Annotated in this window: 45 protein-coding genes and 1 tRNA gene; 17 read left to right on the plus strand and 29 right to left on the minus strand. The window is 49.6% G+C overall.

Annotated elements, in window-relative coordinates:
- Window positions 1-922: 922 nt before the first annotated feature.
- Genes TH63_RS11215 through TH63_RS11225 form a run of 3 tightly spaced genes read right to left on the minus strand, consistent with a single transcriptional unit; the run spans window position 923 to window position 3,005 of the window.
- Window positions 923-2,191 carry an adenylosuccinate synthase gene (locus TH63_RS11215; RefSeq protein ID WP_048921017.1) on the minus strand — a complete coding sequence of 423 codons (1,269 nt, stop codon included), beginning with the start codon at window positions 2,189-2,191 and terminating at the stop codon, window positions 923-925.
- Window positions 2,192-2,539 carry an STAS domain-containing protein gene (locus TH63_RS11220; protein WP_048921018.1) on the minus strand — a complete coding sequence of 116 codons (348 nt, stop codon included), beginning with the start codon at window positions 2,537-2,539 and terminating at the stop codon, window positions 2,192-2,194.
- Window positions 2,529-3,005 carry a Fur family transcriptional regulator gene (locus tag TH63_RS11225; protein WP_048921019.1) on the minus strand — a complete coding sequence of 159 codons (477 nt, stop codon included), beginning with the start codon at window positions 3,003-3,005 and terminating at the stop codon, window positions 2,529-2,531. The genes TH63_RS11220 and TH63_RS11225 overlap by 11 nt, the downstream gene beginning before the upstream one ends.
- A gap of 499 nt (window positions 3,006-3,504) precedes the next feature.
- Between TH63_RS11225 and TH63_RS11230 the strand changes: the two genes are divergently transcribed.
- Entirely contained in the window at window positions 3,505-4,410 is a 906-nt protein-coding gene (locus tag TH63_RS11230) for a hypothetical protein (RefSeq protein ID WP_048921020.1), read from the plus strand.
- Between the two features lie 104 nt (window positions 4,411-4,514).
- Here TH63_RS11230 and TH63_RS11235 read toward each other — a convergent pair whose 3' ends face one another.
- On the minus strand, window positions 4,515-6,719 hold the full coding sequence (locus TH63_RS11235) for a RelA/SpoT family protein (protein WP_048921021.1): 2,205 nt from the start codon (window positions 6,717-6,719) through the stop codon (window positions 4,515-4,517).
- A 148-nt stretch (window positions 6,720-6,867) separates the two neighbouring features.
- Here TH63_RS11235 and TH63_RS11240 point away from each other — a divergent pair.
- From TH63_RS11240 to clpX, 4 genes are all read left to right on the plus strand, one after another.
- A tRNA-Leu gene (locus TH63_RS11240) sits at window positions 6,868-6,949 on the plus strand.
- 78 nt (window positions 6,950-7,027) lie between these two features.
- Window positions 7,028-8,353: a trigger factor gene (tig, locus tag TH63_RS11245; RefSeq protein ID WP_048921022.1), complete on the plus strand. Its 1,326-nt coding sequence runs from the start codon at window positions 7,028-7,030 to the stop codon at window positions 8,351-8,353.
- Window positions 8,354-8,780: 427 nt separating this feature from the next.
- The gene (locus tag TH63_RS11250; protein ID WP_048921023.1) at window positions 8,781-9,479 is read left to right on the plus strand and encodes a ClpP family protease; all 699 of its coding nucleotides are present in this window, start codon (window positions 8,781-8,783) and stop codon (window positions 9,477-9,479) included.
- A gap of 405 nt (window positions 9,480-9,884) precedes the next feature.
- A complete protein-coding gene (gene clpX, locus TH63_RS11255; RefSeq protein WP_048921024.1) occupies window positions 9,885-11,114 on the plus strand; it encodes an ATP-dependent Clp protease ATP-binding subunit ClpX in 1,230 nt (409 codons plus the stop codon).
- Between the two features lie 105 nt (window positions 11,115-11,219).
- On the opposite strand, the gene lpxB is transcribed toward clpX, so the two are convergent.
- The 4 genes from lpxB to TH63_RS11275 all read right to left on the minus strand — a co-directional run bounded on the left by lpxB (window position 11,220) and on the right by TH63_RS11275 (window position 14,785).
- Window positions 11,220-12,374, minus strand: coding sequence for a lipid-A-disaccharide synthase (gene lpxB / locus TH63_RS11260; RefSeq protein ID WP_048921025.1), 1,155 nt, complete (start codon window positions 12,372-12,374; stop codon window positions 11,220-11,222).
- Window positions 12,375-12,528: 154 nt separating this feature from the next.
- Window positions 12,529-12,945 carry a 6-pyruvoyl trahydropterin synthase family protein gene (locus TH63_RS11265; RefSeq protein WP_048921026.1) on the minus strand — a complete coding sequence of 139 codons (417 nt, stop codon included), beginning with the start codon at window positions 12,943-12,945 and terminating at the stop codon, window positions 12,529-12,531.
- Entirely contained in the window at window positions 12,945-13,952 is a 1,008-nt protein-coding gene (locus TH63_RS11270; protein ID WP_048921027.1) for a FecCD family ABC transporter permease, read from the minus strand. Before TH63_RS11270 ends, TH63_RS11265 begins: the two co-directional genes overlap by 1 nt.
- Window positions 13,949-14,785 (minus strand): ABC transporter substrate-binding protein, encoded by an 837-nt coding sequence (locus TH63_RS11275; protein ID WP_231583468.1) that lies wholly within the window; start codon window positions 14,783-14,785, stop codon window positions 13,949-13,951. The genes TH63_RS11270 and TH63_RS11275 overlap by 4 nt, the downstream gene beginning before the upstream one ends.
- 324 nt (window positions 14,786-15,109) lie before the next feature.
- On the opposite strand from TH63_RS11275, the gene rfaD reads away from it, so the two are divergent.
- Together rfaD and TH63_RS11285 are read left to right on the plus strand one after the other, a co-directional pair.
- On the plus strand, window positions 15,110-16,075 hold the full coding sequence (rfaD, locus tag TH63_RS11280) for an ADP-glyceromanno-heptose 6-epimerase (protein WP_048921028.1): 966 nt from the start codon (window positions 15,110-15,112) through the stop codon (window positions 16,073-16,075).
- A 198-nt stretch (window positions 16,076-16,273) separates the two neighbouring features.
- Window positions 16,274-17,128, plus strand: a complete 855-nt coding sequence (locus TH63_RS11285) for an FRG domain-containing protein (protein WP_231583469.1) — start codon at window positions 16,274-16,276, stop codon at window positions 17,126-17,128.
- A gap of 154 nt (window positions 17,129-17,282) precedes the next feature.
- Here the strand turns inward: TH63_RS11285 and TH63_RS11290 are convergent, their stop codons facing one another.
- From TH63_RS11290 to TH63_RS11380, 19 genes are all read right to left on the minus strand, one after another.
- Entirely contained in the window at window positions 17,283-20,810 is a 3,528-nt protein-coding gene (locus TH63_RS11290) for a hypothetical protein (protein ID WP_156180555.1), read from the minus strand.
- Window positions 20,811-20,833: 23 nt separating this feature from the next.
- The gene (locus TH63_RS11295; RefSeq protein WP_197088548.1) at window positions 20,834-24,493 is read right to left on the minus strand and encodes a sensor histidine kinase; all 3,660 of its coding nucleotides are present in this window, start codon (window positions 24,491-24,493) and stop codon (window positions 20,834-20,836) included.
- A 219-nt stretch (window positions 24,494-24,712) separates the two neighbouring features.
- Window positions 24,713-25,045: a DUF983 domain-containing protein gene (locus TH63_RS11300; protein WP_231583470.1), complete on the minus strand. Its 333-nt coding sequence runs from the start codon at window positions 25,043-25,045 to the stop codon at window positions 24,713-24,715.
- A gap of 65 nt (window positions 25,046-25,110) precedes the next feature.
- Window positions 25,111-25,353 carry a hypothetical protein gene (locus TH63_RS11305; protein ID WP_053093789.1) on the minus strand — a complete coding sequence of 81 codons (243 nt, stop codon included), beginning with the start codon at window positions 25,351-25,353 and terminating at the stop codon, window positions 25,111-25,113.
- A 52-nt stretch (window positions 25,354-25,405) separates the two neighbouring features.
- On the minus strand, window positions 25,406-25,951 hold the full coding sequence (locus TH63_RS11310) for a DUF420 domain-containing protein (protein WP_048921031.1): 546 nt from the start codon (window positions 25,949-25,951) through the stop codon (window positions 25,406-25,408).
- Entirely contained in the window at window positions 25,929-26,618 is a 690-nt protein-coding gene (locus TH63_RS11315; RefSeq protein ID WP_048921032.1) for an SCO family protein, read from the minus strand. The genes TH63_RS11310 and TH63_RS11315 overlap by 23 nt, the downstream gene beginning before the upstream one ends.
- Window positions 26,619-26,966, minus strand: coding sequence for a cytochrome C oxidase subunit IV family protein (locus TH63_RS11320; protein ID WP_048921033.1), 348 nt, complete (start codon window positions 26,964-26,966; stop codon window positions 26,619-26,621).
- Between the two features lie 29 nt (window positions 26,967-26,995).
- Window positions 26,996-27,742 carry a cytochrome c oxidase subunit 3 gene (locus TH63_RS11325; protein ID WP_048921034.1) on the minus strand — a complete coding sequence of 249 codons (747 nt, stop codon included), beginning with the start codon at window positions 27,740-27,742 and terminating at the stop codon, window positions 26,996-26,998.
- A gap of 16 nt (window positions 27,743-27,758) precedes the next feature.
- On the minus strand, window positions 27,759-28,355 hold the full coding sequence (locus tag TH63_RS11330) for a cytochrome c oxidase subunit 3 (RefSeq protein WP_048921035.1): 597 nt from the start codon (window positions 28,353-28,355) through the stop codon (window positions 27,759-27,761).
- Between the two features lie 9 nt (window positions 28,356-28,364).
- The gene (gene cyoE / locus TH63_RS11335; protein WP_048922775.1) at window positions 28,365-29,216 is read right to left on the minus strand and encodes a heme o synthase; all 852 of its coding nucleotides are present in this window, start codon (window positions 29,214-29,216) and stop codon (window positions 28,365-28,367) included.
- A gap of 53 nt (window positions 29,217-29,269) precedes the next feature.
- Window positions 29,270-30,346 carry a COX15/CtaA family protein gene (locus TH63_RS11340; RefSeq protein ID WP_048921036.1) on the minus strand — a complete coding sequence of 359 codons (1,077 nt, stop codon included), beginning with the start codon at window positions 30,344-30,346 and terminating at the stop codon, window positions 29,270-29,272.
- Window positions 30,347-30,349: 3 nt separating this feature from the next.
- Window positions 30,350-32,179 carry a cytochrome c oxidase subunit I gene (locus TH63_RS11345; protein WP_048921037.1) on the minus strand — a complete coding sequence of 610 codons (1,830 nt, stop codon included), beginning with the start codon at window positions 32,177-32,179 and terminating at the stop codon, window positions 30,350-30,352.
- Between the two features lie 23 nt (window positions 32,180-32,202).
- Window positions 32,203-33,264 carry a cytochrome c oxidase subunit II gene (locus TH63_RS11350; RefSeq protein ID WP_053093791.1) on the minus strand — a complete coding sequence of 354 codons (1,062 nt, stop codon included), beginning with the start codon at window positions 33,262-33,264 and terminating at the stop codon, window positions 32,203-32,205.
- 23 nt (window positions 33,265-33,287) lie between these two features.
- A complete protein-coding gene (locus TH63_RS11355; RefSeq protein WP_048921038.1) occupies window positions 33,288-34,568 on the minus strand; it encodes a hypothetical protein in 1,281 nt (426 codons plus the stop codon).
- Window positions 34,569-34,588: 20 nt separating this feature from the next.
- A complete protein-coding gene (locus TH63_RS11360) occupies window positions 34,589-35,299 on the minus strand; it encodes a c-type cytochrome (protein ID WP_048921039.1) in 711 nt (236 codons plus the stop codon).
- Window positions 35,299-35,823: a DUF3341 domain-containing protein gene (locus TH63_RS11365; RefSeq protein WP_048921040.1), complete on the minus strand. Its 525-nt coding sequence runs from the start codon at window positions 35,821-35,823 to the stop codon at window positions 35,299-35,301. The genes TH63_RS11360 and TH63_RS11365 overlap by 1 nt, the downstream gene beginning before the upstream one ends.
- The gene (gene nrfD / locus TH63_RS11370) at window positions 35,816-37,237 is read right to left on the minus strand and encodes an NrfD/PsrC family molybdoenzyme membrane anchor subunit (RefSeq protein WP_048921041.1); all 1,422 of its coding nucleotides are present in this window, start codon (window positions 37,235-37,237) and stop codon (window positions 35,816-35,818) included. The genes TH63_RS11365 and nrfD overlap by 8 nt, the downstream gene beginning before the upstream one ends.
- An 18-nt stretch (window positions 37,238-37,255) precedes the next feature.
- Window positions 37,256-40,267 (minus strand): TAT-variant-translocated molybdopterin oxidoreductase, encoded by a 3,012-nt coding sequence (locus TH63_RS11375; RefSeq protein ID WP_048921042.1) that lies wholly within the window; start codon window positions 40,265-40,267, stop codon window positions 37,256-37,258.
- Between the two features lie 36 nt (window positions 40,268-40,303).
- A complete protein-coding gene (locus TH63_RS11380; RefSeq protein WP_082161650.1) occupies window positions 40,304-41,617 on the minus strand; it encodes a c-type cytochrome in 1,314 nt (437 codons plus the stop codon).
- A gap of 788 nt (window positions 41,618-42,405) precedes the next feature.
- Here TH63_RS11380 and rpsF point away from each other — a divergent pair.
- From rpsF to TH63_RS11430, 10 genes are all read left to right on the plus strand, one after another.
- Window positions 42,406-42,777 carry a 30S ribosomal protein S6 gene (rpsF, locus tag TH63_RS11385; protein ID WP_048921043.1) on the plus strand — a complete coding sequence of 124 codons (372 nt, stop codon included), beginning with the start codon at window positions 42,406-42,408 and terminating at the stop codon, window positions 42,775-42,777.
- Window positions 42,774-43,025 carry a 30S ribosomal protein S18 gene (gene rpsR, locus TH63_RS11390; RefSeq protein ID WP_048921044.1) on the plus strand — a complete coding sequence of 84 codons (252 nt, stop codon included), beginning with the start codon at window positions 42,774-42,776 and terminating at the stop codon, window positions 43,023-43,025. Before rpsF ends, rpsR begins: the two co-directional genes overlap by 4 nt.
- A gap of 14 nt (window positions 43,026-43,039) precedes the next feature.
- Window positions 43,040-43,483 (plus strand): 50S ribosomal protein L9, encoded by a 444-nt coding sequence (gene rplI / locus TH63_RS11395; protein WP_048921045.1) that lies wholly within the window; start codon window positions 43,040-43,042, stop codon window positions 43,481-43,483.
- A gap of 86 nt (window positions 43,484-43,569) precedes the next feature.
- Window positions 43,570-44,244 carry an HAD family hydrolase gene (locus TH63_RS11400; protein ID WP_048921046.1) on the plus strand — a complete coding sequence of 225 codons (675 nt, stop codon included), beginning with the start codon at window positions 43,570-43,572 and terminating at the stop codon, window positions 44,242-44,244.
- A gap of 58 nt (window positions 44,245-44,302) precedes the next feature.
- Window positions 44,303-45,286, plus strand: a complete 984-nt coding sequence (locus tag TH63_RS11405) for a GSCFA domain-containing protein (protein WP_048921047.1) — start codon at window positions 44,303-44,305, stop codon at window positions 45,284-45,286.
- A gap of 63 nt (window positions 45,287-45,349) precedes the next feature.
- Complete coding sequence (locus TH63_RS11410) at window positions 45,350-47,386, plus strand: thioredoxin domain-containing protein (protein WP_048921048.1); 2,037 nt, start codon at window positions 45,350-45,352, stop codon at window positions 47,384-47,386.
- 187 nt (window positions 47,387-47,573) lie between these two features.
- The gene (locus TH63_RS11415; RefSeq protein WP_156180557.1) at window positions 47,574-48,050 is read left to right on the plus strand and encodes a hypothetical protein; all 477 of its coding nucleotides are present in this window, start codon (window positions 47,574-47,576) and stop codon (window positions 48,048-48,050) included.
- 55 nt (window positions 48,051-48,105) lie between these two features.
- Window positions 48,106-50,640 (plus strand): replication restart helicase PriA, encoded by a 2,535-nt coding sequence (priA, locus tag TH63_RS11420; protein WP_048921050.1) that lies wholly within the window; start codon window positions 48,106-48,108, stop codon window positions 50,638-50,640.
- Between the two features lie 744 nt (window positions 50,641-51,384).
- Window positions 51,385-51,786, plus strand: a complete 402-nt coding sequence (locus tag TH63_RS11425) for a cupin domain-containing protein (RefSeq protein WP_048921051.1) — start codon at window positions 51,385-51,387, stop codon at window positions 51,784-51,786.
- A 980-nt stretch (window positions 51,787-52,766) separates the two neighbouring features.
- Window positions 52,767-53,093, plus strand: a complete 327-nt coding sequence (locus TH63_RS11430) for a Rieske (2Fe-2S) protein (RefSeq protein ID WP_048921052.1) — start codon at window positions 52,767-52,769, stop codon at window positions 53,091-53,093.
- Between the two features lie 141 nt (window positions 53,094-53,234).
- On the opposite strand, the gene TH63_RS11435 is transcribed toward TH63_RS11430, so the two are convergent.
- Together TH63_RS11435 and TH63_RS11440 are read right to left on the minus strand one after the other, a co-directional pair.
- The gene (locus TH63_RS11435) at window positions 53,235-54,683 is read right to left on the minus strand and encodes a PQQ-dependent sugar dehydrogenase (protein ID WP_048922778.1); all 1,449 of its coding nucleotides are present in this window, start codon (window positions 54,681-54,683) and stop codon (window positions 53,235-53,237) included.
- 147 nt (window positions 54,684-54,830) lie between these two features.
- Window positions 54,831-57,374 carry a M14 family metallopeptidase gene (locus TH63_RS11440; protein ID WP_048921053.1) on the minus strand — a complete coding sequence of 848 codons (2,544 nt, stop codon included), beginning with the start codon at window positions 57,372-57,374 and terminating at the stop codon, window positions 54,831-54,833.
- Window positions 57,375-57,671 lie beyond the last annotated feature (297 nt).

Below are 57,671 nucleotides of genomic sequence, written 5' to 3' on the forward strand. Positions count from 1 at the left end.
GACTGGTCTCAATTAATAATAATAAAGACAGTCGATGTTGTAAAGACGTCGACCGCCGATACGCTTGCTTCTCTTCCTAGACAGACACCAGGGTGTCTGCCTTGTTTTCCTATCTTTCCCATTCACTCAAAGAACCTCCCACTAACCTGTCGTTAGTGACTAGCGGTAAACAACGCTTACCGTTTCCCTCCCTTCCGGTAGGGGCTGCAAAGGTAAGGAGAATTTCTTCGTCTCCAAGCCCCCAGGCAACTTTTTTTCTCTTTTTTTATCCCCTCGCCCTGCCGGCTTAGGTTCCTTCCCTCCAGAAGCGGGTGCAAAGGTAAGAAACATCTTTCGCTTTGCAAGCAATTATCTTAAACTTTTTTTTCTCCCTCTCCCGCCCTGCCGGCGTAAGAGGCTTCCTTCCGGAAGGGGCTGCAAAGGTAAGAACAAGTTCCCTTTCCGCAAGCGATCGATGAAGTTTTTTTTCTCTTTCCCGTCCGCCCTTTCGGCTTCCGGGACCCTCGCTGGAAGGGAGTGCAAAGGTAAGGAAGATCCTTTTCTGTGCAACACTTTCTAAAGATTTTTTTCCTCTTTCATCTTCGCCCTGCTGGCTCGGAAAACCCCTCCGTGGAAGGGAGTGCAAAGGTACGCAAAGGTTTCCCTTTTGCAATACTCTCAGTAAACTTTTCTTTTTGGTTACCTTAAAAGGCAGTGCCCTCTTCGGTTAGCTTCCCTGTCAGAAGCTAATGCAAAGGTACGTTAAGGTTTTTCATCTGCAATGCCTTGCCGGTGCTTTCCTGTTAGAATTGGCTTTGAACCCTGGGTGCTTTGAGTTAACTCTAATGAATACAGCTAGTTCCGTTAGTCAACTTTTTTATAAAAAAAGGGGAGCGAAGACTCCTTTGTCTCCGGTCCCCTTTTAAAATGGCTTTTTGAGTTCTTATTTAACTAAAGTGCTTTTTCTATCTGGCCCTACACTAATAATATTAACACTAACTCCTAATTGCTCCTCCAGGTAAGCTACATATTCTAAAACTGCTGTAGGCAACTCCTGGTAGCTTTCAAACTCTCTTAATACCTGGCTCCAACCTTTCATGGTTATATAGACAGGGGTTATTCCGGCCTTATCTAGTTCATGTGGGATCTGGTCTGTCACGGTACCATCAGGTAACTTATAGTGGGTGCAGATGCTGATCTCATCAAAATCATCCAGGACATCTGCCTTCATCATATTCAACTGGGTTACGCCATTGAGCATGATAGCATATTTAAGAGTAGGTAAGTCTATCCATCCGCAGCGACGTGGGCGCCCAGTGGTTGATCCAAACTCTTTTCCTGCTTGCCTGATCTTCTCTCCTACCTCATTATGAAGTTCAGTCGGGAAGGGACCACTACCTACGCGGGTACAATATGCTTTGAAGATTCCATATACTTCTCCAATATGACGAGGAGCAATCCCTAAACCAGTGCAAGCCCCGGCCACTAAGGTATTAGAAGAAGTCACATATGGGTACGTACCGAAGTCTATATCTAATAGAGACCCTTGCGCACCTTCCGCCAATATCTTCTTGCCATCCTGGATTGCCTGATTGATCATGTACTCTGAATCTACCAGCTTAAACGTGCGCAGGAAATCAATGGCACTGAAGAATTCTTTTTCCTGCTCCTCTATATCTAAGGACTTTTGGTAAAAAGAGGCTATTTTCTGATGCTTGGCTACAGTGGTTTGGTAACGCTCTTTAAAATCTGGGGTAAGCAGGTCTCCCACTCTCAGGCCGCTGCGGCCAATCTTGTCTTGGTAAGCCGGACCAATCCCTTTTTGAGTAGAGCCGATCTTCATAAGGCCTAAGGCCTCCTCAGAAATTCTGTCAAGGCTTTTGTGCGAGGGCAGAATCAACTGGGCTTTCTTAGAGATGAACAGGTTCTTGGCTACGTCTACTCCTCTGGCCAGAAGCTTTTCTACCTCGGTGCGGAACACGATAGGGTCCAGCACTACGCCATTTCCAATTATGTTGGTGATGTGTTCATGGAAAATGCCGGAAGGGATTTGGTGAAGCACATGCTTGGTTCCTTCAAACTCAAGGGTGTGTCCTGCATTAGGCCCACCCTGGAAACGGGCTACCACATCATATTGAGGAGCAAGTACATCAACGATTTTACCTTTTCCTTCATCGCCCCACTGGAGGCCTACTAGAATGTCAACTGGCATTTAGAGTGATTCTTTAAGAAGCTGAATGGCATTGGTTGAATCTTCGGCAATGGTGAAGATGGCATTCAGTTTGGTGATAATTAATAATTTACGAATGTGTTCAGACGGATTGATAAGGATAAGCTCCCCTCCCCTGTTTCTGAACTTGGTAAGGAGTGAAACCAACACTCCTATTCCGGTACTATTGATAAAACGAACGCTTGACAAGTCCACGGCCGCTAACAGCAGGGAATCATCAATGGTGTTATTGGCCAGGTCCATGAGCTTCTGGGTTTCAGGCCCGCCAATCATATCACCCTCTAGTCTTATAAGTAAGATGTTATTCTCTAGCGTATGTTCAATTTTCATGGATTGGGGCGTTTAATTTAGCCTGGCAGTCACCGCAGATACCGTACAAATTTAAAGAGTGGTGCAGAATATTAAAATTCAGCAGCTCCCCTACCATGGTTTGTATGTTATGTACCCGGGGGTCACAGAACTCCACTACCTTGTGGCATTCGGTACAAATAACGTGGTCATGCTGCCGGCGGCCAAATGATTTCTCATACTGTGCCAGGTTACGGCCAAACTGATGCTTGCTTACCAGATTATTCTCTACTAATAAGTCAAGGGTATTATAAACAGTAGCCCGGCTTACCTGGTAATTCTTGTTTTTCATGCTGATGTAAAGGGACTCCACATCAAAATGCCCTGAGCGGCTATAGATCTCTTCTAAAATTGCATAACGTTCCGGGGTCTTCCGGAGACCTTTACTTTCTAAGTAGGCGGTGAAAATCTTCTTCACCTCCAGAAACTTTACTTCATCTAGTGCCATATGCCTTCTTCTACTGCAAACTTAATGGATTTATGTTGGAATGCTAAAATCAATCTTCTCAACAATTCCTTTAAGACACCTTTCTACAAGAGGTTGACTGGTAATAAAATGGGCGCTACTAAAGGATGCGGCCCTGCGATAAAGTTAAAAAGCCTTCCCTTTGCCTGAAAACAAAATCACTGCCTGCCTTTAGTACCCCTTAAAAGAAAGGCGGCTAATTATGGAGCTGGCTGCGGCTCTCTGCCCTATTCTATAAACTTCAAGGTGCCGCATTAGTTTTACTCCCTTCTCTCACCCAGGCTAAATGCTCTTGAAAGGCCTTTGCCTGTAACTGATTAACCAACATTCGGTTTTTTATATATTAAATACCACAATTATTATTTATCTTCCCTAAAGATACTCCCAGCCCCCATTTCTGGAAAACGCTTTCTAAGGCCTAGGAATTGCTTTCCGTTTTTTGATAAGTGTTCCTGCTTCACTCAAGACTAACTACCATCCCATGAGACCGTCTGCTATTATCTTCTTTCTTGTACTAGTGCTTCAGGTGAGTGTCCTTTGCCAGGAAGGAATGGCCCAGGCCGTGCAAGACACTACGCAAATAAGGCAGGATTCTACTCTTATTATATATAGAGTAGAAATGAGGGACGGAAATGAATTCATGGGCACCATTATAAGCCAGACAAATGAGGTGTTGCAACTGAAGACCCAGAACATGGGCGTGCTCACCATTAAAATAGCAGAGATTAAAGCCATAACCTCTTATGACGCCAGAAAGGTGAAGGGCGGAAAGCTTTGGTTTGACAATCCGCAGTCATCCCGCTATTTCTTTGCGCCCAATGCCTTCGGTCTTAAAAAAGGGGAAGGGTATTATCAAAACACTATGCTTTTGGTAAACCAAGCTAGTGTAGGTATCACAGATAATTTTTCGTTGGGGGCAGGTTTGGTACCCTTGTTTTTATTTGGCGGGGCCTCTAGCCCGGTCTGGTTGCTGCCTAAAATATCAGTGCCCGTGGTCAAAGACAAATTTAATGTAGGAGGCGGGGCTCTGATTGGAACCGTGATTGGGGAGCAAAGCTCCTTCGGGATTGCATATGGCCTAACCACGTTTGGCTCAAGAGACAGAAACGCCACCATAGGGTTGGGCTATGGCTACGCCGATGGGGATTGGGCCACTACACCGGCCATTACCTTTAGTGGCCTGTTCAGGACGGGACCCCGCGGGTATATTATCACAGAGAACTATTACATTGGCTTGGACAATGACGCTGTTGGCCTATTATCTATAGGAGGGCGCCGGATTGTGAAGCGCGTAGGAATTGACTTCGGGCTTTTTAGCCCCATAGGCGCCGATGGCTTTTTCGCCTTGCCTTTCTTAGGATTAACCGTTCCCTTTGGTGAAAAATAGCAAACTGCTTTTCGGGCTCTACAATCTACAAGAAAGATCCGGGGCTATTTTGGGGCCGTTTTTCTGAAAACAACCCCAAAACAGCCCCGCTCTTTGCCAGCAAACTAAGAATCAAATCTATCTACGCTTAGCAGGCCACTCACTTTAGATAACCGCTGGATCAGTTTCTCTAGCTGGGCCGTGTCATTCACAAAGACCATTAACCTTCCTTCAAATACCCCGTCATGCGAGTCAATGGTAATAGAACGCATGTTCACTTTTAAGGAGTTGGAGATAATCTTGGTCACGTCATTTACCAGCCCTACCCTATCGGTGCCCTTAATGCTGATCCCGGCCAGGAAAGAAAGCTCCTGCTGCCCGGTCCACTTGGCTTTTACAATTCGGTGGCCGTAGTTAGACATCAATTCTACCGCCTTGGGGCAGGTGGTACGGTGAATGGTAATACCCTGGTCCTCGGTCTGGAAGCCAAACACATCATCTCCTGGAATGGGGTTGCAGCAACTGGCTAAGGTATAGTCAATTTTGTCTGTGCCGCCCCCAATCACTAACAACTGAGAACTGATGCCCCTGATCTTCTCCACCTCTTTGTCAAAGGAGGAACCCTCCAAAATAGAGGCCGGCTTGTACTTTTCGCTATGCGGATTAAAGATATATTCTTTGATCTCTTTCAGGTCCAGCAGGCCCACTGCTACTCTATAATAGAAATCCTGCACTGAGGGCACGTTAAAGTAGGCAGCCAATCGGTTAAGGTTGGCGGCAGAAGGCTCTACCGCCAAATGGGACAGGCGCTCATCCACTAACAACTTTCCTTCCTCGGCTTTGCCCTTCCGCTCTTCGCGCAGGAACTCCTTGATCTTGGAACGGGCCTTAGACGTGGTGACAAACTTCAGCCACTCGCCAGTAGGTTTCTGCTTCTGGGAGGTTAGAATCTCTACCTGGTCCCCGTTGTGTAACCTGAAACTAAGAGGCACCAGCTTCTGGTTCACCTTGGCACCCAGGCATTGGTAGCCTATCTGAGTATGGATCTCAAAGGCGAAGTCAAGGGCGGTGGCACGGTCTGGCAGAATGATCAATTCGCCTTTGGGCGTAAAGACAAACACCTCTTCCACAAACAGATTGGTCCTGAACTCATCAAGGAACTCAATGGCGTTGGTGTTGTTCACGTCCAGCATATCACGCACCTTGTTGATCCAGTTGTCCAGGCCAGATTCTGCGGCGCTGGGAACCCCGGTCTTGTATTTCCAGTGGGCGGCGTAGCCACGCTCGGCAATATCATCCATGCGCTTGGTCCTGATCTGCACCTCTACCCATTGCCCCGTCTTACTCATCACCGTGGTGTGCAGGGCCTCGTAGCCATTGGCTTTGGGGGTGCTGATCCAGTCACGCAGGCGGTCTGGATTAGGCTGGTAGAAATCGGTCACGATGGAATACACGCGCCAGCAGGCCGGTTTCTCCTGCTCATAGGGCACGTTCAGGATAATCCTGATGGCAAACAGGTCGTAAATCTCCTCAAAGGTCACGTTCTGCTTCTTCATCTTTTTCAAGATGGAGTAGATAGACTTAGGCCGTCCCTTCACCTCAAAATCTGTGAGACCCTGCCGGCGCAACTCTTCCTCTATTGGGTGTATGAAGTCTGAGATAAACTTGTTGCGGGCGCTTTTGGTCTGCCGTATTTTGTTGGAGATGAATTTATAGGTCTCGGTGTCTGTGTATTTCAGGTGCAGGTCTTCCAGCTCAGACTTAATGGCATACAAACCAAGACGGTGCGCCAACGGGGCGTACAGGTACATGGTCTCAGAAGCGATCTTGAGTTGCTTGTCCCGGGCCATGCTGCCCAGGGTCCGCATGTTGTGCAGGCGGTCAGCCAGTTTAATGAGGATCACGCGCACGTCATCTGAAAGCGTGAGCAGCATTTTCCTGAAATTCTCGGCCTGCTGCGAGGTACCGTACTCAAACACCCCGGATATTTTAGTCAAGCCTTCAATGATCTTGGCCACCTTAGGGCCGAAGTCACGCTCAATATCGGCAATCTCCAGATCGGTGTCTTCTACTACGTCATGCAGCAAGGCCGCCACAATAGAGGTAGTGCCCAGGCCAATCTCTTCAACGGCAATCTGTGCTACGGCCAGGGGGTGCAAAATGTACGGCTCCCCGGATTTCCGGCGCATGTCTTTATGGGCCTCTAAGGATGTGTTAAAGGCTTTTTTAATGATCTTGGCGTCATTGTCTTTTAAGAAGGGCTTGGCATGGCGCAGCAACTTTCTGTAATGACGCAGGATCTCTTTCCGTTCAGCTTCGTGGTCAATCATACGGGTAGGTAATCAAAATCCGTGGTAAGGCAAGGGCCCTTACGTTTTTGACCTCTTTTTATAAATTTCAACAAAAAAAACGAAAGGAAGTTGCATTAACAAAAAAGAGTTTGCTACATTTGCAGCACCATTACGGAACACAACAAACGCGGATGTGGCGAAATTGGTAGACGCACTAGACTTAGGATCTAGCGCTGCGAGGCATGGGGGTTCGAGTCCCTCCATCCGCACAAGTGAAACCCTCAATCCCAACCGGGGTTGGGGGTTTTTTCAATTTTACAAGGTCGCATAACTAAAAACTGATAGCTTTGAATATCACCCTGAATCAAACCGATGGCCAGAATGCCAGCCTAAAAGTTAGCCTGCAAGAGGCTGATTACGCTGCCCGCGTAGACGAGCAGATCAAAGATTATAGCAAGAAAGCCAATATCAAAGGTTTCCGCCCCGGTAAAGTTCCGGCTGGTTTGATCCGTAAAATGTATGGCAAAGGCATCTTGGTTGACTCTATCAACCAACTCTTGCATGAGTCTGTGAACAACTACATCAAGGAAAACAACCTTCGCATCTTAGGCGAGCCGCTTCCTGACCGTCAGGAAGAGAACGGTATTGACTGGGATACCCAAAAGGAGTTTGAGTTCAGCTACTCTGTAGGTTTGCTGCCAGACTTTGAACTGGCCCTTGGCCAGGTGTCTGTAGACAAATACAACATTGAAGTAGACCAAACCACCGTTGATGAAGCCTATGAGCAGATGCAACGCCAGTTTGGCAAAACCACCAACCCAGAAGTTTCTGAAGCCAATGATTACCTGTACGGTGACCTGAAGCAGGTAGACGGTGAGTTTGAAACCAAAACCCTTCTGCCTTTAAACAAGGTGTTAGCCGGCGCTGACAAATTTGTAGGCGTGAAGCCAGGTGACACCATCACCTTTGACATTAGAGAAGCGTTTGGTGATGACGCTGCTTTAGCCCACGTAACCGGCCTGAGCAAAGACGTGACCAAAGACCTGAACGGCGAGTTTACCTTTGTGGTAGAGAAAATCAACCGCACTGAGAACGCTGAGATGGACCAGGAGTTCTTTGACAAGATCTTCGGGAAAGACGCCGTAACTACTAAGGAGGAGTTTGACGCCAAGGTGCGTGAGGTGATCAAGGAGAACTATGAGCGGGAAGCTGAGAACGCGTTAGACCGCGCCATCATTGACCAGATTGTAGAGAACACTACCATTGACATCCCTAACGAGTTCTTCAAGCGCTGGTTAGCCGTTACCAATGAAGGCAAGATCACGCCAGAGCAGATTGATGAGTTCTATGACCAGTATGTGAAAGAGCTGAAATGGTCTATGATCCGCAACAAGGTGGTGGAAGAAAATGACATTAAAGTAAGCAACGAAGACGTAGTGAACAGTGCCCGTCAGAAGATGATGGCTCAGTTCAACATGCCTGAGGTGCCGGAGGAGATGCAGGATACTTTCAACAACTTCTTAGACAACCACTTAAAGCAAAACAACGGCCGTAACTTCGTGAACGAGTACGAGGCGTTGGTAGCTGAGCGTGTGTTGGCGTTCGTGAAAGACAAAATCACCGTGACTGAGAAAGACGTAACCGCTGAGGAATTCCGCAGCCTGGTTGGGTAATTTCAATCAGTACTTCTAATAACAGAAAAGTCCTTGCCAGTTGGCAAGGACTTTTCTGTTTTATGGAGAATCACAAGAGTACATTCTATTCAGAATCCTACAAGGTGCTCCCACAGGCAAGCGGGTGAACCCTCTGGCTTAGGTTTATTGCCCCGTATAGAATCACCAACAAAGGCGGTAAAAGGAGATTTTAGTTTTGTTGCCTTCCAGATAACCTATATCTTGAAACCCAATACCAGGTCTTGGTACCGGGCACTCAAAATCTGCTCCTGATTTCAGCCATAATGGCAGAGAATCTTCTCTTTGCGTTTTTGGCCTGATTTTAGAAAAACAACCCGGAAACAGGTAAACCTTGTTTGCCGCCTCTGGTTAATTTCTTGTAACCAACGCGTTTCTTTTTAAGTTAAGGCATCTAAACAGAACCCTTATGTACAACAAAGACGAATTCAGAAAATTTGCCGTGAAAGGCCTTGGCATGAGTGGCCTTGGCGTTGACCAATACCTTACTCATCTGGAAAGCACTACTTTAATGCAGCCTACCAGCATGACCCGTTCCGTGATTGAGGAACGCCCTACTAACTTCCGTGAAATTGACGTGTTCTCCCGCCTGATGGTAGACCGTATCATTTTCCTGGGCACGCAGGTAGATGACTATATCGCCAACATTATCACTGCGCAGCTACTGTTCCTGGAAAGCGTAGATTCCAAGAAAGACATTCTGCTGTACATCAACAGCCCGGGCGGCTCTGTGTACGCCGGTTTAGGTATCTATGACACCATGCAGTACGTGCAGCCAGATGTGGCCACCATCTGTACCGGTCTGGCCGCTTCTATGGGAGCGGTGTTGTTGTGCGGCGGCGCCAAAGACAAGCGCTCTGCCCTGCCCCACGCTCGTGTCATGATTCACCAGCCTATGGGCGGAACCCAGGGCCAGGCCTCAGACATTGAGATCACGGCCCGTGAGATCCTGAAACTGAAGAAAGAACTCTATGAGATCATCGCCAGCCACAGCGGCAAGCCGTACGAGGAAGTTTACAAAGACAGCGACCGTGACTACTGGATGATTGCCCAGGAAGCCAAGGAATACGGTTTAATAGATGAGGTATTGACCCGTCATAAAGCGTAAATGCCCTTTTAGACAAAATTACTTTCATAAAAAAGGCCCGCTATCCCGCGGGCCTTTTTTATGAATATACCCGCTTTATCGCGCTAAAGGAACCGCTTCTGTTTTGAGGCTGTTTTCAGGAAAAGACCCCTAAAACAGAGACGCATGGTCCTGCCAATAAAAATAATTTCTATGCTCTTCGCCCAGGTGAAAGATGGCTTTATAGCCTCCCCCTTCTTGCACTCTGTTCTTCCTCAATCAGATACAACATATACTATATTTTATAAAACTCTATCGCACAAAGACTTCCTAACATCTGTTTCCAGATTGTAGAAAAATATTTTGGTGTAGTGCTTAACCTATTTTGTAACTTTGTCGTAGTCCCCGTTTTTCCAGGCGGTAACTCTACACCCCACTATTTGGTTTATGGCAGAAATTACGTGCTCCTTTTGCGGCAAGAATAAGAAAGAAGTGTCTGTGATGATTTCAGGCATTAACGCGCACATTTGTGAGCGCTGCATTGGACAGGCCCAGCAGATTTTAAATGAGGAGAACCGACTGCGGGCCAACAACCGCACGCCTAAGTTCAACCTCATGAAGCCGCGGGAGATGAAAACCTACCTGGATCAGTTTGTAGTGGGCCAGGACGAAGCCAAGAAAGTGATGTCTGTGGCGGTGTACAATCACTACAAGCGCTTAATGCAGAAGCCTAAGACCGATGACGTGGTGATTGAGAAATCCAACATCATCATGGTGGGGGAAACCGGAACCGGTAAAACCTTCCTGGCCCGTATGCTGGCCGGCACCCTGCAGGTTCCTTTCTGTATTGCTGATGCCACCGTTCTTACTGAGGCCGGTTACGTGGGCGAGGACGTGGAAAGCATCTTAACCCGCCTGCTGCAAGCCGCCGACTATAACGTGGAAGCCGCTGAGCGTGGAATCGTGTATATTGATGAGATTGACAAAATAGCCCGCAAGAGCGATAACCCCTCCATTACCCGTGACGTGAGCGGCGAAGGCGTGCAGCAGGCTTTATTGAAATTACTGGAAGGAACCTCAGTAAACGTTCCCCCGCAAGGCGGACGTAAGCACCCAGAGCAGAAAATGATCTCCGTGAATACTGAGAACATCCTGTTTATCTGCGGCGGCGCCTTTGTAGGCATTGACCGCCTGATCAAAAGCCGCCTGAACACCAAACCTATCGGGTTCTCCAAAACGTCTCTGGAAGACAAGGTAGATACGGAGAACTTCCTGCGCTACATCACTTCCCAGGATCTGAAATCCTTCGGGCTGATCCCGGAGCTGATTGGCCGTCTGCCGGTGGTTACCCACTTGAACCCATTGGACAAGGAGACGCTTCGCCTGATCCTCACCGAGCCTAAAAACTCCCTGGTGAAACAATACAAGCGCCTGTTTGAGATGGAGAACATCAACCTGGAGTTCGCCGAAGACACCCTGGAATACATTGTGGAGAAAGCCTCTGAATACAAGTTAGGTGCCCGTGGCCTCCGCTCCATCTGTGAAGGCATTATGACCGACGCCATGTTTGACCTGCCCTCTGAAGAGCAGGAAGGCATCATTGACCTGGTGATCACCCTTGACTACGCCCGCGATAAATTTGAGAAATCTTCCATCAAGCAATTGAAGGTGGCCTAACCGCCAGATAAAAACACCTATAAAACAGAAGGCCTCCCCTACGTTGAGTAAGGGAGGCCTTCTGTTTTCTATTTCCGTTTTGAAGCCGTTTTGGCCAAAACAGGCCTAAAACGCTCCTTCCAAAGATTTGCTGCTGCCTTTAGGGGCTTTGTCTTCGCGCAGGTATTGCACCATTAATTTGGCGGCCGTCTCAGAGGTATTGAAGTTCCCAATGAGGTCTTGCACGTGCTTGTAGCCGTCTAACTGGGCAGCACGCCCGTCTGGGTTCTCCAGGATGTTCTTCAGCTCCTTTATCAGGTTCTGGGCATTCATGCTACCCTGGATCAGTTCAGGGACAATTTTACGTCCGGCAATCAGGTTCACCAGGGAAATGTAAGGCACTTTGATCACAGCCCGGCCAATCCAGTAAGACACGGCGCTGGTCCGATAGCATACTACCTGGGGCACGTTGAACATGGCCGTCTCCAAAGTGGCGGTACCAGAGGTTACCAGGGCTGCCTGTGCGTTGGCCAGAATATCATAGGTCTGGTCATACACAATTTTGATGAATGGCTTCCGGTTGAAGTGCTCATAGTATTCACGGGAGAAATTGCTCACTGCCGCCACCACAAACTGGTAATCCTGGAAAGGGGGCAAGATACTGAGCATGATATAGAGGATGCTCTCAATCTCCTGCTGACGGCTGCCGGGCAACACGGCAATGATGGGCCGGTCATCCAGTTCGTTGTCTGCCCGGAAATTGGGGTTGAGTTGGTGGGCGTTCACCGCGTCTGAGACGGGGTTGCCTACGTAATCGGTTTTATAGTCAAACTTCTGGTAGAAGTCTTTCTCAAAAGGCATGATGACAAACATTCTGTCCACCAGCTTTTTGATGTTGTGTACCCGCCCCTGGTTCCAGGCCCAGATTTTTGGTGAGATGTAATAGAATACCTTTAACCCGTGCTCCTTCGCGAACTTGGCAATGCGCATGTTAAAGCCGGCATAGTCCACCAGTATCACCACATCGGGTTGGTATCGCAGAATATCCTCCTGGCACTCCTTTAAGAATTTCTTGATCTTGAAGAGATTGCTTGCCGCCTCCAGAAAGCCCATAAAAGCCATTTCCTGGTAATGCTTCACCAATTCTGCCCCGGCGGCCTCCATCATGTCTCCGCCCCAGCAGCGCACGTGCGCCTCCTGATCCTGCAGGTGGAGCTGTTTGATCAGGTTAGAGGCGTGCAGATCTCCGGAGCGTTCCCCGGCAATAATGTAGTATTTCATTTAAAGGCGAATCAATAGAACAGGGCTGCCAAATGGGAGAGCCAATTACCAACCCTAAACAGCATTGTTGCTCAGATAGTTTATAACTGGTTATGATTCCAAGGATTATCTCCCAAAAAAAGCCTTGAACGTGCTAGTTAGTAGTAGTCAAAAGCTATTCTCCAAAGTACTCCACAAAATTACGGGGGGTCTCATACAGTTTCAGGCTGTGCAACTGCGCGCTGGATATACGAGGAATCAAGGGGCTCAGGATGTTCCAGAACTCCATGACCAGGTTCTCGGTGCTGGCCAGTTTGCCTTCCATGAACGAGACATCCATGTTCAGGTTTTTATGGTCTACCTTCTCAATGATGTTCTCCCTGATGAGGGTGCTCAGTTTCTTGAGGTCAATCACAAACCCCGTGTCCGGGTCTGGTTTCCCCTTTACCGTGACAATCAGTTCATAGTTATGCCCGTGCCAGTTGGCGTTGGCGCAGGGCCCAAAGATTTCTTTGTTCTTCGCCAGGGACCAATTGGGGTTATGCAGCTTATGCGCCGCATTAAAATGCTCTAATCTGCTTACGTATACCATTAACTGAATCGGTAATTCTTTCTTCGCAACAAATATACGAAGAAAGGAACACCAAAGAATGAAGTTATAATACCAACGGGCAAACCTACCGGCGGGTATAGCAGCCGGGAAATTAAATCGCAGCCTACCAGGAACACCCCGCCTGCCAGTGCGCAGGCTAAAAGGTTAAACCTGTTGGTGGTCCCCAGCAGCGCGCGCGTGATGTGGGGGACCATTAACCCTACAAAGCCTACCGGCCCAGAAAACGCCACCGCAAAGCCCGTCACCACCGAAACCGTCACCAGCATCACCCACCGGATGGCCCGCACGTCCACCCCCAGGGTCTCGGCGCGGTCAGCGCCCAGCAACAGCACGTTCAGATGCCGCTGCAGAAAGAAAAACAAGACCAGCGCCAAAACAAGGGCCGTGGCCGGATAGCCCAGGTTAGACCAATCTGCTTTCTCAAAGCCTCCCATGCTCCAGAACACCACAGACTTTAGCTGGCTCTCTGAATCTGAGAGGAACATGATCAAACTCACCAGTGCCGTGAGCAGGGAACTGAGCGCAATCCCCACCAAAAGCATCTGGCTGGGAATCAGCTGGCCTCTTCTTGAACCCAGCACCACTACCACCAGCGTGACCAAAAATGAACCGGCCAGCGCAAAGAACGGCGGCAGGTACAGGCCCAGAAAGGTAAGGTCAGCGAAAAAGAAGAAACTGAGGGAGGCTCCCAAGGACGCCCCGGAAGCCGTACCCAGCAGATAGGGGTCTGCCAGCGCATTGTTCACCAGCGCCTGCATGAGGTAACCGGCAAAAGCCAGCGAAGCCCCGGTCAAAAATGCCAGCAATAACCGGGGCAAGCGCAAATGGACAATGCTGTAATGTGCTGTGTCCTGGGCGTCATAGTTTAGGAAAGCATTAACAATAGTTTGAAATGAGGTGTCAATACTACCCACCCGCAGGCCCAGAAAGAACCCCACCGCCAGCAATAAGAGCAACAGGCCTACCACCACAACCGCCCTTCTCACCGCAACGTCCGCTTTAGTTCCTGAATACTCTCCACTACCCGGGGGCTAGGCCTGGACATTAAATCATCGTCTACTGGGAAAATCCGCTTCTGGCGGTAGGCAGTTATGCGGCGAAGCTCTGGGTACAAGGAGAAAAAAGTCTTCTCCAGTTGGTCAAAGGAGCCGCCCAGCACCACCTCTGGATTTATCTGCAGAATATATTCCCGGGTAAGCGCCGGATACGCCTGGGCAAAAACATCTTTCACGGCGTTCTGCCCTCCTGCGTACCGCAGTTTATCGGTGAAGAGTGTATTTCGGCCATATACATAAATAGGGTCACGCCAGGTAATGGCCAACACGGTAGGCTTATGAGAAGAAGTAGCAGCCCCAGCGACCAGTTGGTTTAATTGATTTTGAAGAGAATCGGCTAAGGCATTGGCTTTGGGCTCTTGTTGCAGCAGCTTGCCCAGATCCCGTAACCCGCGCAGAACGTCTGAGACGCTGTCATAGGCCTGGTAATACACCGGAATCCCGAGCTTCTCTATCTGGGCCGCCGTCTCCAGGGAGATAATGCCTTCGGTAGCGAAGACTACTTCTGGCTTAAGCGCCAGAAGCCGTTCGTAGTCCATGGGGTAATTGATGACCACTGGCTTAGTGAGCACGGCCGCCGGGTAATCACAGTTTTGGGTCCGGGCAATGATGGTAGCGGTGTCTGCCACGGCAAAAAGCATCTCGGTCATAGACGGGGCCAGGGCCAGAATGCGACGGGGCTTTACAGGCAAGGAGACTTTTCTGCCCAGATCATCTGTCACGGTGTGTTTACCCGAGGCAGCGGGGGCAGCAGGTTTACGCATATCACAGGCCTGCCCCAGGAACAGGGCCAGACAGAACAGAAGTTTTTTACACCAGGAAAACGCACTTGAACCTGACACCGGCAGCAGCATAAGTAGAAATATGCACCAAAGATACAGGTTTTGCCCGAAGCTGAAATTAACCTCTACCCCAGCCACTTCCCCCGGCCGGAGCAAAGAATTACATTAGGCGTTTTGGGCCTGTTTTGGCTAAAATAGGCCCAAAACGGCTTCGCCTACTAAAGCGTTCCATGGAACAGAAGACCCTTCTATCGTAATCTTCCGTACGTTTGGTTAGCTTTGCGCATCACTTAACCAACCAAGTACATGATTGTAGTTACCGGAGCCGCCGGCTTTATTGCCAGTTGCCTTGTTACCCGTCTCAACGCCGCCAACTTCAATGATGTGGTGGTAGTGGATAATTTTTCTGTGAGCAAGAAACTGGCCAACCTGGAAGGGAAAAAGATAAAGGAGTTTGTAGACCGCAATACCTTCTTTGAATGGCTGGACACTAATTATGAAGAAGTGGAATTTATCTTCCACCTGGGTGCCCGCACCGATACCACCGAAACCAACCGCGAGGTCCTGGACCTGCTCAACCTGGACTACTCCAAAAAAGTATGGAACGCCTGCTGCGAGTACCAGATCCCCTTGGTGTACGCTTCCTCGGCGGCCACCTATGGCTCCGGCACCCTGGGGTATGATGATGACGAGGCCCTGATTCCCCTGCTGCGCCCGCTCAACGCCTACGGCGATTCCAAGAACGAGTTTGACCAGTGGGCACTGGAGCAAACGGCCAAGCCCTTCTTTTGGGTAGGCCTGAAATTCTTCAACGTATACGGCCCCAACGAGTACCACAAAGGTAGAATGGCCTCAGTAGTGATGCATGCCTTCAACTCCATCCAGGAAACCGGACGACTTACCTTGTTCCGGTCGCATAACCCAGACTATGAAGACGGCAAGCAGATGCGCGATTTTGTGTATGTGAAAGACGTGGTGGAAGTGCTGTACTGGCTCATGCATCACCGCAAAGACTCGGGTATCTACAACTTGGGTAGCGGCCAGGCCCGCACTTTCTTGGACCTGGCGTTCAACACCTTCACGGCCATGGGCAAAGACATCAACATTGATTTCAAAGACACCCCCGAGGATATCAGGGACAAATACCAATACTTCACGCAGGCGAACATGGACAAGCTAAGGTCCATTGGCTATGACCGGCCCTTCCATACCCTGGAAGAGGGCATTCAGGATTACGTGCAGAATTACCTCATGAGCAAAAGCTACTATTAAACACCATTAGCCTCTAAAACATAACGCCGGCCCTCACAGCCGGCGTTATGTTTTAGGCCTGTTTTCCGGAAAACGGGCCTAAAACAGATGACGTTGAGTTTGGCTAATTGATTTTCATTGGCGGGAATATAGAATGTTCCGTATTTATACCTTAACTGAAGAATTAACGCGTAATCACCTTTAACGGCCCAAACTCCTATGCCCTACTCCCTCGTAGACGACGCTATGAGTGCAGAAGAACCTATTCCAACTGACTCTTTGGCAATGCCCAATGATTTACGGGTGGAAACCTGGGAAGAACTCCAGCGCGAACTTTTCCGGGACTCCTGGGATGAAACCCTTAACCGCTACCGATCCCCGTACGTGTTCAGGGGGCTCTGGAACAAAGACTATGAGCTTAAAACCAGCCTCATGCGCATAGGCGGCGACTATGCCAAGCTGGAACAACACCTGCTCCGCAATTTCAGGAAATACTCGCGTGGCATGACCACTGAGGCCGGCGAGTCTCTCTGGAATTGGCTGGCCGTGGCCCAGCACCACGGCTTGCCCACCCGCCTGCTGGACTGGACCTATTCGCCCTACGTGGCTCTGCATTTCGCCACCTCAGACCTCAACAATTTCCATCAGGACGGGGTAATCTGGTGCGTGAACTATGTCAAGTCCACAGATTACCTGCCCGAGAAATTACAGAATGCCATTAGAGAAGAAGGCTCCAACGTGTTTACCGCCGAAGTCCTTGACCCGGTAGCCGCCTCTCTACGCAGCCTGGGCGAGTTTCAGGAACAGCCCTTTGTCATGTTTCTGGAGCCGCCCTCCCTTGATGAGCGCATCGTGCACCAGTACGCCCTCTTCTCCATGATGTCCACGGCAGACGCCACGCTCCTAGACTGGCTTACGGACCACCCAGACCTTTACTACCGACTCATCATTCCCTCCAAACTCAAATGGGAGATCAGGGATAAGCTTGACCAGGCCAACATCACCGAACGCGTCCTCTTCCCGGGTCTCACCGGCATCAGCGCCTGGCTCAAACGGCATTACACTACTACTTAATGAGTGATTGAGTGAATGAGTGAATGAAATGGAGTGTTTAAGTGACTGTGGAATAGGTAGGCTTGGCACTTTTTCCAAGAACCCAAGCTAAGAATGGAAAACTCATCCTTCAACAAAAACCATTCACTAAATCATTCATTCACTCAATCAATCATTAAAAAAGCACCGACACCTGCATGCGGCCCGTGTGGATGGTGCGGATGCCCTGGGGTTTGCGGCCATCATAGTCCAGGGTGATATTGAGGCCGCTGCTAAGTTTTTGCTGTAGCGCCAGATTCCAGGTGAGGTTATTACCGGGCCTGAAGCCGTTGAGCATTTCAAACGCCACCGGTGACGAATCTAAACCGGTATAGTCAATCTTAATAAATTTCAGGATTCCGGTAACGGTGCGTTTGCCCACCTGGCTTACCCGGGCCTCACTGCCCAACTCATGGAAACGAGCCTTTTCCCGGTCGCCCAACTCATTGGCCTTGTTCATCCATTGGTACGTGCCGGTAAACCGGATGGTGGAGTTTGGCTGGTACGAAAGCTCTGGCGTGGCTTCCCAACTTCTAAGCAGAAAATTCTTGGTACTTAAATAATTAGAGGCGCTTTCGCGTTTAGAGCGGGTGACGTTCAGGCGGCTGGAAAAGACATCCGTTAAGTTCACCCGAACCAGCACCTGCTGGCTGGCATTGTTCCGCACGTCCGTCCCGTTGGTAAGCAGCACCTTTTGAAGCCCCTGCTGGAAGGTCCATTCCACCCCGTATTTGGGGTTGCTTCGGTTAAAATAGAGCGTATTGCGGTAAGACCTGGACAACGAAAGCAAAGTACTGTCCTCAAAATTCAGGCTGAAGGGATTTAATCGGCTGCGCAGGTCCTCATCTGTGATGCGCTTGTCAACGGTCACAAAGGAGAGCGCCGAGAATTTAGAGGCAATGCGTTTCCACCAGACCTCCGCTGTTTGCCAGTCACGGGGCAGGCTGCTATTGAGGCGGTAAGTAAACTGGTTGGTAAACGCCAGCACATATTCATCCGTGGGAATAAAAAGCCGAACATAATTGCGTCGGTACGGCGGGTCTGTGGGCTGCGACTCAAAGAACTCATTCAAATCCTGGCGCCCGTCACGGTTCAGGTCCTCAAAGTAGTGCGTGCCTTGGCCGGGGACCGTCTCCACAAACAGGTACTGGCGTTTTAGCTCACGGCCGGTACCAATGGCGTAAGACATTTCTGAACGTAGGTGCCGGTCCAGGAAATCGCCTGACCAATCAATTTTGGAAAGCACAGTGGTTTCAGAGAGACTGTCGCGGGCCTGTAATTTGCGCAGAGTGATGAGCGCTGTTACCTGTTGGTTCTTTTTGATGACCGTGCTGGTACTAAAATTAAAGGTGTTGGCCACCTGCTTGTTGCCAAGTTCACCGTTCTCGGGCCGGTAATCTACCCGGCGGCTGTACTCAGCGCGGTACTTGAACGCGGCGGTATCACGGCTCTCCACAAAGAAGAGGTGATCATCAAAGTAATTGGCCGAGCCCAGCAGGCTTTCATTGAGCTTGGAGGTGACCCGGTTCTTGTCAAAGCGGTACACGTATCCGGGCGTGATGAAACGGGTGGGGTACCGAACCCCAATCTCGCCGCGCACCCAGTCAGATTTGCTTTCGGGTTGGTCATTATTGAGCAGAAACAGGTTGGTTCTCAGCTCCAGCCCTACCACTTTTTGCGCCATCTCCAAGACATGCTGCGTGCCGTCTACCTCACCGGGGCGGTAGCGCTTGCTGATACGGTAGTTCAGGAACCGTTGCGCATCTTTCACCCCGCCCACCGAGAACGAGAAAATATGGTCTTCCAGCCGGGACTGCCGGGCAAGGGTGGTATTAGTGGGGCTACTCCAGTCACGGTCAAACTCTATATCGCGGTAGCGGTCTATGGGCACAAAGTTGGGGTCTGTGTATTCATAGCTGAGCGAGCTACGCAGTTTATAGGCCCCCAGAAATTTTACGTCGCGGTCGTTTACCTGGTAGCCTACTCGCAGTGCCTTGCCCTGGTCATCTCCGGCATCCAGGTCTGAAAAGCGGTTCAGGTCGTTTTTAGAGCCAGCCACCTCCAGAAACACATTGGTTTTCTCGTCCAGGCCCCAGCTTCCGCCCAGAGTCATCATCTGCTTCTGGATAGGCGTGGGCAAAATGCGCACCGGCTCGTAGCGTCCCTGCGGCACTCCGTTCACGGGCTCTACCCATAGGAAAACCCTTCCGTTCACGGTGGTATTCTGCAGCACGTAATTCCCGCCGGTGGGCAGCTCAGTAAAGCTTACCGCATAATGCGCCTGGGTAGAGTCTGTAGAGTAATGGAAAATGGAATAGATACCGCTGGCGGTCACAGTGTCTTTTTTAAGGTAGAGCACCTGGTTCCTGTCAAAGCGCACGGAATCTCCGCTGGGAGCCACCGCCTGGTCCAGCCTATCCCCTATCTGGGACAGCAGGCGCTTTTCAGTGAGATCTAAATTAAGCGTGAGTGGGTTGTTGGGGTTATCTGCCTCCTGGTAGAAGTTACCGTATACGTTGAACTTGCCCATTTTCTGGTAATGGCTGGCATGTACCACGCTGCGGGTGTAGTTAAGGTCTGAGTATTCAAAATCTACCCTTATGCGCGAGTTTCTGGTAATCACCCATTTAGGGGTGAAGGTGATCTCTGCCTGGTTGTAATCAATGACATAGTCAAAGTCAAAGCCGCGGGTGAGCAGTTTCCCGTCCAGGTACACGCGCTCTGAGTTGGCCAGCACAATAATGAAACGTTCGCCGTTAGGGCCGCGCAGGCGGTAAGGTCCCTGCACACTTTCAATGGGCGTAATGTTCTCAGACGCGAATTTCCCTTTGGCCACCGAGGCCGCCACCGAGGTAGCGCTTTCCCAGCCGGGCTTGCCGCGGTTCACCTCCAGGGCCCCGCCCTGCACGTTTTTGTAGAACTTGAGAAAATGGGAAGCCGGACGGTTTCGCAGCACCACATCACCACCGGTCAACGTCCAGAGTCTATGCTGCAGCGTGATGAAGACCCGGTCAAATTCCTGCAACTGCTGGGTGTTGCCCTCGGGCTGAAAGGGAATGTTCTGGTCTGTGATGGAGGCGGTGATGTTGATCTCATCCGTTAGCTTTCCTTCCAGCTGCAGGTTTAGCGCCGAGTTCACGAACACGTTTTGGGTGTTGCCCACCGAGACGCCGCGCGAAATGCTACCGGTTTTGTTCAGGCCGGGCGTTTTGAAGATTTCCTCCCTAGGAGCAGACTGGTCAAAAACGTACTGCCGCTCAAAAGAAACTGAGTCCCAGGTACGGATGTCACGCTTAAACGCCGGCCCGCTCAAAGCAAAGGGCAAGACCCGGTAACACACCAGCACCGAATCTGTTTTGGGCACGTTTTGCGGAAAACGGCCCCGAAACGCGCCGGTACTGTCCTGCAAAATACTATCGGGTAAGAAAGCGGGTTCCGATGAGGTTACGGGTACATTAATGAACTGGAACTGGCCCGTGGCCGCGTCATAGAAAAACCGGAGGGGGCTCTGGAGTTGGCGGCTGTCCAGTACTTCAATGGTGTTCTCGGCTACAGTAAGGGAATCAAGTTTAAAAGGCAAGGGCTGCACCTTTACCCACCGGCATTTGCGGTTAGATAGTTCCTGCCCCTGCGTCTCTCCTGCCCATAGGATTAAGGCGAGCAAAAAAAGGATGCCGCCCCAGCATCTCATGGTTGTATTACAGGCAGTTTAAGGAAGAAAGTGGTCCCCACGTTTTCCTCGGTTTCAAACCAGATAGACCCACCAATTGCCTCTACCCCTTTCTTTACGACCGCCAGCCCAATGCCCGACCCGGAATACTTGGTACTGAAGTTCGGTACGAAGATCTTGGACTGAACGTCTGCCGGAATACCGGTACCATTGTCCTGCACCGCTACCAATACCCATTGCGGAGATTCTAAGGTCACTTTCACCTTTATTTGGGGCGTACTAGAGGAAGGAACTGCCTGCAGCGCGTTCAACAGCAGGTTATTGAAGATCCGGACCAGTTGGTTTTCATCGGCGCGCACATAGATAGGCATTTGGGGCACCTCCAGTTCCACCTGGTGTTGCTGGGAGTTCAGGTGCAGGTCGGTGGCCTTGCGGACCAAGCCGTTCAGTTCCAGCGTCTCCAGCTTGAGGTCTGGCATGGACGTGAAATTGGAGAACGAAGTGGCAATGTCACTGAGCACTTCAATCTGGGTGATCATGGTGTTGGAGATTTTCTCCACTAGTTCCTCCAGGTTGCTGCGGCCTTCCTGCATGGCCTTGCGCAGGTATTGCAGAGAAAGCTTCATAGGCGTAAGCGGGTTTTTGATCTCGTGGGCCACCTGCCGGGCCATTTCCTTCCAAGCCGCCTCTTTTTCCCGCAGGGCCAGTTCCTGCTTACTTTCCTCCAGTTTCTGCAGCATCTGGTTATACTCATGCACCAGCAGGCCAATCTCATCCCGTGACTCATATACCAACCGCTCGTTTACCCCGGTCAAGGACGTTTGCTTCAGGCGCTCGGTCAGCAATTGAAGAGGTACGGTCAAGGCCCGGGTGGCCAGGTAACTCAAAAGCACAAACAAGACAAACAGCAACGTGAAAATATTAAGGATGGTGGTGATCAACTGGATAAGCTTGGCATTGAGGTCTTTTTCTGAATCAAAGAACGGAATGGCCAGGTACCCTTGCGGCTTCTGGGTGGGGTTCTCCCGCAGAGGCACGTAAATGGTGCTGTACGGCAAAGACCCGGCTTTCTCTTGCAGCAGAATGCGGTTCAGGCCCTGTTCCCGGAGCATGCTGAAGGCCTTGGGGTTTAACCGCGTAGACAAAACCCCAGCCTCAAACAAAGCCGGTTGGCTGGAAATACGCAGTTCGCCATTGGCGTTGTAGATATTCAGTTCGGCCTGGGCTACCAGGGCCAACCGGTTCACCCGACGGGTAAGCGAATCTGCCCTGCCCTTGAACAGATATTCACCCCAGTTGCTGGTAAGGATGCTTTGCCTGATAAAATCCCCTTGCTCGGTGTAGCCCCGTACCAGATCTTGCCGGTAGGAGTTGGTTACCAGACTGCCAATAGTCAAACTCACCAACACCAACGGCACCAGTACCCCCAGATTCAGGAACAATTGTATTTTGGTTCCGAAGGTAGAAGTGATGGATTGCACCAGCCGGCCTTTAGACAACACCACCAAGGCCAGCAAAGTGAACAGCAGGAAAGTGTGCAGCAGAAACAGGAAAGAAAAGTTGGACAGCCACGAGCTGAACCCATAGTCAGGGGTACTCACCAGCGACACCGTCCCGTTAATGGCCTTGGCCGCCAGATGGTGGTACCCGCCCACCGAGAGCCCCTGCGAGTACAGCAAGGGATCATTAAAGAGCAACGGCGAAAAACGCTGGTTATATTCAAAATACCCTTCAGACCGAAGCCACCGGCCTTCTTTCCATAGAGCGTAACTGGTAGCCGGCATGGTGGCAGGCTGGGAACTTTTGCGTTCCACCAAAAGCTCAGGCAGCACGCTGTTGGGGGCCGTGATTTTGGAGCTTAACTCCAGCACCACCGTCACCCATTGCCATTCATTCAGCGGCACCTGTATTTCCTGTAGGTATAAAAAACGGCCGGGGTCCGTCTCTGAGTTGATCAGCAACTGGCCTTTCTGGTGCGTATTACGGGCCCGCGGCGCCCATACCTGGGCATAATCCAGCAGGTTGGAAATAGTGTCCACCCGGTTTAAGGCCTGGCCGTCTACATCAAAGAGGCGCACCGCCACCGCGTAATTCTCTGTGAGGTTACGCAGATGGTAGCGTTTTATCTTTTGCTCTACTATACCGCGGTTCACCCACGGTGCCCTCAGCGCGTAAAACAACAAATGGTCATGCTGGATAGCCTCAGCCGCCTGGGCCAAGAGATACTCGGTAAGGTCATCATGGTCCTTCAGCAGTTCACTCGCCATGCGTTGTTTATCGGTGCGCAGCTGCACGGCATACAGGTCATAAAACGCAGAGGCGCCTAAGCCCGCGCTTATCAGGTTCAGTAAGAAGATACTGGTGTACAATCCGGCCCGGCGCCGGAGTTTTCGGTGCAGTTGCTCCCAACCCACCAGGATAGCGCTGGAAAAAAGAATGGCCCAGTTTCCGCTGGGGGCATCTCGCCAGAAGCTCCAGTTAATAGCCAGCACCAACACCGTCATTAACGCATAGGCGAATGGAGCCTCGCTGTTAGCTGTAAAGGGCAACCAGGACAGGAGCAGCCGTAGCAGCCAACTTATGCCAATGGTGTGCAAAACCATGATCAGGAACAACAGCACCTTTGCCGGCCCAATCTGGATGTTCTGGGTGATGTCTAAGACCGGCTGGCTATTTAAGATGAGGCTGCGGTACATCTCATACCAACTGATAACAAGAAGGGTGATCACCGCCCCTATGACCAGACTGCTGATTATCTGTTTTTTAGGTGTTTTCAGGAAAACATGCTCTAAACGCAACGGCTTGGCAAACCCGTACACCACCCCGGCCATAACCAGCAGGCAGATCTCGTTCAGTAATAAATCTCCCAAAGAGGGCGACCACCACGCAGAAGCATACACCCGGGGGCTGAACAACTCCAGTTCCTGCACATTGCCAGGGAACTGAAACCAGAGCATGAGCAGGCGTAAAAGCGGCAACCCCATTAACACTACCCATAAGGCGAAAACCTTGTGGCGATTAGCCTGCAGCTTTTGGTAAAAGGAAACCAGGAAAAGCACCCAGGCCACAATAGCCATCACATACAAGGCAAAGGTGACCTTACCCGCGTGTAGCCACTGGCTGGGGTCTTGGACGCGTAAGGAAAACAGGTAGTGGCCCTGCGCATCAAGGATAGGAATGGCGCCCCTGGATTTTTCCAGTTGAATGGCCCCGGAATGATCTTCAAAAATCTCGGGGTTGAGGCCGCTTCTCAAATACGCATTACTAATGTCATACCGCGTCTCCAGAGGAATAACGGCCAGGAGCGAGTAAATAGGGGAAGGTTGCTGTTTGAGGACCAAAAAACGTCCAAACCTGCTTTCTAACACCTGCAGGCCGGGCCGCAGAAATCGGGGCGCAATATCCAGCCGGGTGGTATGGTCTGACCAAAATATTAATTTGTGCTGCTGGTAAATAAAGAGCGGGACCTGGGCATGCGGCAGTACCTGGGTAAAGAAACCCGAATCTGGGGGCAGGTGCTCTGCGACTTCGCGTAGTTCCTGGGTGGCCTGCTGAATCTTACTTTGAAGCTTGCCAGTCACTTCCTGACTCATTTTCTTCTGAGGCGCTTCCAGCAATTCCCGCTGAATACTAATCTGCAGAAAAGCCGCTACTCCCCCCAACAAAAGGGACAGCAAAAGAAAAAGAAGAGGAATAGTATAACGGTGGGGCTTCAATGCTGCTTTTTTCCTGAACTTAGCCATAATACGGGCAAAAACCCCGGAAGTCACTTGAAAAAATAGAATTCACCATTCGGTTTTTCTGTTTTGGGGCTATTTTTCTGAAAACAGGCTTAAAACAGAAATAGATGGCGGCGTTCATTTTTAAGGGAGTGGCCTGATTAATTGTTTCTCAGGCTAAGGGATATTTTTCTGCGAGGCAAAGGAAGGGTCAAAGGAGACGCTTCCAAAGAAATACAGCATCATGACCCTGGCGTAACGGAAGAGAACCGGGGTAAACCCTATGATGGTAATGGCTACCACGGTTAAATACACCCAGGTAGCGGGATCACCGGCTAAGAAATACAAGCTTACGCCTACCAGCAAGACAATCACCACAGATAAGCCGTAGCTCATATACATGGCTCCCCAATAAAAGCCCAGTTCAATCTCATACCTGAACCCACATTCCGGGCATTTCTCAGGCATCTGGTCAAATTTCTGCAGGTTAAGGGCAGGGTGGGTAAACATTTTTCCCTGGTGGCAGCGGGGACATTTTTGAGACAGGCCAGCCTTGAGGTGGCTCCAGGCTCCCACTATTTCTTCTTGCTATACCGGTACCAGAAGAAGCCTACGCAACCGGCAATCACATAGGGAATAGCCATTAGGTAAAGGATTCCTTTGTTTAAGCCGTTTGCGATACTGTCTCCAGATTCATTGTTGGAAGACTCCACCGAGGCCGTGCACATAGCGCACTGCGCCTGGCTGGGCGCCGCCTGAAACGTTAGCCCCAACACCAGTAGTAATGCCCCAATCCAAACTATATATTTTCTATTCATCTCAACAGCTATTATCTATAGGTAGAACACCACGCAAAGGGTAAAGTTTCAACTAATAGTACGGAGAAATCATCAGGTACACCAGGACCCCAGTAATGGCCACATACAACCAAAGCGGGAAGGTCCATCTGGAAACCCGCTTATGCCTTACAAATTGCTCAGACACAGCAAAGTACACAGACAGCAATACTAACGGAACGATAACGGCCGCCAGAATGATATGCGTGATGAGGATAAAGTAATAAACCATTTTAAGCGCTCCCTCGCCACCATAAGTGGTAGGTGCCGCCTGGTAATGGTAGGTCACATAGGAGATCAAAAAGAAGGTGGAGAGCACGAAGGCCGTGACCATGGCAAACCGGTGGTAGCGCCAGTTCTGTCGCTTTATCTGGTAATAGCCTATGATAAGGGAGATGGCGGTCAAAGAATTCAGGACCGCGTGCAGCTTGGGCAGAAAAGAAACATCCAGGTCACCTAACTTGCCGGTCTGGGGCATAAAGAGAAGAAAAGATACCAGAAGCGGTACCACTATAGAAAGGATAGCAATTAAAACCAGGTACCGACTGTCTGCAGGGTTACTTTTCGTCTTTTTTTCCATTACTATTCTTGTCTTCAGAAAGAAGCACGTTTAATTCAGTGATCAAGCGGTCAACCTCACCCGCGTCTGTTCCATCATAGATCCCGCGCACATGCCGCTGCCGGTCTACCAGGAAAAGGCTTTTCTGCAGCTGCACCAAAGAAGAGTCTTTGTCTGGCGCCGCCGCCGGAAAAGTAAAACCATTCTGGATAAGTTGTTGCATCTGCTCCGGCTTCCCTGTCAAGAAAACCCAGGTCTCTGGCCTGGCCCTAAAACTTTGTGCGTACTTCTGCAGCACAGACACACTGTCTTGTTGGGGTTGCAAAGAGAAAGAAAGGATTTTTACGTCTGGCTGAAGCCGGAAGGCATCTTGCACCCGGGCTAATTGGGTACTTACCTGTTTGCAGTTCCCCTGGCAGGCTGCATAAAAGAAATTAGCCACATATATTTTCCCTTGAACGTCCTCTTGGGAAAAGGAGGAGCCGGTCTGGGAGATGAGTTGGAAATCTGGCACTTGCCGGTACAAGGTGTCATAACGCCACTTCCCCTCTACCAGGGTGCTGTCTGTAGACACCGGAAAATACGTCTGAAGCGAAAATCTATTCACCCCAAACACCTTAAGAAACAAAAACGCTAGTACGGGTACTAACAAAAGGGTACCCAGTACCAGCGTTTTCTTTGGACTCATTTACTTGAAATAGTTGAAGACAGACTCTCCGTAAAAAGTACCTTCTACTAAAAGGGCAACCAATAACCAAACCAATAAAGCGGTAGGAATCAATACTGACCATATTAAGCCTTTGGTCTCATGCTTTAAGTGCATGAACTCACCTACAATATAAAAGGCTTTAAAAAGGGTTAGGATAATAAAAATTGCATTCCTCAGTGTACCCGGGTCCATCATGAACGCGAATGCGAACTCAATAGCAGTAAGAGTGCAAAGGATGAAAAAGGTTTTCCAGATTACTTTGGTCTGTGCTTTCGGGATTTCTCCGGCGTGGCCAAAGTTTTCCGTATGATTTGAATGTGATGCCATATCTATGCAGTTTTTAACAAGTCAAACAATTACACTAGGTAGAAGAAGGTAAACACGAATACCCAAACCAAGTCTACAAAGTGCCAGTAAAGACCTACTTTCTCTACCATTTCATAGTGTCCTCTTCTGTGGTACACACCATTAACGGTGTTGATGAAGATCATGATCAACAAGATTACTCCACTTAAAACGTGGGTACCATGGAAACCAGTGATAAAGAAGAATAAGTCGGCAAACAAGGGCGGGCCATACTGGTTCACCACCAGGTTGGCGCCGTGCACAACAGTTCCGTCGGCTAGCTTCATGCCGTCTTCAGTACCGGAGATAAAGTGAGTCCACTCCCACGCCTGGCAACCCAAGAACATTGACCCGAACAGGATAGTCCACAACAACCATTTCTGTACATCATTTTTATCCATTCTGTGGCCTGCTTCCACGGCTAGTACCATGGTCACGGAAGAAAGGATCAAAATCATGGTCATTAAGGCCACAAAAGCCAAAGGCCAATCCATACCATGGAAGAATGGGAAGGCGTTGAATACCTTGTCAGGAATTGGCCACCACTCGGTAGAGAAGGTGAAAGCATCATGCGTTCCTTCATAGGCCTGGTGTCTATGACGGGCTAATCCGTAGGTTGTTAAGAAAGCGCCAAAGGTAAAAGCATCTGACAGGAGGAAAAACCACATCATCAGTTTGCCATAACTTGCCTTAAACGGCTCATTCCCGCCATCCCAGGTACCGGTGTTTGGCTGCTCAAAGGTTGTTGTTTGTGACATATGTGTTACAGAATTATTAATGGTTCAAGACTAAGAAAATATACAGGTAAATCCACAAAGCCCCCAGGAAGTGCCAATACATTGTGCACAACTCAATACGGGTAAGATTACGGGAATGCACCCTGTACTTAAGCGCCGAAATTACTACAATTATTAGAAAAACTAAGCCTGTGATTAAGTGAAATGCGTGCACTCCAGTTAATACATACAGAAAAGAACCTGAAGGGTTGGAGGTGCTACCCCCAAAGAAGACCTTATTGGCAACTAATTCGCCCCAGCCTATCCATTGGCCTACCAGAAAAGCTGTACCTGCCGCTATGGTTAGCACCAAGGCAATTCTAAGGTTCTTTACGTTATCCTTCTGGGCAGAAATTAACGCCCATTGCATAAACACACTGCTTAGAATAATGATGGCCGTGTTGAACAACAGGATATTAGGCAAATCAAACTCTAGCCAGTTCCCCTCTTCGCGCCGCACAATGTAGGCACTGGTGAAGGCCGCAAACATCATCACGATGCTTACAATCAAGAGCCAAAGCATAAACTTCAGCGGGTTAACCCGGCGTTGCACCGGTTGTATTTCTGTATCTGTAGTCATTTGTATGGTTTGCATATGAAAGTGTTATAATTTGTCCACTACAAAGGCAATCTGAACAATTGGCAGGTATAAAAATGACCCAAACATGATATTCATGGCAGCCCGCTTGGAGCAGGTATGCATGAGATAGAACGTTTGCATCAGAAACAAGGCCCCGCAAACCACCGCTATAAACGCAGACGTTTTGCCCGCCATCCCAAACTGAAGCGGCAACAGCCCCAACGGAATAAGCAACAGCGTGTAGATCATGATCTGAATAGCGGTCTTCAGGTTCTTTCCTCCTGCCATAGGAAGCATCTTGAACCCGGCCTTTTTATAGTCATCATCCAAGACCCAGGCAATTGCCCAGAAATGAGGAAACTGCCAGATAAACTGAATCCCGAACAAGATCCAGGCCTCCACGCCTAAATATCCGGTACCTGCCACCCATCCTATCATAGGAGGCAATGCCCCTGGTATGGCCCCTACAAAAACACAGATTGGGGAAATGCGCTTTAAGGGTGTATAGAAGAACCCGTACAGCAGCAAGCCCAGGAAAGACAAAGCCGAGGCCAGCCAGTTAAAATATAGCCCTAAGAGCGTTAACCCGGCTACACCTAGCAACACGCAATAGATAATTGCCTCCTGCACCGTAACCGCTCCGGTAGGAAGCGGACGCTTGGCGGTCCTTTTCATTAACTTATCCAGATCCTTCTCCAGCACCTGGTTGATAATATTGGCAGACCCCGTTACCAGCAAGCCACCTAACATAACCAACCCGGTACTTATCCAATTGGCATCTGGTCTCCCCAAAAGAAAACCAATTGCACTGGAAAAAGCGACCGTGGTAGAAAGCCGGAACTTAAGAAGCTGAAAATACGCGGTTGCTTTGGTCATAGCCGATGATGTCTGGGCACTGGATGTTACGTCTTGTACGTACATAAACGTGATTATGCCACCAATTCGGGTGAAGCTTGGTAAGGTTTGTAAGTGTAATAATAAGTGATCAACAACCAGAACTGTAATCCGAACAAAATTGTACCGAATACCAAATGTAATGGCTGTGCAAATGCCGGTAGAGCCAAATAGGAAAGGATGATACCTAATAAAATTTCAATCACAATTACCCCCAGCACACCTTTTGTGATGCAGAGCAGCCGTTGGTTCCCTGTTTTCTTAACTGCGTAAAACAAGACTACATTCAACAAGACAACCAAAATAGAGGCAGACCGGTGAACATAAAAAGAGAGACCCAATTGATCTATCCAGGATTCGCGGCCTAGGTTATTCAGGTTAAACGAAACCATGTCTACCTCTTCCCTTACCTGCGTCCCTAAAATCACCTGAAGGAACGTTAAGACCAGTACGGTAGCAATTAAGCCTTTCACATTACCTGACGGAGCCTGGACATTGGCCCATAACTGCTCTCTGTGTACCCGCTCTACTATGTAGATCAGTAAAGCCAGCAAAACCAGGGCCAAGGCCATGTGCAGCGTCACCATTTCTGGTAATAGGTTGGTAGAAACTACCAGTGAACCCAACCACCCCTGAAAAGCAACCAGCAGAAAAGAGAGCAAAGCTCCCCAGAACACCTTAGGGTCAGATTTAAAGAAAGGGATGGCGTACAGAACGGTTAAGAAGATAAGGAACCCAATTAATACCCCCACTAACCGGTTCACATATTCAATCCAGGTTTTGGTGGCATTGAACTCCGTTTCAATATATTGAGACGGATGGGCAAATATTTCTTTTGCTACTCTTGTAAAACCTAAATTCTGCAGGAGCTGGCCAATGCGTTCATTTTTCTGAATCCGTTTCTCCTTGTACACTTCCAGGTAATCTGGAGGCAACTGGCTTAAACTAGTGGGGGGGACCCACGACCCGAAACACTTTGGCCAGTCTGGACAACCCATACCTGACCCCGTACTCCGGACGATCCCCCCTACTAAGATTAAAAAATAAACAGAAGCAATGGTGAGTACTCCTACCCTTCTAAACCTTTTAGTACTAAAAGATTTACTTCCCATGCTTTATTCGAAATCCCTCTCGTGCGGCAAGTTAGAAGACTGCGTCTGGGAGAAAGGTACGTTCTGAGGAATAAAGTCTTCAGGAGCACCTGGCTTACTATAGTCATAAGGCCATCTGTACACCACTGGAAGTGGTCCTGGCCAGTTACCGTGACCTGGGTTGACCGGAGTGGTCCACTCAAGCGTGTTTGACTTCCAAGGGTTCTCTGTGGCTCTTCTGCCTTTGAAAATGCTGTAGAAGAAGTTAAACAAGAAGAAGAACTGAGCAGCAAAAGAAATTACCGCAGCTACCGTAATGAACGTGTTCATGTTCATGAAGGTGCTGAAGGTATCAAATCCAGTCCAGGTGTAATATCTTCTTGGGAAACCAGCTATACCAATGTAGTGCATCGGCATGAAGATCAGGTAAACCCCTGCAAAGGTGATCCAGAAGTGCAGGTAACCTAATTTTTCATCCATCATACGACCAAACATTTTAGGGAACCAGTGGTAAACACCGGCAAACATACCAAAGAAGGCCGCTGAACCCATTACCAAGTGAAAGTGAGCCACTACGAAATACGTATCGTGTAACTGGATATCCAACGCCGAGTTACCTAAAATGATACCCGTAACCCCGCCTGAGATAAACAAAGAAACGAAAGCCACGGAGAACAACATGGCGGGAGTAAAGTTGATATTACCCCTCCAGAGAGTAGCAATCCAGTTAAACACTTTCACCGCAGATGGCACCGCAATTATAAGCGTTAGGAACATGAACACAGATCCCAGGAACGGGTTCATGCCAGAGACGAACATATGGTGAGCCCATACCACAAAGGATAGCAAGGCAATACCTAACATGGAGCCAATCATAGCACGGTAACCGAAAATTGGTTTACGTGCATTGGTAGCGATGACCTCAGATACAATACCAAACGTAGGCAGAATCACGATGTACACCTCAGGATGACCAAGGAACCAGAACAAGTGCTGAAACAGGACCGGGCTTCCCCCTGTGTGTGAAAGGGCCTCCCCTGCGACATAAATATCAGATAAGAAGAAGCTGGTTCCAAAGCTACGATCAAAGATCAAAAGAAGGGCCGCAGAGAAAAGTACCGGGAATGCCAATAACCCAAGGACAGCCGTCAGGAAGAAGGCCCAGATGGTCAAAGGTAATTTAGACATGGAAAGACCACGGGTCCGCAAGTTAATTACGGTGGTAATATAGTTTACCCCACCCAAAAGCTGGGAGATGATAAACAAAGCCATACTTACCAACCACATGGTCATACCTGCGCCAGAGCCAGATATAGCCTGAGGCAAAGCACTTAGTGGCGGGTAAACCGTCCACCCGCCTGCGGCAGGACCCGTCTCCAGGAAGATGGAATAGAACATTATCACGCTGGCGATAAAGAAGAACCAGAAAGAAAGCATGTTCATAAATCCAGATGCCATATCACGGGCACCAATCTGCAGAGGAATAAGGAAGTTACTGAATGTTCCGCTTAGACCGGCTGTCAATACAAAGAATACCATGATGGTTCCGTGCATTGTTACAAGCGCCAGGTAGAACTCAGGGTTAAGCTTTCCACCTTCTACCCATTTTCCTAGAAATGGCTCTAGGAAAGTAAAGGTAGCATCTGGGAAACCTAACTGTAAACGGAAAAGGCTGGAGAAGGTACCGCCAATGATTGCCCAGAAAATACCCGCAAACAGGAACTGCTTAGCAATTACTTTATGGTCCTGGCTGAAGATGTACTTCTCAAGGAAACTCTGATCATGATGGTCATCATGATGATCATCGTGCTCTAAGTGCACATCCTTATGTAATGAAATATCCGTACTAGACATACAATACTGTTAATAATTTATAACTATTGTTTTGGAGCAGAGCTGTTGGCAGCGCCTGCGGCATCTGAAGAATTAAGCGCTACAGCTGTGCTGTCAGTGGCAGATCCTTGTAGTTGCTTGGCAAAGGTTTTCGCTTGTTGAGTAGCTACCCATTTCTGGTACTCTTCCGGTTCGTCCACAATCATGGTCATCTTCATGGCAAAGTGACCACGACCACAAACTTCTGTACAGGCTAACTCATAATTGAAGTCAGGATTACCGGTCTCGGTCTGCATTTCAGAAGTTGTCTTGGTAGGAATAAACCAGAAGGAAGTAGGCATACCTGGTACAGCGTCCATCTTCACTCTAAAGTGGGGAAGGAACACACTGTGGATTACGTCTCTGGCTCTGATCTTCAACAAAACCGGCTGGCCTTTTGGCACGTGGAAAGCACTTGGCTCTGCCGGGAAGTCATCCTGGGCGTTTTTATCAGTCAGGTCCAAACCAAATTCGTTGGTGGCATCAATAAGCGTATGCTTTACCAAACCCAATTTGTTGTCTCCACCTGGGTAACGCACTAACCAGTTAAACTGCTTACCCATTATCTCCACCACCACAGCGCTCTCTGGAGCTGGGCTGGTAATTTTAGCCCAGGTTTTCCATCCAGAGAATACAAGAAGTGCCATTACAATAGCCGGTATAACCGTCCAGATAATCTCTACCTTGTTGTTATGTGGATAATAATAGGCTCGTTTTCCTTCTTTGTGTTGGTACCGGTAAGAATAAACGAACAAGAGGATATGAGTCAAAACAAACACAAATCCAATAACAGCCATTGTTAACCAGAACATGCTGTCAATATCAATGCCGTGCTCAGACGCCACCGGAAGGATCATGTCCTTCTGGGAATCCATAAAGGACCAGATGAACAAGCCTCCCATTACAAAGAAGAATACCAACATTAAGGCGGCGTTCACTCTGTTGCTCTTTCCTATGTCTTTCCGGTAACTTCCTTTGAAGATAGAAGCCAACACCTGAATTTTGAAAAGCAGGTACAGGATGACCAGTAAAAGGATGATTGATAGTGCTACTGCAATCGTAATCATTATCCGAATCTTTAAATTTAGTCTTAAACGTGATGGTGAACACTCTCCTCCAGGAACGGATGGTTCACTGGAACCAATGGTGCTTTGCTTAATTCCTTGGTGAATCTTAACAAGAAGATACCCAGGAAAGTAAGAGCAGTACCAATTTCAATCAGTCCAAAGCCACTCTCGCCCCGCATAGTTCCAGGCATGATCATCAGATAGAAGTCAAACCAGTGCCCGATCAGGATAGCAATACAAACAATCTTTAACATGATCATTTGACGCTTTGCATCTCTTGTCATTAAAACAAGGAAAGGGAAGGCAAAGTTTATCAAAAGGTTGAAGAATAATATCCAGGTGTAATGGTTGTTGTAGGCGCCCATACGCTCTTGGAAGTATAACACTTCTTCAGGAAGGTTGGCATACCAATACAACATGAATTGGGAGAACCAGATATAGGTCCAGAAAATGCTGAAACCGAAGATGAATTTACCTAAGTCATGCAAGTGGTTAGCAGTAACCATTGGCAAATAACCGGCTTGCTTCAGGAAGATGATGGTCAAGGTTACGGCAGCTATTCCAGATACCCACCAGCTGGCAAATACATACCAACCAAACATAGTACTGAACCAGTGAGGGTCAATGGAAAGAACCCAGTCCCAGGCTGACATAGAAGAAGTAACCCCAAAGATTACAAGAAAGGCGGCGCTCAGGCGGATGCTCTTGTTGTAATGGTGCAGGCCACCATTCAGGTCCTCTGCCAATGATTCATTGCGCAACCATCTGAAGAACAGGAACCACAAGGTAAAGTAAGCCACCATTCTAATCACATAGAAGGTAACGTTCAGGTACCCTGATTTGCCCGCAATAATTGGGTCATAATTAGGGTTGCCTACTTCCGTGAGGGAATGGTCTGTCCAGTGGAAAAGCGTATTGTGGCCCGTGAAAATGATTGGTAACACAAATATTAGAATCATGATGATTCCACCCACAAGGATATAGCTACCCAATGCTTCAGGAATACGCTTGATGGATGCTGACCAGCCGGCGTAGGCTACATATTGGATGGCAATCCAAAGAACACCTACTACAGATATACCGGTCAGGTACACGTTATTCAACCATAGGTTTGCCAGTAACCGCTGGCCCCAGCCTGCTGCATGGTGGGTGGCTTCTCCCCCATGTGCCTCTCCATGTCCGCCGCCACTAAAGTTAGCCGCGATGATAACACCGAGGACTAACAGAACCAGCCCAATGGCTATCATGAAGAAGAACCTATTGGTGGTTCTTTTAGAGATACTAAGTCTTTCTTCCGTTATCATTTAAAATTTACCTTTAAAGGTTAGTTACGCGTGTCCTTGGTAGGATCAGTAGTAGTACCTGTTACTGGGTTTGTGTTCTGGTCAGTGCTGGCGCCCGCTGGAGCATCGCTGGTTTGGGATCCAGTATCCTTGGCATCACCTGCCTCGGTATCTGTCACCCCTTTTTGTAATTGCTGCACGTACATAGCAATCTTCCAACGTTCCTGAGGGTTCACCTGGGTACCATGTGGCATCATCCGGCCGCGGCCATTCACAATCACGTGGTAGATATGCCCAATGGGTAAGGTAGCGTAACGGCCTTGGGTATAGTTAGGAACCCCTTTGAATTTAGCTCCTACCAAACCATCCCCTTGCCCCGTTTCACCGTGGCACGGAGAACAAAAACGAAGATAAAGCACTTTACCATCCTCCAGGTTCTTGCTAGTTCTGGCTACAGGGTTTTTAAGTTCTACGCCTGCTGTTTCAGCGCTATCTTTTGAGATATGGGTGTAAAACCCAAGTTTACCTCTGGCAATGGTATTGGCAGCAGGTACCCGCATGTTCATTCCACCGGGATTGATGGCGTTCTTATTGCCCTCTAACTGTTTTAGTGGTTCATAAGATACCGGGTGGTACATATCCGGGGCATATTCAGTACCGGGATCCTGGTTATCGCTTCCGCAAGATGCCAGAAGCGCGGAAGAAAAAAGGATCAAGGAGGCTTTAGCCCCTGTTCTAAATAAACTGTTCATTATTTAACTACCTCCTTCTCGTTAACTTCAATAGCCCCGTTGGAACGGAGAAGATCATTCAATTTGGTAATGTCAGTGCCTTCTTTCCATTCAATGGCCATTACATACTTATCATCTGTAGATCGTACGTCCATTACCGGTACTTTCATAGTTGGGCGCAAGCCGCTGATGATAAAGAACGTGATCACCATGCCAAAAGAGGCAAAAAGTACGGTTAACTCAAACGTTACCGGGATAAAAGCAGGGATTGAAATATGTGGTTTACCACCAATGATCATTGGCCAGTCAAATCCTAGCATATAAATCTGCATCCATAGAGCGAAAGAAGTTCCGCAAAGGCCACAGAAGAAAGCCACGATAGGCAACCGGGAACGCTGGATTCCTAACACATCATCAATCCCGTGGATTGGGTACGGGGAAAATACGTCATAGATTTTTGTGCCTGCCGCGCGAGTCTTTTCAATGGCGTTCAGCAGCACATCCTCGTCGTCAAATACACCGAGTATATATTTCTTACTAGTCATGTTTGTGAGAGTTGTTAGGTGCTGTGCCATGCATAGATGCGTCTGGATTGTTGGTATGGCTTACTCCAGAAGACGATTTCAAAATAGCTTTCACTTCCGCCATGTTCACTACCGGGAAGAATTTAGCAAACAGAAGGAACAAGGTAAAGAACAAGCCCATAGTTCCTACATAAATTCCCACATCAATAGAAGTTGGGGAGAACATCACCCAACTGGATGGAAGGAAGTCACGGTGCAGGGAAGTAACAATGATTACGAAACGCTCAAACCACATACCTATGTTTACGAAGATAGAGATGATGAACGTAGCGGTTAAGCTTCTGCGGATAGACCGGAACCAGAAGAGCTGTGGTGTGATTACGTTACATGTCATCATGGACCAGTAAGCCCACCAGTAAGGACCGGTAGCACGGTTAATGAAGGCATACTGCTCGTATTCCACCCCTGAGTACCAGGCAATGAAGAACTCCGTGATATAGGCCACACCTACAATAGATCCTGTTAAGGTAATTACCTTGTTCATGGATTCTACGTGCTCCAGCGTGATGTAATCTTCCAGCTTGAACACTTTGCGGGTAATAATCATCAAGGTCAGTACCATAGCAAAACCTGAGAAGATCGCACCTGCCACAAAGTAGGGAGGGAAGATAGTCGTGTGCCAGCCTGGGATTACTGACGTTGCAAAGTCCATGGATACAATGGTGTGTACCGAAAGTACCAGTGGGGTTGCTAGACCAGCCAGGATAAGGGAAACGGTTTCGTAACGAGACCAGTGCTTGGCAGAACCAGTCCAGTTGAAGCTTAGCAACGCGTAGGCTCTACGAGCGATTGGGCCTGTGGCTCTGTCACGGATAGTAGCAAAGTCTGGAATCAGACCAATGTACCAGAACACCAGGGAAACTGAGAAATAAGTACTGATCGCGAACACGTCCCAAAGAAGCGGGGAGTTGAAGTTCACCCAAAGGGAACCGAAGGTGTTTGGCAAAGGCAATACCCAGTAGGCTAACCAAGGACGACCCATGTGCAGAACCGGGAACATGGCCGCGCATATTACCGCGAAAATAGTCATCGCTTCTGCTGCGCGGTTAATGGAGGTTCTCCATTTCTGGCGGAACAAAAGTAAGATGGCCGAGATAAGGGTACCGGCGTGACCAATACCTACCCACCAAACGAAGTTGGTGATGTCCCATGCCCAACCTACCGTTTTATTTAGTCCCCACTCCCCAATACCAAACCATAAGGTACGGTACACAGAGTAGAAGAAAATCGCTAGAAAAACCAGAGAAACCCCCAGGGCCATCATCCAACGGATATTCGGCTTGGCTTCCACCTGCCGACATACGTCTTCCGTGATGTCTGCATAAGTTTTACCCCCAGTTACTAAGGGCTCTCTTATCGGAGATACGTGCTGCATATATCGTTTTGTATTAAATTAAGCGTTTCTGATTTTAGTTAAGTAGGTCACGTTTGGTTGAGTGTTCAACTCTTCCAACACATGGAAAGCACGCTCGCCTTGTTCGCGGGTCAGGATCTGAGAGATCTGGCTTTTTGGATCCAGCATATCTCCAAATACAATCGCGTTAGTTGGGCAAGACTGCGCACAGGCAGTGACGATCTCTCCGTCAACCGGACGGCGGCTTTCTTTCTTAGCTTCCAGTTTACCGTACTGAATACGCTGAACACAGAAAGAGCATTTCTCCATTACCCCACGTGAGCGAACGGTCACATCTGGGTTCAACACCATCTTACCAAGGTCATTGTTCATCTGGTAGTCGAACTTCTCATTGTTCGCATAGTTGAACCAGTTGAAACGACGAACCTTATACGGACAGTTGTTGGCGCAATAACGAGTACCTACGCAACGGTTATACACCATTTGGTTAAGACCCTCTGTGCTGTGCATGGTAGCAGCAACCGGACAAACCGTCTCACATGGAGCGTGGTTACAGTGCTGGCAAAGCATAGGCTGGAAGATAACAGAAGGGTTCTCAGATGGATCTTCCATTTTCTCAAATCCGCCGTCTTCACGGGTAGCATCACTGCTGTAGTAACGGTCAATTCTTAACCAATGCATTTCGCGGCGGTTCAGAACCTCTTGCTTACCTACTACCGGTACGTTATTCTCTACCTGGCAACCAATGGTACAGCTTCCGCAACCAATACAAGAGTTAAGGTCAATGACCATTCCCCAGTGGTGGTTCTTATACTCATAATCCTGCCACAAAGATATTTTCTGAGGTTTCTCAGGACCATCTGGCGTAGCAATACGGATATACTCAGTTACACTCTTAGGGTCTTTCTTGTAGTTAGCCAGGGTGTTTTCCTGCACTACAATACGGCCCATTACTGTATGGTGGGTCTGAGTCTGGGCTATTGGCTTATCTGCTCCGGTTTTGGAAATTTCCACCCCTGCTGCAGAGTAAAGCACCGCTCCGTTGGCCACTGTTGCCAATGGATATACGTTTGCTCCTACGTTGTCAGCGGCTGGACCGGCAGCCTTACGGCCGTAGCCAATGGCAATACCAATAGTATCCTGCGCCTGACCTGGCTGAACCAAAACAGGCAGCTCAATAGACTCTTTGCCTTTTACCGTAACGCGTACGATATCATTTTGCTCAAGCGATAGCTTTTTAGCCAATGCTTGAGACATGGTTACGTAATTGTCCCAGGTAGCTTTGGTAATAGGATCAGACATCTCCTGCAACCAAGGATTGTTGGCTTCTACACCTGGTCCTATGGCTACTTTCTCATAGATAGCCAGTTCAATACCTTTGGCATTGTTACGAGCAGTTCCATTTACGCCTGTTGCAGCGGCGGCCAGGGTAATAGGGGCTACAGTAGTTGTAGGGTTGTTGGCACCGGTAGAACCAGTTGCCACCCCATCGTGCACTGCTTTATCCCAGGCTGCACCTGTTCCTACAATACCAGCCCAGTTCTTCTGGATGGTGGAGTAATAATCAGAGGTAGATCCACTCCACTTAAGAAGCGTGTCCTGTGCTTGTCTGGTGTCAAAAATAGTAGTGATGGTAGGCTGAGCTAAGCTCAGGAAACCTTTCTTAGGCTCATAGTCATTCCAAGACTCCAGGTAGTGGCTGTCTGGGCAAACGTATTCTACCAATTTTGCTGTCTCATCCGCGCGGTCAGCAAAAGAGATTTTCACCTTCACTTTGCTTAAGCCAGTAACCAACCGCTTGCTCAGCGGGTGGTCATATACTGGGTTGGCACCGTAGAATATAACGGCACCTACAGACCCGGCATTCATCTCATTGATCAAACGGATCATCTGAGCATCATCCCCCTGACGCACGTAAGAAGGAGCATTAGGATTAATGGTAGTTCCTAAAGCACCTAAAGAGGAGTTCATGGCGGCTACCAATGCCTGTACAGCAGGATCATTTGAATCTGAAACCACCAGGGCTTTGCCACGGTTGGCTAGCAATTCTTTTGCAGCGGCATCAATTTGCTTGGCAGCCGTGGTAGAAGGAGCCTGAATAGCTGTTCCACCTGCTCCGCCAGCTACTTTATTATATAAAGCGGCAGCTACTGCACCATACTCAGAAGGTTTGATAGGCACACGAACGTCGGCGTTAGAGCCGGTAAGCGTCATGTTAGTCTCAAACTGGTAATGACGAGACATTACCGGACGGTCAGCAGTGATTTTACGGTTAGTAATGTATTGCTTCGCGTATTCCACCGGAGATAACCAGGTACCCAGGAAATCGGCACCAAGGCTCACAATGACCATGGCCTTGCTGAAATCATACCCAGGAACGGTGCCACCATTCGCTCTTAAAAGCGCTGCCGATGACTTTGGATCATAGGTTACATGCTCAAAAGAAGGGAATTGAGCGCCAAACTGGCGGATAACCGTTTTGGTGCTTGGGCTGATGATGGTGTTAGAAACGATGGCTACTTTTCCGGCAGCACCCGTCAGACGGGTACGTACCTCCTGGTCAATTTTCTCCCAGGTAGCTTTCTTTCCCTGAATGGTTGGGTATTGCAGACGGTTGTTGTCATACAAGCTCAACACAGAGGCCTGCGCTCTTGGGCTAAGGCCACCTTTGGTAAGTGGGGAAAGTGGGTTACCTTCTAACTTGATAGGTCTCCCCTCTCTGGTCTTCACCAGAACACTGTTATAGTCGCTGCCATTGAAGTAAGAAGAGGCATACCAGTTGGGCACACCCGGCTCTACTTCTTCCGGCTTATGAAGGTAAGGGATAGCCTTTCTTACCGGTGCCTCACAAGAAGCAAGGGTAACGGCAGCTACACCAAAACCTAACAGTTTTAAGAAATCACGTCTTGGAGCCACCTCAGAGGCAGACTCTGATCCGCTGGCTTCACTTACTGGCAGGAACTCAGGGAACTCATTATGAGCATGCTTCTGGAATTCCGGAGTGTTGTTTAACTCCTCTACCCCTCTCCAGTATTTAATTGTTTCTTGCATATATCTCAAAAACTCAAATTCAGGATATGGAATTGATTAGTAGTGGCACTTTGAACATTCTGTACCACCGTTAGACGCAACAATAAAGGCGCCTTTAGACTGCTTCTCATGCAACTTCACCAGGTTGTCATAATAGGCATTGCCTTCGGTATTGAGAGGAGTGTTGCGGTGACAGTCAATACACCAGCCCATAGTAAGCGGTGAATGCTGGGCAACCACTTCCATGGTCTCAATTGGGCCGTGGCAAGTCTGGCACTCTACGCCACCCACCTTGGTGTGCTGTGAGTGGTTGAAGTAAGCCAGGTCAGGCAGGTTGTGTACCCGCACCCACTCAATTGGCTTGTTGTTTTCAATAGCCCGGTAAATCTTCTGGATCTCCGGTGACTCCTTCTTGATCTGGCTATGGCAGTTCATACAGATGTTAGCCGAAGGAATATTGGCACTGGCACTCTTATAGACAGAGGTGTGGCAATAGTTACAGTTGATCTGGTGATCACCGGCGTGCAGTTTATGCGAGAAAGCGATAGGCTGTCTTGGAGCATATCCCTGCTGGATTCCTACTCCCATCACTTCATCCAGGGTAAGGTCAATTAATACCACGGCCAGGATCAAACCTGCAATCACGCGAACTGCCTTTGATTTGTAGATATTGGCCCAGTTGGTACGCTGCTCCAGCATTTCACGCTCGGCACCGGTCATATCCTGCTTGTTAGCCAGATAGTTCCGCAGGATAGAGGCAATGATAAGGAGCGTAATCACCAATACGATTAACACTACTACTAAAGCAATCAGCAACAGGTCCATGGCACCGCCTAGGTTACCTATCGCATTCTCGCCTACCTTCTCGCCTGGCGTAGCTCCTTCAACGCCACCTGGTGAAGTAGCGGCGGCCACAGGGGCGGCGCTTTCCTGCTCCAGGTAAGCCAAGATAGAATCAATCTCATCATCTGAGAAGGCAAAAGAAGGCATCTGCTGCTTTGAGTATTGGTTAAAAACGGCAACAGCGTCTTTGTCACCGCTTTGGATCAAAGCACTAGAGTTCTTGATCCATTTGTGCAACCAATCCTTTGATCTTCTTTTCCCTACATCCTTCAAACCAGGACCAACTACCACATCAGAGCCAGCAGAGTGACACTGAACGCAGTTGTTTTTGAAAAGGGTACTACCTGCGTCAATGACACCGGCATCTGCACCACCGCCAGCTGCGGGCGCCGCAGAACCTGGCGTTACACCCGCAGTCTCTACCTGAGCCTGCTCCGGCGCCTGTGCAAAGGCGGCAGAAAGGACAAAGAAGAAGAAGAGAAAAGGGAGTAGAAAGGTATATTTTGCTCTCTTTTTACAGCTAATCATAGCTTAATGTAGTGTTAAGAATAGTGAAAGTACATTATGGGCACAAAGCTACTACCCACATACCATTAATCAAACACAATATTCCTTATTTTTGCCTGTCAAAATCACCGCCTAAAATGACCTTAATCATTTGATAAAGCTCTCAATACAGCCCATTTAGGGCCTATTTAGAACATTTATAAATTACTTGACTTCGGCACTCCCTCTCTGGTAGACGCCCGTTTTCCCGCATTCTCCGATCGTCTATATTTCCTCTCACCTGGCTGGCTCTCTGCCTTATTTCTCTTATAAAATAATACAACTACTATTAATAATTCAAAATTTTCAAATGTATCTCCTAGTACTAGCTTAATTTATTACAATTGCCCCTTTGTGTTACCAAATTTAAGTTAGGAGCAAGAGTGATCGGCCCAAAATCCCTACCACATTTTGGTCCTGATGGAGCATTTGGGTAAATGAGGCTTTTACTAACCTTACTCAGACTGAAAGCTATACTAAGACGAAGTGACACCGGTAGACCGGTTATTGGATTTCGATTCTATAATGGTGTAGCTAGCTCACTATATTATATTGAGTCCCTCTGAATTATGACACCTTATATATAAGGAGTATGAAAATAGCAGTGGGAGTTTTTAAAATCCCTACTGTGGTTTTGCCTTAGTTTCAGAAAAACGGCCCATAAACGGAAAATGGCGCCTCAGTACCTGTACTTTATCTGCGCACATTTTTGTTTTCTCTCTTATTTCGGCTTACCTTTGCCCCTTCGAACCAAAAAATCATTTAACCAAATGACTTCAAAAAATTACGAAGTTCTTTTCATCATGACCCCGTTGTTGAACGAGGTGCAGATGCAAGAGACGGTCGAGAAGTTCAGACAGGTGCTTAAGGAAAATAGCGCCGACATTATCCATGAGGAGAACTGGGGTCTTAAAAAACTGGCTTACCCAATCCAGAAAAAGAACACTGGTTTCTATCACCTCATAGAGTTCACAGGTCCGTCTACCGTAGTAGATCCTTTGGAACTTGCATTCCGCCGCGATGAAAAAATCATCCGTTTCTTAACCACCGTTCTTGATAAGCACGCAATTGCTTACAATGAGCGCCGTAGAAACGGTGAATTCAAATCATCTAAAAAAGAGAAGGAGGCCCAAGCATCATGAGTTTAGTAAACGAAAAAATCCACAAGCAAGACACGCGCAAAAAGTACTGCCGTTTCAAGAAAAACGGAATCCAGTACATTGACTACAAAGACGGTAACTTCTTATTGAAGTTCGTGAACGAGCAAGGCAAACTATTGCCCCGCCGTTTAACTGGAACCAGCTTGAAGTTCCAGCGCCGTGTATCTCAGGCCGTTGCCAGAGCACGCCACTTGGCTATTTTGCCTTACGTAACGGATTCTTTAAAATAAGGAGGTAAATCACGATGGAAGTTATTCTGAAAGATGACGTTAAAGGCGTTGGCTATAAAAACGATATCGTTACTGTAAAGCCAGGGTATGGCCGTAACTACTTGATCCCACAAGGATTAGCTGAAATGGCTACTTCTTCTGCGCGTAAAGTAGTATCTGAAAATATTCGCCAAGCTGCCCACAAAGCAGAAAAGATTCAAAAAGACGCACAAGAAATTGCCAACCGTATTGGTGACACTGTGTTGGAGATTCCAGCAAAAGCTGGTGAGTCTGGCAAAATCTTCGGGGCTGTAACCACCCTGCAAGTTTCTGAAGCCTTGAAAGCTTTAGGGTATGAGGTAGACCGCAAGCGCATTGACTTTGACCAAGAGGTTAAGTCTTTGGGTGAGTACACCGCTACTATCAACCTGCACAAAGAAGTGAAACACCAGGTTCGCTTCAATGTAGTAGCTGCTTAGTTTTAAGCAATCGCTTCTTTTAAAACATCCTGCCGCACTCCGGCAGGATGTTTTTGTTTTAGCCCCATGGCCAATTCCTTTTCTTTATGGTTCCTTACCAACTAGTCATCTTTGATTTTGACGGCACGCTTTGCGCCACCGAAAGCGCCATTCTGCATACATTCCAGGTAGCCTTTGAACGAAAGGGCCTTACACCACCGCCTGAAGCTGAAATCAAAGCCGCCCTGGGTACCGGAGGCCATTTATCTGAACTTCTCCTATTGCTCCACCCACCGTTGCAGCAGGAAGGTACCGCGGCCCTGCAGGAGTGGGTGTCGCACTACCGGTACCTATATGAAACGGAAGGCGCTAGGCTTACCACCTTGTTTGAAGGCACAGAGGAGATCCTTTCCCTGCTTAGGCAAAAAGACATTACCTGCGCTGTGCTCAGCAACAAAGGTCAGCGGGCCATAGAACTTGCCCTGGAAGAATTTGGGCTGCTCTCCTACTTTGACCTTATCATAGGCGACGACCCTAAACACGCCCTCAGGAAAAAGCCCGATCCCATGGCCTTCCACCAGGTCATCCAACCCAGGGACCCGCAATTGGCCTCTTCCCAGATATTGATGGTAGGTGATACCCACGCCGATCTGGAATTTGCCAACAACGCCGGCCTTGCTTCCTGCTGGGCCGCTTATGGCTATGGCGCCAGGGTCTTGTGTGAGGCGGCTACCCCCACGCATACTATCCACTCCCTGCGGCAATTAACTGACCTGGTATAATCTGCTCCGTACAACAAAAACAGGTAGTTTTACGCCCAACTTTGTAGCTTTCAGGCCTATGCAGTTCCGTACCGAAATCATGCCTCCCCCCGCTCCTTTCCGGGTGTCCCGCACCAAGAGCATTTTTACCATCGGCTCCTGCTTTGCCGAAGTGATGGGTAGAAGGCTAGAGCAAGTAAAGGCGAACACCCTGGTGAATCCGTTTGGCACGGTCTTCAACCCGCTTTCTCTGCACAAGCTACTCAGGGCCACCTTGCAACAAGACCTTCTGGGGTTAGAGGAAGGATTGGTGGAGAAGAATGGCCGCTGGTACCATTATGATTTCCACTCGAGTTTCTCGCATGCCCAACCAGAAGAGCTGCTGCAACAGTTGCAGGACCAGATTCAAAAAGCCCATTCGTTCCTGGCCCAGGCACAGGCGGTTTTAGTTACCTGGGGCACGGCCTACGTGTATGAACGGGTAGACACAGGTGCCTTGGTAGCCAATTGCCACAAAGTGCCGCAGCGCGCCTTTAACAAACGCCTGCTCACCCTGGCCGAAATGGAGGAAGACACCCGCCAAACCCTGCAACTATTGCAACAGACCTTCCCGTTGATACAGGTAATTCTTACGGTGAGCCCGGTACGGCATATCAAAGATACCCTTCCCCTGAACAGCGTCAGCAAGAGCCTGCTGCGGGTGGCGGCCCATTTGGCCCAGGAACAGCATGCCCATGTCAGCTACTTTCCCGCCTATGAATTATTGCTGGATGACCTGCGTGATTACAGGTTCTACGGCCCCGATCTGATTCATCCCTCGGAGATGGCGGAAACCTATATCTGGGAGAAATTCATAGGCGCGTACGCCGACCAGTCGTTCCTTGAGTTTATAGTCAAGTGGCAGCAGATCCAGCGCGATCTGGCCCACCGGGCTTTCCAGCCGGAGAGTGAGGGGCACCAGCTGTTCCTGCAGCAGCTTTTAGATCGGCTGCAAGCCCTGGCACTTGAGACAGATGTGCAGGAGGAGATTGCCACCGTGCAGCGCCAGTTGCGTATGCCATAATACGTTTTGGGCCCGTTTTCCGGAAAACAGGCTTAAACCGCCGCTAACCCAACCTACCCTACTATGGAAAAGAAGCCCAACCGCCTGGCGCAGGAAACCAGCCCTTATTTGCTGCAGCACGCCTATAACCCGGTAGACTGGTTCCCCTGGGGACCGGAAGCCTTGCAGAAAGCCAAAGACGAGCAGAAACCTATCCTGGTGAGCATAGGGTACGCTGCCTGCCACTGGTGCCACGTGATGGAACACCAGTCCTTTGAGAATGAGCAGGTGGCCCAGGTCATGAATGCCCATTTTGTCTGCATAAAAGTAGACCGCGAGGAACGGCCCGACGTGGACCAGGTATACATGGATGCCCTGCAGGCCATGGGGGTGAAGGGCGGCTGGCCGCTTAACGTTTTCCTGAATTCTGACGCCAAACCTTTTTACGGCGGCACCTACTACCCTCCCCAAAACTGGGTGCAGCTGCTCCATAGCATTTCTGATGCCTACCAAAAGAGCCGGGCGGAGCTGGACAAATCGGCGGACCAGTTTGTGCAGCACTTGAACCAGAGCGAACTGGCCAAATACGGGCTACAGGTCGGCAACCCAGATTTTACGCCAAATGGTTTTGAGCAGCTTTACCGACACCTTCACGCCAAATTCGATAAAAAACGCGGCGGCACCATGCAGGCCCCTAAATTCCCCATGCCTAGCATCTGGCGGTTTCTGTTGCGTTACCACCACCACACCCAAGACCCAGAGGCGCTGGAACAGATGAACCTCACGCTGGAGCAAATGGCGTTTGGCGGCATCTATGACCAGATTGGCGGGGGCTTTGCCCGATACTCCGTGGATGAGGAATGGCTGGCCCCCCATTTTGAGAAGATGCTCTATGACAACGGGCAACTCCTGAGTTTGTACGCCGAGGCCTACCAGGTGACCCGCAACGAGCTGTACCGGCAGGTAGCCCTGGAGACTATTGCCTTTGTGGAGCGGGAACTCACCAGCCCCGAGGGCGGCTTCTACTCCTCCCTGGATGCCGACAGCGAGGGCGAGGAAGGGAAATTCTACGTCTTCACGCAACCACAACTGGAGGAAATTCTGGGGAAAGAGGCGACTCTGGCCAGCAAGTACTACAACACTTCGGCCACCGGCAACTGGGAACACGGCGTCAATATTCTGCACCGCCGCCAGAACGACGAAGCCTTTGCCGCCGACCAGGGCCTTACCCTGGAAGAACTGCAGGAGCACGTGCAGAACTGGAAAGACTCCTTGCTGCTGGCCCGAGGCATACGCGTGCGCCCGGGTTTAGATGACAAGATCCTTACCTCCTGGAACGCGCTTATGCTCAAAGGCCTCACTGATGCCTACCAGGCTTTCGGCGAAGCCAGAATTCTGGAACTGGCCTGCACCAACGCACATTTCCTACTCCAGAACCTGAAGCAGGAGAACCGGCTGTTCCATAATTACAAGGCAGGTCAAGCCACCATTGACGGTTTCTTGGAAGATTACGCGCTGCTCATTCAGGCGCTCATTGGCCTTTACCAGGTCACGTTTGAGGAACGCTGGATAAAGGAGGCGAATCAACTTACCAAGTATACGCTCGCGCATTTTTTTGATGAAACCGAAAACCTTTTCTTTTTCACAAGTAATGCAGGGGAGCAACTGATTGCCCGCAAGAAAGAAATCTTTGACAACGTGGTACCTTCCTCTAACTCCGTCATGGCCATGAATCTGCATTTTCTGGGGCTCTACCTGGACAAGGAGCGCTACAGCAGTCTGTCAGATAAAATGCTGTCTACGGTGCGGGACCTGGTGGTGCAGGAGCCGGCTCACTTAGCCAACTGGGCTAGCTTGTACTTTCTCAAACTGAAGCCCACCGCTGAGATTGCCATCATCGGGCCAGAGGCCCACGCGTACCGGGGTCTCCTACAGCAGCATTTTCTGCCTAACGCAATAGTAGCCGGCAGTAAAGAAGAGGAAACAGATTCACTCTTGCCTTTGCTGGAAGGCCGCATAGGCCAGAACGGGCAAACCACCTTGTATGTCTGCTATAACCGGGCTTGCCAGTTGCCGGTGCAGTCTGTGGCAGAAGCGCTGGAACAGATAGAGCACGTGTAAAATTTCCTGAAGCTACCTTTAGAAAGCCAAGCTTGTCTCACCAAAAGAAACAGGCTTGGCTTTTTGTTTAGCACTTAAAGAAGTAGTTGTGTGGCAATAGTCATAAAATGGTATTTATAGCCTTTTTCTAGAACTCGCGCCCCATAGTTTCTGTTGCACTCCCAGAAACTTAACCCCAGATACATTTGTGAAGAAGTTACTTATGCTGGGCGGCTTTATGCTAGCCCTCACGGTTTCCGCCTACTCCCAGAACAGCGATGGGTATTGGAAACGTCTGCAGAAATCCCACCCGGAAACGACCCTTGAGGCATTGGAGAAAAATGCTCCAGCGGTGTCTCAGGCACCTTCCGGCGAAGTAGTTTTACCTGCATTCCGTTTGTCTCTGGTGTTCCAGGGGCAGGAACGCAACGTAACGCTGGAGAACATTAAACTGATGGAGAAAACGGGTTTGAACCCAGCCAGCATCCGGCAGTACCGCAAGGAACTTCTCTTTAAATCAGCGGACAAAGAGGTGTGGCTGCCCGTAAAATCTACCCTGATAGATCAGTTAGCCATAGAACTGCGCAAAGATGAACAGGTGCTGTTGTACACATCGGTGCTGCAAGGCCGGGAGCAGGAAGAAAAACAAGTGACCTTATTAGTGGAAGACTTTCAGGTGAAGTAAGGAAAGCCTTCCGTTTCCGGTCTGTTTTTCCGAACTTTGACCTAAACTGCCCGCTTTGACTCCCGAATTAGAATTCCATATTCCTACAGATGACGTCCACGAACGGGTTACCTTGTTCGCGGACGTCATTTTACCTTTGCCCCTTCCTAAACTGTATACCTACCGCGTCCCTTACCAGATGAGTGAGGAGGTGATGGTGGGTGCCCGCGTGCTGGTGCAGTTCGGTTCTAAAAAGGTCTTGAGCTGCGTGGTGGCGCGGGTGCATGAGACGCCTCCCAAAGATTACCAGGCCAAATACCTGTTGGAGGTCATTGACGAGAAGCCGGTAGTCACTGAGCCCCAGTTGAAGCTGTTCCAATGGATGGCCGAGTACTACATGTGCACGCTGGGCGAGGTGATCAACGCCGCCCTGCCCTCGGCCCTCAAGCTCAGCAGCGAGTCCCAGATTCAGCTGCACCCCCAATTCAACGACGAAACCAACGAGTGGCCCCTTACGGCGCATGAGGAAAACATCATCTTCGCGCTGCGGCAAAAGCAGAGTCTTACGTTCACGGAGGTAGGCCAGCTTCTGCAGCTTACCAGTTTCCATAAGATTATTAAATCATTGCTCCTCAAGGATGTTATCATCATCTATGAGGAGATAGCCGAAAAATATGCCCCCAAGGTGGTGAAGAAAGTACGATTAACTTCGGCTTACACCACCAGTGAGGAAACCCTGGAGGAGCTTTTCAACCAGCTGGCTTCCAAACCCAAGCAACTGGACGTGCTGCTCAAATACGTGCAACTCTCCCCTATCCTGCAGAACCTGAGAACCAATGAAGAAGGCATAGAGAAGAACCTGCTTACCTCCAATCCGCACCTGTCGCTTTCGGCCATCAATACCTTGCTCAAGCATGGCATTATGGAGCAATTTGACGTGGTGGTAAGCCGTTTCCCTATGGCCGAAGGCCGCGGCCCTTACCTAAGCTCGGACCTTTCCCCCGCCCAGGCTGCCGCCCGCGATGCGGTGCTGGAAACCTTTGGGGAGAAAGACACGGTGCTGCTGCACGGCATTACCGGCAGCGGCAAGACCGAGATCTACATGGACCTGATCCAGAAGGCCGTGGAAGCCGGCGGACAGGTGTTGTACTTATTGCCCGAGATTGCCCTTACCACCCAGATTGTCACGCGCCTGAAACGGGTGTTTGGCGACCGGTTGGGCGTGTACCATTCCAAATTCTCAGACAACGAGCGCGTGGAAGTCTGGAACGGGATCCTTTCGGGCCGGTTCCAGGTGGTGGTGGGTGTACGGTCTTCTGTATTTCTGCCTTTCCACTCTTTGTCTTTGTTGATTGTAGACGAGGAGCACGAGCCTTCTTACAAGCAGCATGACCCCGCCCCGCGCTACAACGCCCGCGAAGTGGCCCTCATGATGGCGCATTTCCATCAGGCGAAGACTTTGCTAGGTTCGGCCACGCCCTCCGTGGAAACCTATTACCACTGCCAAAGCGGGAAGTGGGGACTGGTGAACCTGCTGGAGCGCTACGGCGAAGCCACGCTACCTTTGGTAGAACTGGTAGACGTGCGGCAGGAAGGCCTGCGCAAGAACATGCTCAGCCATTTCTCCCAGAAACTGGTGCACGCCATTGAAGACACCCTGCACCGCCATGAGCAGGTGATCCTGTTCCAGAACCGGCGGGGCTATGCTCCCTTCATTGACTGCAATGACTGCGCCTGGATTCCTAAGTGCCGTAACTGCGCAGTGAGTCTCTCTTACCATAAATTTTCCAATGAGCTGCGGTGCCACTATTGCGGTTACACCGAACGCAAACCCAACGACTGCCCCGCCTGCGGCTCCACCATGCTTAAAACCGTGGGCTTTGGCACCGAGAAGATTGAAGACGAACTCAAGCTGATTTTGCCCCAGTCCCGCATTCAGCGCATGGACCTGGACACCACCAAGCGCAAAAACAGCCACCAGCAGATCATAGAAGACTTTGAGATGCAGCGCACCGATATTCTGGTGGGCACCCAGATGGTGACCAAGGGCCTGGACTTTGAGCATGTGAGCCTGGTAGGTATCCTGAGTGCCGACAGCATTATCCATTTCCCGGACTTCAGGGCCCATGAGCGTGCGTTCCAATTGTTTGTGCAGGTAAGTGGCCGCGCCGGCCGGAAAGGTAAGAATGGCAAGGTGCTCATCCAGACGGCCAACCCCAACCAGCCCATCTTCCAGCGGGTCATTGACAACGATTATCAGGGCCTCTACCAGCAGGAAATTGCCGAACGCCAGAAATTCAGATATCCGCCTTTCGTGCGCATGATCCGGATGACGATCAAGCACCCCGAGGCGAGACCCTGCGAACAAGCGGCTATCCTCCTCGCCAAAGACCTCAACGACCGGTTAGGCCGTGGAGGCGTGCTTGGCCCGGAAGCCCCGCACATCTTCAAAATCAGAAACCAGTTCCTACAAGAGATCCACGTGAAATTAGACCGTGAAAGCGGCCACCTAAAGCATTCCAAAAATCAGATTCTGGAGGCAGTACAGGCTTTGCTCCAGAACAAGGAGTTTAAGCAACTGCGGGTGGTTATTGATGTAGACCCGTCGTAAAGTGAAGGTTGCGTTTTGAGAGTGTTTTTCAAAAAATGGGCTTAAAACAATGCCAGCCATGCTGTTCGGGATTTGTAATCCCGAACTTCTGATAAGCGGATTTGCAATCCGCCGGGAACCAAGGACAAAATCGCAACCGTCGGGGATTGCAAATCCCCCTTTCGGAACTTCCGGATTGCAAATCCGGAAGAGCTAAACTTTCATTCCCCTGATTCCAGTCTTTACTCCGAGCGCCTCGCTTGTGGCCTTGAAATAACTCTAACTAAGAGCAAATAACAAAACTAGGCCTCAAGGGCAGTGCGAGGGGGAAAGACGGGGCCCCGCGGCCGTGAGCGCTCGGAGGGAATAAATGAAACAACCAAAGCATATGGGCTCAGGCATAGGCGCCCAATCCAAGGCAAAGGCGGAATGGGAAATACTGAACCACTAAGGGTTAGCATCGGTCAAATTCTGTGGTTTAACGGCAACAAAACCAAGTAGTCTTCCCCACTCAATACCCTAAAAACCCCGCTTCGCACTTCCTTTCTTCAAAACAATCAAGAATCCCCACCTGCTTCATCCCGAATTTAGTCCACCTCGGGAGCGCTTTCTTCGGTTTCATCCTCATATTAAGCTCTTTAACAAATCATTAACATACAACCAAGCAACGCTTTACCGAAATTTGCATCTATATAATCAAAGGAAGTACTCCAGAAATGGTCAAACCCTTCTAAAATAATTTAAAAAATCTAACCATAAAGAATTATGAAAACTTTAGTAACTACCGCATTTTTCGCTTTCAGTTTATTGTTCCAAGTGGCTCCTGCCGTGGCAGGAAATAGCCCAGTAAAAGGAACCGTTCCCGCTGTGACCAAGGCATTCCAGCAAGTCCTGAAAACCAATTCGCTCCGCATCATGACCCTGGACCTGGCGCCAGGTGAGTTCTTAGATTTCCACGCTACCCCAGACCAGGAAGCTTATGCCGCCTCTGAAGGCACGCTGCGGGTAGTTACCCCAGATGGTCAGGAAAAAGTGATAGAAGTAAAAGCAGGTGACCGTCTTTGGATTGACCTTACCCACTACCAAAACTGGAACGCGGGGGAAAGTTCATTGAAAATAATGCTCTTGGAGCAGCCTGAGGCTATTTTGGAAAATATTTCTAAATAATTTTCATACCCGCTTAAACCTTAAGGATTTAGCCCCGTTAAATACCTTACATTCACACTCTATTTCAGCTTAAAAGTAGTCATTAACTATCCGCTTGCGCTCTGGTGATTGACTACTTTTAAGCTTTTTTTACGCCCTTCCGGCAAGGTTTTCTTTAGTGTAATAGAGGCCTCCCGCTAAAAATATCCCCATTTTCAAATATAACGATTCTTCTTTACCTACGGGTTTTCCGGGTTCATTCTGCTTGTAGCGGGGTTCAGCGGTTAAAAAGCCGGCTTCCTCTGGTTTGAATTGTACTACGGGAAAACACCTGCCATCTTTGTATCACCAACCCAGACAACTGTCCCTGGCGGCAGAGAGAAAGTGAAGAACAATGGAGGGCGTCTGGGTGGCCAGCTGAGGATTCAGCCTTAAAAAGAATTTAGGTTTTTGTTTGTTAGTTTGGTGTAAGGGGCCCGGTTTTTCCGGGCTTTTTCATTTATGGCGCTTTAGGTTTTTGATCGGCTCTCTTGGCAACAGAAGCAGCAGTGGAGTGGCGCAGTTGGCCCGTTAGCATCTGGGTAAACCATGCCTGCTTTGATATCCTTCAACAACTATTTCAGGGTAGCCTAAGTCCCTTTTCAGAACCCACCCATTCCAGTTCACGCTACCTATTTCCATTTCACTCCGGCTTTTGCGGGGTTCAGGCATAAAATGAGCTGTTTCCTCTAGTTTGGGTTGTAGCACCTGAAAAGACCCTGCATCTTTGTATCACTAAACGAGGCCACAGCCCCTGATTCCCTCTTAGCTGGCTGCTTTTCCCCCGGACCCGTTTAGACTTCATATTTAGGTTTGAAAAAAGTTTTGTTTGTTAGTTTGGTGTAAGGGGCCCGGTTTTTCCGGGCTTTTTCATTTAATTACCTTTCGTAATTCCTCCCTTTCTGTTTTTAGCGTACTTTTCTGAAAACAGCCCCAAAACAACCTTGCTGCTCACCTAACTTATGGCTTGGATCAAAATCTTTGAAAGCGAGGCCGATGCCCAAACCCAGGTTCCCTTAACCCGCACCAAGGCCCTAGTAGTGGGCGGACAAGAGATTTGTCTGGCCCACACCCCAGCGGGCATCTTCGCGGTAGAGAATACGTGCCCGCACCTGGGCGATGCGCTGAGCCGGGGCACCACCAACTACCTCAATGAAATCATCTGCCCCTGGCACAGCTACCGCTTCCACCTTATCTCAGGGGAAGAATGCCGGGGCCGTACCCGCCCCCTGAAACGCTTTGAGCTGGAAACGCGGGAAGACGGCGTGTACGTGCAGTTACCCGACTAATAATAGCCATTGCCACAAAAAGAAGATTCCTGTTTCGGGGCCGTTTTTGGTAAAACGGCCCCGAAACAGGAATCTTTGGTATTAGGTCAAATTAGGAGAACCTGCTGCCACGCCAATAGGCCAGGCCCGCTCTCCCTTATTTTATTCCACGGGCATCAGCCGGTAGATAATGCCTGGCTTTTCCACCGCAATGTACAGGTAGCCGTCTGGGCTCATGCGCACGTCGCGCACGCGGCCAATGTCTTGCAGCAGCCTTTCCTCCCCGGTAATGGTGTTGCCGGCCACGGTTAATCTGCTCAGGAACTTAAAACTCATAGAACCCACGAACAAACTCCCCTTCCAGCCTTTGTACCGGTCACCGGTCAGGAAAGCCATGCCCGAGGGGGCAATAGATGGCACCCAGATATGTATAGGATCGGTTACGCCGGGCTTTTTCTGGATGTCAGAGATCTTTGTGCCGTTGTAGTCTATGCCGTAGGTAACGTCGGCCCAGCCGTAGTTGGCGCCCTTTTTCACAATGTTCACCTCATCTCCGCCTTTGGGCCCGTGCTCATGCAGCCACATCTCGCCTGAAGTTGGGTTTAAAGCCAGGCCCTGCGCGTTGCGGTTCCCATAGGTATAAATAGATTTCATGGCTCCCTGCTGCCCTACAAACGGGTTGTCTGCCGGAATGGAGCCGTCTTCTTTGATGCGGTGCGTTTTACCGGCGTGCACAGTCAGGTTCTGCGGATTCACCTTGGTCCCGCCCCTATCGCCCATGGTAAAGTACAGGTAACCGTCGCGCCCGAACTCCATGCGGCAGCCGTAGTGGTGGCGGGTTCTGGCATAAGGCTGGGCTTCAAAGATCTGCTTCTGCTCTTTCAGGGTATTGCCGTCCAGGCGGGCCCGCATAATGGCGGTGGTAGACAAGGTCTGCCCGTCTTCTTTCTTAAACGCCGAATAGGAAAGGAATAGCACCTGGTTCTTATTGAAGTCCGGGTGCAGCTCTATGTCCAGTAGGCCGCCCTGCCCCTGCGCCAGCACCTCGGGGGCTCCTTCAATCTTCTGCAGCTGGCGGTCTTTGGTGAGCCGGTACAGAATCCCGGACCGCTCTGTGATCAGCATCTCGCCGTTCGGTAGAAAGGCCATGGCCCAGGGCACGTCTAAACCAGTGACCACGGTGTCTAAGGTAAAACTAAGGTCTTGCGCCTGGAATACCTTGCCCTTGGAGGCTTGCTTTTTCTGGCCAGATGCCACGCCCTGCCTAATGTAGCGGACCAGCTGGGTGATTTCCGTATCCGTGAAAGTGGTGTCATAGGCCAGCATGCCCGTCTCTGGGAAACCGTGTTTGATGCTTTTGAACAGCGCCTCCGGCGAATTCCCGTGCAGCCATTTGCGGTCTACAAACGTCTCCAGGTTCTGGCCGTGGCAGCCGGCGCAGTAATTGGTATAGTTGGAGCGGGCGCTGGCCAGCTCAGTTCCGGTCAAAAGGGCTTCGCCCGAAGGGGCACTGCCCGAGCCGGCGGTGTTGGAGGTGGTGTTCTTGCTACACCCGGTGAACAAAGCCAGCAGAAGCGACAGCGGGATTATGGTTTTTATAAATGGCTGCATAAGGATCATAGTAGAATCTTGGATAGCATAGGCTTTTAACGCATGCGGTAAGATAGACGTTTTACGCCTGTTTTCCTGAAAACGGCCCTAAAACAGCAACGCCCGCTGGGGCGGGCGTTGCTGTTTAGAAAATGAAAACCGAAAGGCCTATTGCCCCACCAGGAACACGGCGTTCCCGAACAGCAGTTTGCCGCCTTGCCAGAAGGCTCTGAACAGCGGGTTGTCCATTAAATAGACCACCTGCCCGCGGCCCATTTCCTGCACGCCCAGCACCATGCCGTTCTCCAGCTTAGCGGTGGCCTTGGAGCCTACAAAGCCGGTGGCGGCTACTCCTTGTTTCACGGTACCTACGTTCCAGGCATCGCGCATGTAATGTGGCAACGCGTTTGTCCTGATAAGGGCCGGATAGGTGGTGCCATACCCGAAGGCCAACGGGTGGGTATTGTCCAGGCTTATCCGGAACACGCTGCCCTGCACTTCTTCTGAGATAGATTCCCGCTCGCGGTTGGCGTATTTCTTTAGCTCGCTGGCGTCTGGCGCTTTTTTGGCGTTGGTGGTGTCCGCGGCTTTCTTTTTCACGGCGAAGTCAGGCTTGTCGGCTAAAAAATTCACCGCTGTTTCCATGGCAATGAGTTTCCCGCCGGCCTTTACCCAGTCTTTCACCTTGGTAAGCGTTTTCTCATCCAGCACCTTTCCGTAAGAACCGGTAGGCAGAATAAGCACGTCAAACTCATGCAGGGGCACATTGGCAAAATAGTCGGTACCCAGGACCGTGATAGGGTAGCCTACCTGCTGTTCAAAGTAATGCCAGATCTCCCCAAAACCGTAAGCCGAAACGCCTTCGCCGGTCAATACCGCCACTTTAGGGGTCTTGATGTGTTTGATGCTGCTGGAACCAAAGTCTGCCCCTCTGGTCACAAAGCCGGTAGTAGAGGAAGCCAGTTTGATGCCCAGCGAATCTGCGGCGTGGGTCACGATCTGGTCAAATTTCTCACGTAGGCCCTCATTCCCGGTACGGGTAATGATAAGCGTGCCCGGCGCGTATTTTTCTTTGTTCAGCTCAAACGGCACCTCAGAGTAACGTACCCGCACCTTAGATTTCAAAAGGGCTGACAGGAATTTAATATCCTGTACTCCATGCCAATGGGCAATGTACGCATACGCGTTTGGCGTAACAGGATTGGCTACTTTAGCAGCCGCTGGTTGGGCAGCAGACATGGCAATACGGTTGGTGAACGCTGCCCCCTTCAAAGCATAGGCGTAGGGCAAGGACCAAGCCGTGATGTCATAGGTCACAGAGTCTTCCAGGCGGGCATTGGGCTCAAACAGCACGTTCAACAAAGTAGACTTGGGTTGGAAGGCACTGATCACCAGGTCGCCGGTTTCATATTTCACAGACTCGGTTTTGCCCGTACCATAATTGAAGCCTTTACCCGACCCGCCGGCCTTGGCGTAGCCGTAGGTGATTTGCTGGCGGTCCAGGTATTGGGTAAGTTCCTTAATGCGGCCTTCCTCGCCTTTGGTTTTGAACACGTAGCTGCGGTACTGGCCAAAGGGCTTGATCTGGGCATCGGCGTAGAACTTCTTGAACTCAGAAACTACTTTGTCTACCTTATCAGAGATAGCTTCTACCGTGGCCAAACTGGCGGCGTGGTGGTGGGCAATGCGCTGGGCCAAAGTGAGGCTGTCACCGTCAGATTTCTGGATCACTACGCCGGCGCGCCCTGAACCGCCCTGCTCATAGGTCATGGCAATGGCGCCCTGGTACGTGGGCCAGGTATCGCCGTAGCTGGGGTAGAACAGGTCAAAGCGCTCACGGGTGAAGTACAGCCAGTTATTTTTGTCAAACTGCTTGCGGTTGTACTCGCCTATAATGCCCTGGAACTCGCGCTGCCAAGGGGTGATGGCATCATGATAAGGCTTCGCCGAAGGCGCAAAATAATACGGGTTGTCTACGCCCTGCTCATGGAAGTCGGCGTGCAGTTGTGGCATCCATTGGTTGTAAACGGCGGCCCGCTGCTGAGACTCAATCTGCGTTTGCCAGGCCCAGTCACGGTTCAAGTCAAAGTAGTAGTGGTTGGGGCGTCCGCCTGGCCAGGGCTCCTGGTGCTCCCAGGACCACGGCGAGGCGTTGGGCTGCTGATTGCGCACGCGGTTGTACCACATGGTGTAGCGGTCGCGGCCGTCTGGGTTCACGCAGGGGTCAATGATCACCACGGTGTTTTCCAGCCATTTCTGCGTCTGGGCATTCTTGGTATCCAGCAGGTCATAGAGCACCTGCAACACCGCCTCAGAACTCACTGACTCATTGCCGTGGATGTTGTAGCTCAGCCACACAATGGCCGGCTGCTTGCCCCCGGTAGGCTGACCAGCCAGTAAGCCGGCGTTTTTGAGGTTATTGGTCCTGATTTCCTCCAGGCGCTGCATGTTGGCCGGCGAGGAGATGGTAGCCAGGAGCAGCGGGCGTTTTTCATAGGTATGCCCGTAGGTCTGTAACTGCATCTTTCCCTGGTTCTGGTTGGCCAGGTACTGCACGTAGTCTACTATGCGGCCATGGTAGGTGAACTGGTCTCCCAGGCGGTAGCCTAAAAACTGTTCGGGCGTTTGCAGGGCGCTCTGGGCGTTGCCTATAGAAAGGCTCATTCCCCATATGACTCCCACGAAAGCTAGCTTCAATAAAGATTTTAACATAGAATGGTTTAGCTAGGCCCAGGCCAGACACAGGCACCAGGCGACAAACAAAGTTTAAAAATTTCACTGACAAAATAAGATTTCAGGATGCGTTTTAAGGCTGTTTTCCCTAAAAGGGGCTTAAAACGGAATGGTCTTTTGATGGCCTGAATTTCCAAAACCTAAAAAGCATTCTGCAAGGATAGGGTGGTTAACCTGCCACATATGATTAAAATAATTTTTAATTGGATAGGGGTTCTAAAATCAATACGTGTCTATACTCTTGAAATGCTTGAAAGCGCTTAGCAAGATTTCTAA

It is taken from the genome of Rufibacter radiotolerans (genome assembly GCF_001078055.1).
In the GTDB taxonomy this organism is placed as follows: Bacteria; Bacteroidota; Bacteroidia; order Cytophagales; family Hymenobacteraceae; genus Nibribacter; species Nibribacter radiotolerans.

Coding starts and splice junctions, on each gene's coding strand:
- TH63_RS11235 (WP_048921021.1), bottom strand. CDS start 6,719: ATGATTGACCACGAAGCTGAACGGAAAGAGATCCTGCGTCATTACAGA.
- rplI (WP_048921045.1), top strand. CDS start 43,040: ATGGAAGTTATTCTGAAAGATGACGTTAAAGGCGTTGGCTATAAAAAC.
- TH63_RS11220 (WP_048921018.1), bottom strand. CDS start 2,539: ATGAAAATTGAACATACGCTAGAGAATAACATCTTACTTATAAGACTA.
- TH63_RS11330 (WP_048921035.1), bottom strand. CDS start 28,355: ATGCAAACCATACAAATGACTACAGATACAGAAATACAACCGGTGCAA.
- TH63_RS11355 (WP_048921038.1), bottom strand. CDS start 34,568: ATGATAACGGAAGAAAGACTTAGTATCTCTAAAAGAACCACCAATAGG.
- TH63_RS11340 (WP_048921036.1), bottom strand. CDS start 30,346: ATGGGAAGTAAATCTTTTAGTACTAAAAGGTTTAGAAGGGTAGGAGTA.
- nrfD (WP_048921041.1), bottom strand. CDS start 37,237: ATGCAGCACGTATCTCCGATAAGAGAGCCCTTAGTAACTGGGGGTAAA.
- TH63_RS11225 (WP_048921019.1), bottom strand. CDS start 3,005: ATGGCACTAGATGAAGTAAAGTTTCTGGAGGTGAAGAAGATTTTCACC.
- TH63_RS11430 (WP_048921052.1), top strand. CDS start 52,767: ATGGCTTGGATCAAAATCTTTGAAAGCGAGGCCGATGCCCAAACCCAG.
- TH63_RS11435 (WP_048922778.1), bottom strand. CDS start 54,683: ATGCAGCCATTTATAAAAACCATAATCCCGCTGTCGCTTCTGCTGGCT.
- TH63_RS11285 (WP_231583469.1), top strand. CDS start 16,274: ATGCCCTACTCCCTCGTAGACGACGCTATGAGTGCAGAAGAACCTATT.
- TH63_RS11265 (WP_048921026.1), bottom strand. CDS start 12,945: ATGGTATACGTAAGCAGATTAGAGCATTTTAATGCGGCGCATAAGCTG.
- TH63_RS11250 (WP_048921023.1), top strand. CDS start 8,781: ATGTACAACAAAGACGAATTCAGAAAATTTGCCGTGAAAGGCCTTGGC.
- TH63_RS11315 (WP_048921032.1), bottom strand. CDS start 26,618: ATGAGTCCAAAGAAAACGCTGGTACTGGGTACCCTTTTGTTAGTACCC.
- TH63_RS11325 (WP_048921034.1), bottom strand. CDS start 27,742: ATGTCACAAACAACAACCTTTGAGCAGCCAAACACCGGTACCTGGGAT.
- TH63_RS11350 (WP_053093791.1), bottom strand. CDS start 33,264: ATGATTACGATTGCAGTAGCACTATCAATCATCCTTTTACTGGTCATC.
- rfaD (WP_048921028.1), top strand. CDS start 15,110: ATGATTGTAGTTACCGGAGCCGCCGGCTTTATTGCCAGTTGCCTTGTT.
- TH63_RS11380 (WP_082161650.1), bottom strand. CDS start 41,617: ATGATTAGCTGTAAAAAGAGAGCAAAATATACCTTTCTACTCCCTTTT.
- TH63_RS11310 (WP_048921031.1), bottom strand. CDS start 25,951: ATGGAAAAAAAGACGAAAAGTAACCCTGCAGACAGTCGGTACCTGGTT.
- TH63_RS11300 (WP_231583470.1), bottom strand. CDS start 25,045: ATGTTTACCCACCCTGCCCTTAACCTGCAGAAATTTGACCAGATGCCT.
- TH63_RS11275 (WP_231583468.1), bottom strand. CDS start 14,785: ATGCGTAAACCTGCTGCCCCCGCTGCCTCGGGTAAACACACCGTGACA.
- TH63_RS11410 (WP_048921048.1), top strand. CDS start 45,350: ATGGAAAAGAAGCCCAACCGCCTGGCGCAGGAAACCAGCCCTTATTTG.
- TH63_RS11305 (WP_053093789.1), bottom strand. CDS start 25,353: ATGAATAGAAAATATATAGTTTGGATTGGGGCATTACTACTGGTGTTG.
- rpsR (WP_048921044.1), top strand. CDS start 42,774: ATGAGTTTAGTAAACGAAAAAATCCACAAGCAAGACACGCGCAAAAAG.
- TH63_RS11320 (WP_048921033.1), bottom strand. CDS start 26,966: ATGGCATCACATTCAAATCATACGGAAAACTTTGGCCACGCCGGAGAA.
- TH63_RS11375 (WP_048921042.1), bottom strand. CDS start 40,267: ATGCAAGAAACAATTAAATACTGGAGAGGGGTAGAGGAGTTAAACAAC.
- cyoE (WP_048922775.1), bottom strand. CDS start 29,216: ATGACCAAAGCAACCGCGTATTTTCAGCTTCTTAAGTTCCGGCTTTCT.
- TH63_RS11405 (WP_048921047.1), top strand. CDS start 44,303: ATGCAGTTCCGTACCGAAATCATGCCTCCCCCCGCTCCTTTCCGGGTG.
- TH63_RS11230 (WP_048921020.1), top strand. CDS start 3,505: ATGAGACCGTCTGCTATTATCTTCTTTCTTGTACTAGTGCTTCAGGTG.
- lpxB (WP_048921025.1), bottom strand. CDS start 12,374: ATGAAATACTACATTATTGCCGGGGAACGCTCCGGAGATCTGCACGCC.
- clpX (WP_048921024.1), top strand. CDS start 9,885: ATGGCAGAAATTACGTGCTCCTTTTGCGGCAAGAATAAGAAAGAAGTG.
- TH63_RS11365 (WP_048921040.1), bottom strand. CDS start 35,823: ATGACTAGTAAGAAATATATACTCGGTGTATTTGACGACGAGGATGTG.
- rpsF (WP_048921043.1), top strand. CDS start 42,406: ATGACTTCAAAAAATTACGAAGTTCTTTTCATCATGACCCCGTTGTTG.
- TH63_RS11400 (WP_048921046.1), top strand. CDS start 43,570: ATGGTTCCTTACCAACTAGTCATCTTTGATTTTGACGGCACGCTTTGC.
- TH63_RS11345 (WP_048921037.1), bottom strand. CDS start 32,179: ATGTCTAGTACGGATATTTCATTACATAAGGATGTGCACTTAGAGCAC.
- TH63_RS11425 (WP_048921051.1), top strand. CDS start 51,385: ATGAAAACTTTAGTAACTACCGCATTTTTCGCTTTCAGTTTATTGTTC.
- TH63_RS11440 (WP_048921053.1), bottom strand. CDS start 57,374: ATGTTAAAATCTTTATTGAAGCTAGCTTTCGTGGGAGTCATATGGGGA.
- TH63_RS11215 (WP_048921017.1), bottom strand. CDS start 2,191: ATGCCAGTTGACATTCTAGTAGGCCTCCAGTGGGGCGATGAAGGAAAA.
- TH63_RS11360 (WP_048921039.1), bottom strand. CDS start 35,299: ATGAACAGTTTATTTAGAACAGGGGCTAAAGCCTCCTTGATCCTTTTT.